Origin of the sequence: Amycolatopsis sulphurea, assembly GCF_002564045.1 — a bacterium.
Classification (GTDB): Bacteria; Actinomycetota; Actinomycetes; order Mycobacteriales; family Pseudonocardiaceae; genus Amycolatopsis; species Amycolatopsis sulphurea.
In genome coordinates this window covers 972835-1030505 of sequence record NZ_PDJK01000001.1, presented here as the reverse complement: position 1 = coordinate 1030505, position 57671 = coordinate 972835, and the positions used below count along the sequence as shown (strand labels likewise).

The 57671-nt window shown below is 67.7% G+C and carries 50 protein-coding genes, 1 tRNA gene and 1 pseudogene (2 of these 52 only partly in view); 30 read left to right on the top strand and 22 right to left on the bottom strand.

The features are described from left to right. The 3 genes in view from ATK36_RS04650 to ATK36_RS04640 are tightly spaced (at most 26 nt apart) and all read right to left on the bottom strand, a layout consistent with a single transcriptional unit that may run on beyond the window. Nucleotides 1-283: the 5' end (the start) of a GcvT family protein gene (locus ATK36_RS04650; RefSeq protein WP_098509964.1), read on the bottom strand. Its footprint begins 2162 nt before the window's first position; the window shows 283 of its 2445 coding nt (coding positions 1-283); it begins with the start codon at nucleotides 281-283; the stop codon falls past the left edge of the window. A gap of 26 nt (nucleotides 284-309) precedes the next feature. Next, the gene (gene purU, locus ATK36_RS04645) at nucleotides 310-1158 is read right to left on the bottom strand and encodes a formyltetrahydrofolate deformylase (protein WP_245914335.1); all 849 of its coding nucleotides are present in this window, start codon (nucleotides 1156-1158) and stop codon (nucleotides 310-312) included. Beyond that, nucleotides 1155-2282, bottom strand: coding sequence for an aromatic ring-hydroxylating oxygenase subunit alpha (locus ATK36_RS04640; RefSeq protein ID WP_098509962.1), 1128 nt, complete (start codon nucleotides 2280-2282; stop codon nucleotides 1155-1157). Before ATK36_RS04640 ends, purU begins: the two co-directional genes overlap by 4 nt. A gap of 324 nt (nucleotides 2283-2606) precedes the next feature. Here ATK36_RS04640 and ATK36_RS04635 point away from each other — a divergent pair, with 324 nt between their 5' ends. Continuing rightward, complete coding sequence (locus ATK36_RS04635) at nucleotides 2607-2924, top strand: bifunctional 3-phenylpropionate/cinnamic acid dioxygenase ferredoxin subunit (protein ID WP_098509961.1); 318 nt, start codon at nucleotides 2607-2609, stop codon at nucleotides 2922-2924. Then, nucleotides 2921-4102 (top strand): NAD(P)/FAD-dependent oxidoreductase, encoded by a 1182-nt coding sequence (locus tag ATK36_RS04630; protein ID WP_098509960.1) that lies wholly within the window; start codon nucleotides 2921-2923, stop codon nucleotides 4100-4102. The genes ATK36_RS04635 and ATK36_RS04630 overlap by 4 nt, the downstream gene beginning before the upstream one ends. 27 nt (nucleotides 4103-4129) lie before the next feature. Here the strand turns inward: ATK36_RS04630 and ATK36_RS04625 are convergent, their stop codons facing one another. Beyond that, nucleotides 4130-4576, bottom strand: a complete 447-nt coding sequence (locus ATK36_RS04625) for a L,D-transpeptidase (protein ID WP_098509959.1) — start codon at nucleotides 4574-4576, stop codon at nucleotides 4130-4132. A 173-nt stretch (nucleotides 4577-4749) separates the two neighbouring features. Between ATK36_RS04625 and lepB the strand changes: the two genes are divergently transcribed. From lepB to ATK36_RS32740, 3 genes are all read left to right on the top strand, one after another. Continuing rightward, complete coding sequence (gene lepB / locus ATK36_RS04620) at nucleotides 4750-5664, top strand: signal peptidase I (protein WP_141544369.1); 915 nt, start codon at nucleotides 4750-4752, stop codon at nucleotides 5662-5664. A gap of 358 nt (nucleotides 5665-6022) precedes the next feature. After that, a complete protein-coding gene (locus ATK36_RS04615; RefSeq protein ID WP_098509958.1) occupies nucleotides 6023-6514 on the top strand; it encodes a histidine kinase in 492 nt (163 codons plus the stop codon). Nucleotides 6515-6622: 108 nt separating this feature from the next. Then, nucleotides 6623-6769, top strand: coding sequence for a hypothetical protein (locus ATK36_RS32740; protein WP_211291782.1), 147 nt, complete (start codon nucleotides 6623-6625; stop codon nucleotides 6767-6769). A gap of 413 nt (nucleotides 6770-7182) precedes the next feature. Here ATK36_RS32740 and ATK36_RS04610 read toward each other — a convergent pair whose 3' ends face one another. Next, nucleotides 7183-8043, bottom strand: a complete 861-nt coding sequence (locus tag ATK36_RS04610; protein WP_245914333.1) for an EamA family transporter — start codon at nucleotides 8041-8043, stop codon at nucleotides 7183-7185. A gap of 74 nt (nucleotides 8044-8117) precedes the next feature. On the opposite strand from ATK36_RS04610, the gene ATK36_RS04605 reads away from it, so the two are divergent. From ATK36_RS04605 to ATK36_RS04585, 5 genes are all read left to right on the top strand, one after another. After that, nucleotides 8118-9035: a LysR family transcriptional regulator gene (locus ATK36_RS04605; protein ID WP_245914331.1), complete on the top strand. Its 918-nt coding sequence runs from the start codon at nucleotides 8118-8120 to the stop codon at nucleotides 9033-9035. Between the two features lie 343 nt (nucleotides 9036-9378). Continuing rightward, nucleotides 9379-10965, top strand: coding sequence for an ABC transporter substrate-binding protein (locus tag ATK36_RS04600; RefSeq protein WP_386999482.1), 1587 nt, complete (start codon nucleotides 9379-9381; stop codon nucleotides 10963-10965). Next, nucleotides 10962-11906 (top strand): ABC transporter permease, encoded by a 945-nt coding sequence (locus ATK36_RS04595; protein ID WP_098510338.1) that lies wholly within the window; start codon nucleotides 10962-10964, stop codon nucleotides 11904-11906. The genes ATK36_RS04600 and ATK36_RS04595 overlap by 4 nt, the downstream gene beginning before the upstream one ends. After that, nucleotides 11899-12738: an ABC transporter permease gene (locus tag ATK36_RS04590; protein WP_098509956.1), complete on the top strand. Its 840-nt coding sequence runs from the start codon at nucleotides 11899-11901 to the stop codon at nucleotides 12736-12738. Before ATK36_RS04595 ends, ATK36_RS04590 begins: the two co-directional genes overlap by 8 nt. Continuing rightward, nucleotides 12735-14330 (top strand): dipeptide ABC transporter ATP-binding protein, encoded by a 1596-nt coding sequence (locus ATK36_RS04585; protein ID WP_098509955.1) that lies wholly within the window; start codon nucleotides 12735-12737, stop codon nucleotides 14328-14330. The genes ATK36_RS04590 and ATK36_RS04585 overlap by 4 nt, the downstream gene beginning before the upstream one ends. Nucleotides 14331-14336: 6 nt before the next feature. Here ATK36_RS04585 and ATK36_RS04580 read toward each other — a convergent pair whose 3' ends face one another. Further along, complete coding sequence (locus ATK36_RS04580) at nucleotides 14337-15254, bottom strand: glycoside hydrolase family 64 protein (protein ID WP_098509954.1); 918 nt, start codon at nucleotides 15252-15254, stop codon at nucleotides 14337-14339. Between the two features lie 234 nt (nucleotides 15255-15488). On the opposite strand from ATK36_RS04580, the gene ATK36_RS04575 reads away from it, so the two are divergent. Further along, nucleotides 15489-16508, top strand: a complete 1020-nt coding sequence (locus tag ATK36_RS04575; protein ID WP_098509953.1) for an LLM class flavin-dependent oxidoreductase — start codon at nucleotides 15489-15491, stop codon at nucleotides 16506-16508. Nucleotides 16509-16511: 3 nt separating this feature from the next. Here the strand turns inward: ATK36_RS04575 and ATK36_RS04570 are convergent, their stop codons facing one another. Beyond that, nucleotides 16512-17687 carry an amidohydrolase family protein gene (locus ATK36_RS04570; RefSeq protein ID WP_098509952.1) on the bottom strand — a complete coding sequence of 392 codons (1176 nt, stop codon included), beginning with the start codon at nucleotides 17685-17687 and terminating at the stop codon, nucleotides 16512-16514. A 117-nt stretch (nucleotides 17688-17804) separates the two neighbouring features. Here ATK36_RS04570 and ATK36_RS04565 point away from each other — a divergent pair, with 117 nt between their 5' ends. Beyond that, entirely contained in the window at nucleotides 17805-18419 is a 615-nt protein-coding gene (locus tag ATK36_RS04565; RefSeq protein WP_098509951.1) for a TetR/AcrR family transcriptional regulator, read from the top strand. Nucleotides 18420-18424: 5 nt separating this feature from the next. Here the strand turns inward: ATK36_RS04565 and ATK36_RS04560 are convergent, their stop codons facing one another. Further along, nucleotides 18425-19003: a TetR/AcrR family transcriptional regulator gene (locus ATK36_RS04560; RefSeq protein ID WP_098509950.1), complete on the bottom strand. Its 579-nt coding sequence runs from the start codon at nucleotides 19001-19003 to the stop codon at nucleotides 18425-18427. A 78-nt stretch (nucleotides 19004-19081) separates the two neighbouring features. Here ATK36_RS04560 and ATK36_RS33265 point away from each other — a divergent pair, with 78 nt between their 5' ends. The 4 genes from ATK36_RS33265 (at nucleotide 19082) to ATK36_RS04540 (ending at nucleotide 22688) form a co-directional block, all read left to right on the top strand. After that, the gene (locus ATK36_RS33265) at nucleotides 19082-19861 is read left to right on the top strand and encodes a nitroreductase/quinone reductase family protein (protein WP_245914329.1); all 780 of its coding nucleotides are present in this window, start codon (nucleotides 19082-19084) and stop codon (nucleotides 19859-19861) included. A gap of 119 nt (nucleotides 19862-19980) precedes the next feature. Next, entirely contained in the window at nucleotides 19981-21111 is a 1131-nt protein-coding gene (locus tag ATK36_RS04550; protein ID WP_098509949.1) for an LLM class flavin-dependent oxidoreductase, read from the top strand. A gap of 18 nt (nucleotides 21112-21129) precedes the next feature. Continuing rightward, a complete protein-coding gene (locus ATK36_RS04545) occupies nucleotides 21130-22461 on the top strand; it encodes an NtaA/DmoA family FMN-dependent monooxygenase (protein ID WP_098509948.1) in 1332 nt (443 codons plus the stop codon). Between the two features lie 143 nt (nucleotides 22462-22604). Continuing rightward, nucleotides 22605-22688, top strand: a tRNA-Leu gene (locus ATK36_RS04540). Here ATK36_RS04540 and ATK36_RS04535 read toward each other — a convergent pair. From ATK36_RS04535 to ATK36_RS04510, 7 genes are all read right to left on the bottom strand, one after another. Beyond that, nucleotides 22670-24424 (bottom strand): recombinase family protein, encoded by a 1755-nt coding sequence (locus tag ATK36_RS04535; RefSeq protein WP_098509947.1) that lies wholly within the window; start codon nucleotides 24422-24424, stop codon nucleotides 22670-22672. The two genes, ATK36_RS04540 and ATK36_RS04535, sit on opposite strands and share 19 nt — an antisense overlap. A gap of 150 nt (nucleotides 24425-24574) precedes the next feature. Next, a complete protein-coding gene (locus tag ATK36_RS04530; RefSeq protein WP_423682850.1) occupies nucleotides 24575-25465 on the bottom strand; it encodes a hypothetical protein in 891 nt (296 codons plus the stop codon). Next, complete coding sequence (locus tag ATK36_RS34585) at nucleotides 25413-25868, bottom strand: hypothetical protein (RefSeq protein WP_423682849.1); 456 nt, start codon at nucleotides 25866-25868, stop codon at nucleotides 25413-25415. The genes ATK36_RS04530 and ATK36_RS34585 overlap by 53 nt, the downstream gene beginning before the upstream one ends. Continuing rightward, nucleotides 25861-26553, bottom strand: a complete 693-nt coding sequence (locus tag ATK36_RS04525) for a hypothetical protein (protein ID WP_098509946.1) — start codon at nucleotides 26551-26553, stop codon at nucleotides 25861-25863. Before ATK36_RS04525 ends, ATK36_RS34585 begins: the two co-directional genes overlap by 8 nt. Then, entirely contained in the window at nucleotides 26550-26879 is a 330-nt protein-coding gene (locus tag ATK36_RS04520) for a hypothetical protein (protein WP_098509945.1), read from the bottom strand. The genes ATK36_RS04525 and ATK36_RS04520 overlap by 4 nt, the downstream gene beginning before the upstream one ends. Beyond that, the gene (locus ATK36_RS04515) at nucleotides 26876-27211 is read right to left on the bottom strand and encodes a WhiB family transcriptional regulator (RefSeq protein ID WP_098509944.1); all 336 of its coding nucleotides are present in this window, start codon (nucleotides 27209-27211) and stop codon (nucleotides 26876-26878) included. Before ATK36_RS04515 ends, ATK36_RS04520 begins: the two co-directional genes overlap by 4 nt. Next, on the bottom strand, nucleotides 27187-27387 hold the full coding sequence (locus tag ATK36_RS04510; protein WP_098509943.1) for a MerR family transcriptional regulator: 201 nt from the start codon (nucleotides 27385-27387) through the stop codon (nucleotides 27187-27189). The genes ATK36_RS04515 and ATK36_RS04510 overlap by 25 nt, the downstream gene beginning before the upstream one ends. A gap of 155 nt (nucleotides 27388-27542) precedes the next feature. On the opposite strand from ATK36_RS04510, the gene ATK36_RS04505 reads away from it, so the two are divergent. The 3 genes from ATK36_RS04505 to ATK36_RS04495 all read left to right on the top strand — a co-directional run bounded on the left by ATK36_RS04505 (nucleotide 27543) and on the right by ATK36_RS04495 (nucleotide 30071). Beyond that, nucleotides 27543-27923, top strand: a complete 381-nt coding sequence (locus ATK36_RS04505; protein WP_020640049.1) for a helix-turn-helix domain-containing protein — start codon at nucleotides 27543-27545, stop codon at nucleotides 27921-27923. 144 nt (nucleotides 27924-28067) lie between these two features. Beyond that, nucleotides 28068-29270: a helix-turn-helix domain-containing protein gene (locus tag ATK36_RS04500; protein WP_245914327.1), complete on the top strand. Its 1203-nt coding sequence runs from the start codon at nucleotides 28068-28070 to the stop codon at nucleotides 29268-29270. A 48-nt stretch (nucleotides 29271-29318) separates the two neighbouring features. Further along, nucleotides 29319-30071: a transposase family protein gene (locus tag ATK36_RS04495; protein WP_245914325.1), complete on the top strand. Its 753-nt coding sequence runs from the start codon at nucleotides 29319-29321 to the stop codon at nucleotides 30069-30071. On the opposite strand, the gene ATK36_RS04490 is transcribed toward ATK36_RS04495, so the two are convergent. From ATK36_RS04490 to ATK36_RS04470, 5 genes are all read right to left on the bottom strand, one after another. After that, nucleotides 30033-31238 (bottom strand): MFS transporter, encoded by a 1206-nt coding sequence (locus ATK36_RS04490; RefSeq protein ID WP_098509942.1) that lies wholly within the window; start codon nucleotides 31236-31238, stop codon nucleotides 30033-30035. The genes ATK36_RS04495 and ATK36_RS04490 overlap by 39 nt on opposite strands. A 122-nt stretch (nucleotides 31239-31360) precedes the next feature. After that, on the bottom strand, nucleotides 31361-33130 hold the full coding sequence (locus ATK36_RS04485) for a hydantoinase B/oxoprolinase family protein (RefSeq protein WP_098509941.1): 1770 nt from the start codon (nucleotides 33128-33130) through the stop codon (nucleotides 31361-31363). 136 nt (nucleotides 33131-33266) lie between these two features. Further along, entirely contained in the window at nucleotides 33267-35222 is a 1956-nt protein-coding gene (locus ATK36_RS04480) for a hydantoinase/oxoprolinase family protein (RefSeq protein ID WP_098509940.1), read from the bottom strand. After that, entirely contained in the window at nucleotides 35219-35536 is a 318-nt protein-coding gene (locus ATK36_RS04475) for a DUF4387 domain-containing protein (RefSeq protein WP_098509939.1), read from the bottom strand. The genes ATK36_RS04480 and ATK36_RS04475 overlap by 4 nt, the downstream gene beginning before the upstream one ends. Continuing rightward, complete coding sequence (locus ATK36_RS04470) at nucleotides 35533-36618, bottom strand: acyclic terpene utilization AtuA family protein (protein ID WP_098509938.1); 1086 nt, start codon at nucleotides 36616-36618, stop codon at nucleotides 35533-35535. Before ATK36_RS04470 ends, ATK36_RS04475 begins: the two co-directional genes overlap by 4 nt. Nucleotides 36619-37094: 476 nt before the next feature. On the opposite strand from ATK36_RS04470, the gene ATK36_RS04465 reads away from it, so the two are divergent. The 9 genes from ATK36_RS04465 (at nucleotide 37095) to ATK36_RS32735 (ending at nucleotide 53383) form a co-directional block, all read left to right on the top strand. After that, nucleotides 37095-38414 carry an eCIS core domain-containing protein gene (locus tag ATK36_RS04465; RefSeq protein ID WP_098509937.1) on the top strand — a complete coding sequence of 440 codons (1320 nt, stop codon included), beginning with the start codon at nucleotides 37095-37097 and terminating at the stop codon, nucleotides 38412-38414. A 1-nt stretch (nucleotide 38415) separates the two neighbouring features. After that, nucleotides 38416-39948 (top strand): hypothetical protein, encoded by a 1533-nt coding sequence (locus ATK36_RS04460; RefSeq protein ID WP_098509936.1) that lies wholly within the window; start codon nucleotides 38416-38418, stop codon nucleotides 39946-39948. 54 nt (nucleotides 39949-40002) lie between these two features. Then, the gene (locus ATK36_RS04455; protein ID WP_098509935.1) at nucleotides 40003-42579 is read left to right on the top strand and encodes a DUF6603 domain-containing protein; all 2577 of its coding nucleotides are present in this window, start codon (nucleotides 40003-40005) and stop codon (nucleotides 42577-42579) included. Between the two features lie 6 nt (nucleotides 42580-42585). Then, on the top strand, nucleotides 42586-44925 hold the full coding sequence (locus tag ATK36_RS04450; protein ID WP_098509934.1) for a hypothetical protein: 2340 nt from the start codon (nucleotides 42586-42588) through the stop codon (nucleotides 44923-44925). Next, nucleotides 44922-48551, top strand: a complete 3630-nt coding sequence (locus ATK36_RS04445) for a hypothetical protein (RefSeq protein WP_098509933.1) — start codon at nucleotides 44922-44924, stop codon at nucleotides 48549-48551. Before ATK36_RS04450 ends, ATK36_RS04445 begins: the two co-directional genes overlap by 4 nt. Further along, a complete protein-coding gene (locus ATK36_RS04440; protein WP_098509932.1) occupies nucleotides 48548-49642 on the top strand; it encodes a hypothetical protein in 1095 nt (364 codons plus the stop codon). The genes ATK36_RS04445 and ATK36_RS04440 overlap by 4 nt, the downstream gene beginning before the upstream one ends. Before the next feature lie 15 nt (nucleotides 49643-49657). Further along, a complete protein-coding gene (locus tag ATK36_RS04435) occupies nucleotides 49658-50821 on the top strand; it encodes a hypothetical protein (protein WP_098509931.1) in 1164 nt (387 codons plus the stop codon). Further along, nucleotides 50822-52411 (top strand): hypothetical protein, encoded by a 1590-nt coding sequence (locus ATK36_RS04430; RefSeq protein ID WP_098509930.1) that lies wholly within the window; start codon nucleotides 50822-50824, stop codon nucleotides 52409-52411. A 252-nt stretch (nucleotides 52412-52663) separates the two neighbouring features. After that, nucleotides 52664-53383: a winged helix-turn-helix domain-containing protein gene (locus ATK36_RS32735; RefSeq protein ID WP_245914314.1), complete on the top strand. Its 720-nt coding sequence runs from the start codon at nucleotides 52664-52666 to the stop codon at nucleotides 53381-53383. 268 nt (nucleotides 53384-53651) lie between these two features. On the opposite strand, the pseudogene ATK36_RS04420 reads toward ATK36_RS32735, so the two are convergent. Continuing rightward, nucleotides 53652-54043 (bottom strand): annotated as a pseudogene (locus tag ATK36_RS04420) (site-specific integrase); the annotation flags it as partial. Between the two features lie 290 nt (nucleotides 54044-54333). Here ATK36_RS04420 and ATK36_RS31240 point away from each other — a divergent pair. After that, the gene (locus ATK36_RS31240; protein WP_141544368.1) at nucleotides 54334-54534 is read left to right on the top strand and encodes a hypothetical protein; all 201 of its coding nucleotides are present in this window, start codon (nucleotides 54334-54336) and stop codon (nucleotides 54532-54534) included. Nucleotides 54535-54687: 153 nt separating this feature from the next. On the opposite strand, the gene ATK36_RS04415 is transcribed toward ATK36_RS31240, so the two are convergent. Next, nucleotides 54688-56160, bottom strand: coding sequence for an ISL3 family transposase (locus ATK36_RS04415; RefSeq protein WP_211291781.1), 1473 nt, complete (start codon nucleotides 56158-56160; stop codon nucleotides 54688-54690). 204 nt (nucleotides 56161-56364) lie between these two features. Between ATK36_RS04415 and ATK36_RS04410 the strand changes: the two genes are divergently transcribed. Then, nucleotides 56365-57671: the 5' portion of a Pls/PosA family non-ribosomal peptide synthetase gene (locus tag ATK36_RS04410; protein ID WP_245914312.1), read on the top strand. The gene runs 1300 nt beyond the window's last position; the window shows 1307 of its 2607 coding nt (coding positions 1-1307); it begins with the start codon at nucleotides 56365-56367; its stop codon lies beyond the right edge, outside the window.

Genomic DNA, 57671 nt, shown 5'->3' with positions numbered 1-57671 from the left:
GCGCCGCAGTGGTCGCCACCTCCATTCCGCCGACCTGGTTGAAGCACGGCAGCCCGTCCACCTCCAGCTCCCGCAGCTTCCGCACGGTGTAGGAGGCGAACTCGGTCATCGCCTTCGACGCGTTGGTCTGGAACACCAGCCCCGGCGCGTGCGAGGTGGAGCCGCCGGTCAGCGGCAGCGGGCCCTGGTCGAGGACCGTCACGTCGGTCCAGCCGCGCGCGGTCAGTTCGTCGGCGAGATTCGCGCCCACGATGCCGGCGCCGATGATCACCACACGGGTCATGGGAACTCCCTGGGATAGCGGAAAAGTCAGCGGAAGACGACGGTGCGGGTGCCGGCCAGCAGAACCCGCCGCTGGCAGTGCCAGCGCACCGCGCGGGACAAGGCGAGCGCTTCGGCGTCGCGGCCGACGGTGGCCAGCGATCGCGGCGAGTGGCTGTGGTCCACGCGCTGCACCTCCTGCTCGATGATCGGGCCTTCGTCCAGTTCGGCGGTCACGTAGTGCGCGGTCGCGCCCACGTACTTCACTCCGCGGTCGTAGGCCTGGTGGTAGGGCTTCGCGCCCTTGAATCCGGGCAGGAACGAATGGTGGATGTTGATCGCCCGGCCCTGCAGCTTCTGGCACAGCCCTTCCGAGAGCACCTGCATGTACCTGGCCAGCACGACCAGATCCACGCGGTACTCGCCCGCCAGATCCAGCAGCCGCTGCTCGGCCTCGGCCTTGCCGTCCGGGGTGACCGGCACGTACGCGAAGGGCACCCCGGCCGCTTCGGCCATCGGGCGCAGATCCTCGTGGTTGGACACCACGAGTGCGATGTCCCCGCCGAGCGACCCGGCGCGCCAGCGGAACAGCAGGTCGTTGAGGCAGTGCCCGGCCTTCGACACCATCACCAGGATCCGGTCCGGGGTCGGCGCGCAGAACCGGAACCGCATCCCGAAGTCCGCCGCGACCGGGGTGAAAGCGCGGTTCAGCTGGTCCGCGGTGAGCCCTGCGCCCGCGGTGAATTCGGTGCGCAGGAACAGTTCCCCGTGCACGTCGTCGTCGAACTGCTGGTGCTCCACGATGTCGCAGCCGTACCCGGCCAGGAACCGGGTGACCGCGTGCACCAGCCCGGCGCGCTCCGGGCACTGCAGGACGAGCGTGAAGTGCCGCTTCACGGCTGCTCCCCGAGCCGTCCGCGCACCCAGTCGTGGAACAGGCCGATGTGGTGCTCGCTCGGCACCAGAACCCCGCCACGCGCGTAGCCGCGGGAGCCCATCGCCAGCTGACATCGTTCGCAAGCCTCGAAATCCTGCTGGTTCACGCGGTGGAACAGCTCGACCGAACGGGACAGGTCCGCCCCGGAGCCGACCACCTCCGGCAGGTACAGCCAGTCGCAGCGGACCAGCGTGCGGTCCGGGGCCAGCGGGAACATCCGGTGCAGGATCACGTGATCGGGCACCAGGTTCACGAACACCTGCGGCCGCACGGTGATCGCGTAGTACCGGCGGTCCTGGTGCGCGCCGACCCCGGGCAGCCGGTCGACGCCGGCGCTGCCGTCCACGGTGAACCCGGCGATCTGTTCCCCGAACTCCGCGCCGTGGCCCACGTAGTACTGCGCGGCGTAGCCGTCCGCGAACTCCGGCAGCACCTCGGTCAGCTCCGGGTGGATCGTGGCGCAGTGGTAGCACTCCATGAAGTTCTCGATGATCTGCTTCCAGTTGGCCCGCACGTCGTACTCGATCCGGCGGCCCAGCTCCAGCCCCTCGATCCCGTACGCCTCGATCTCCCCCGGTCCGCCGAGCCGCGCACTCACGTCCGCCATCACGGTGTCCTCGAACGACGGCGGCTCCTCGGCCAGGCACACCCAGGCGTACCCGAGCCATTCGCGAAGCGCGAGCCCGGTGAGCCCGTACTCGGCGCGGTCCACGTCGGGCATTCCGGCGAGGTTGGGCGCGGCGATCAGCTTCCCGTCCAGCCCGTAGGTCCAGGCGTGGTACATGCATTGGAAGGCACGCTTGACCGAGCCCGTCTCCTCGGTGCACAGCCGGGCCCCGCGATGCCGGCACACATTGAGGAACGCCCGCAGCCGCTGGTCCCGGCCCCGGGCGAGCAGCACGCTCTCCCGTCCTATTTGGACGGTCTCGAAGTCGCCCGGCGCGGCCAGCTCGGCGCTGCGCACGGCGCAGAACCACTCGGTTTCGAAGATCCGCTCCTGCTCCCGCGCGAAGATCCCGGGGTCGGTGTAGTGCCGCCCGGGCAACGTGGGCAGCAGGCTCTGCGGGAGGTCGGTGGTGGTCACCGGCGGTGCTCCTCTCGGAAAGGGCCGGATCGGCGGATGCGGGCAGGCCCGAAGGCGAACTGCAGTTGTTGCGCATGATGCGCCATGTTGCTGTGTCCGGAACACGATGCGGCGGCTGACGGGCGCTGTCAAGCCGTGGCCCCCGGCCGTCACCCGATCACCGGAACCGGCCTCCGACCACGGGTTTCCCCTCCGTCTTCCGGCCACAAAACTCGTCCCCCGAAGCCCTTGACGGCACTCCGCGCACGCTCCACACTCTGTTGCGTATCACGTTCGTTGTTCCTCAATACGCAACAAATCCCACTCCTTTGGTCGGAGGACAAGATGCTGCGCGCGTGCACAGTGGACGAGCTGCCCCCGGGTGAGTCCGTCCGGATCGCGGGGCCCGAGCCCATCGCCGTGTTCAACGCCGACGGCGAGCTCTACGCGATCAGCGACACCTGCACCCACCAGGACGCCTCGCTCGCCGACGGCTGGCTGGAGGGCTGCTTCGTGGAATGCCCCTTGCACGCCGCGCTGTTCGACCTGCGTACCGGCATGCCGAGCTGCCTGCCCGCCAAACAGCCGGTGCGGACCTACCCGGTGCTGGTGGACGACGGCGTCATCTACGTCCGGGCCGAAGCGGCCGAGGACGCCGCGTGAAGACGGTCGCGATCGTCGGCGCTTCGCTGGCCGGCGCCCGTACCGCCCAGGAACTGCGGGCACAGGGTTTCGACGGCCGGGTGGTCCTCATCGGCGAAGAGCCGCATCTCCCCTACGACCGGCCACCGCTGTCCAAGGCTTTTCTTGCCGGCACTGCTTCGCGGGAGTCTCTGGAGCTACTCGACAGCGACGATCTCGGCGCACTGGAGCTACGGCTCGGCACGCGCGCCGAACGTCTCGACGCGGCCGCGGGCCGGCTGGTCCTGTCCGATGGCGAAATCGCTGCGGACGGGATCGTGGTCGCGACCGGTGGGCGCGCCCGGAGGTTGCCCGGCACCGAGTCCGTCCGCGGAGTGCACGTGCTGCGCACCCTCGACGACGCATCGGCGCTGCGGGAGGAGCTGGTGCCGGGCGTGCAGGTGGTGGTCGTCGGGGGCGGGTTCATCGGCGCGGAAGTCGCGTCGACGTGCCGCACGCTCGGGCTCGACGTGACCGTTCTCGAAGCGCTCGAAACCCCGCTGGTCCGGGTGCTCGGACCGCAGCTGGCGCAAGCCTGCGCGCGGCTGCACGAGCGGCACGGCACGACCTTGCGCTGCCACGCCGCCGTCGACGGGCTCGACACGCGCGCGGACGGAGCCGGACGCCGGGTGACCGGCGTCCGGCTCGCCTCCGGCGGGACCCTCCCGGCCGACGTCGTCGTCACCGGGATCGGCATGGTGCCCGCCACGGAGTGGCTTTCCGGCTCCGGCCTCGCGGCCGCCGGCGGCGTGCCCACCTCCGCCGGGCTGGTCACCGAGCTGCCGAACGTGGTCGCGGTCGGCGACGTCGCCGCCTGCGCCTCGGCCGAGACCGGGCGCCCGCAACGGCACGAACACTGGACCAACGCCAGTGAGCAGGCCCCGGTGGCGGTGGCGAACCTGCTGGCCGGACACCTCGTGCGCGAGTACCGGCCGAGCGGTTACGTATGGTCCGACCAGTACTCGGGCACCCTCCAGCTGGCCGGTCACCCCGAGCCGGGCGACGAGCTGGTGGTCACCGAGGGCACCGCGAGCGACGAAGCCTTCGCCGCGACCTTCCGGCGCGACGGCCGCACCACCGCGGTGTTCGCGCTGAACCTGCCCCGCGCCTTCACCCGGTTGCGGCGCCAGGCCTTCCGCCGCCCGGCGCCGGTCGCCTGATCCGCCCTGATAGTCCGATATGGACGGTCAGCGCACGACCTCCACGACGTCGCTCGGGCGCAGGTAGTCGAAGAAGGCCACCGCGTCCTCGTGCGAGAGGTGCACGCAGCCGTGCGACTGGACGTTCAGGCTGCCCTCGTGGAACGCGACACCGGTGGTGGTGAAGAACACCGAGTACGGCATCGGCGCGTTGTACTCCTTGCTGTGGTGGTGAAGATCCTTCCACTGCACGGTGAAGGACCCTTCCGGGGTCAGGTGCCCCGGCCGCCCGACGGTCACCGGGACCGCGCCGCGGACCACCTTCCCGCCCTTCATCAGCCACGCCTTGTTCGCCGACAGCTTCACGCACGCCTTGGCCCGCGCGCTGCACGGCGCACCGGCCGCCTCGGCCGTGCCCGCGAACCCGATCGTCGCGGCCGCGGCCACCGTCGCGACCGCCGCCGCCAGTACCGCGGTGATCTTCCGGTCTCTCACCCTGTCTCCATCCCGCCCGGACGGCCGTCCCCGGCCGCCGTGATCATGATCTGCCCCGTACGGCCCGCCGCCACACCGGCGCGATCCACTGCCCGGTGCCGTCCGGTCCACTGTGGAGACACGTACCGCACCGCCGTGGCGACGCACCGTAGGGAAGTCGGTAGCCTAGCGTGGTGGCAGACCTCCTCCCCCGTGACCCCGAGCCCGCCGGAATCGGACCGGGACCGCACGAGCGGCCCGATCCCGGCGGCGCGAACGCACCCGGCGAAAGCGGCGGGGACGGCCGGAACCGGAAGCGGGCCAAGCGGAAACGCCCGTTCTGGCAGGAGCTGCTCATCCTGGTCGGCGCGGCGCTCGTGCTCACCGTCCTGGTCCAGCAGTTCGTGGCGAAGGTGTTCCTGATCCCGTCCTCCTCGATGGAGGCGACCCTGCACGGGTGCAACGGCTGTTTCGGGGACCGGGTCCTGGTCGACCGGATCACCTACGACTTCACCGATCCCGAGCCGGGCGACGTGGTGGTGTTCCGCGGGCCGCGGTCGTGGACCTCGGCCGAGTCCGCCCCGCGGCCCTCGCCCGGGTTCCTCGCCGGGCTCGGGCAGGGGCTCGGTTCGCTGATCGGCTTCGCCTCCCCGGACGAACGCGACTTCGTCAAGCGGGTGATCGCGGTCGGCGGGCAGACCGTGCAGTGCTGCGACGCGCGGGGCCGGGTGCTGGTCGACGGGAAGCCGCTCGACGAGCCCTATCTGCACTGGATCGACCCGGCGCATCCGGTGCAGAGGCCGTTCGCGCCGGTCACCGTGCCGCACGGGAGCCTGTGGGTGATGGGCGACAATCGCAACAACTCGTGCGATTCGCGCTGCCAGGGCGGCGGGGGCACCAACGGCACGGTCCCGGTCGACGAGGTGATCGGCAAGGCCCGGCTGATCGTGCTGCCGCCTTCGCGCTGGGGTGTGGTCAGCGCGCGGGATCCGCAGCAGGCCATGGCGCTCGGCGCGCCCGGATGGCAGCAGGGGCTTCCGCTCGCCGCCGGTACCGCGCTCGCCTTTCCGGCGGTCGCGGTGAGCCGCCGGATCGGGCGGCGGCGCTGAGCGGGGTGCCCGGTCCTGCCCCAGGGTGTCGGCAAAGTCGGTGTGGAGGGCCCTGCGTAGGTGCGGAGGGCTGTGAAGGGCCCCTTCACAGACCCGGGACAGGTCCGGCGCACAGCGCGAGGTGGTCGCGCGTCTCGAACACCTCAGCTTCGCCTGCTGCCGGGCGCAATCGACGACGATGGCAGGTGCCGTCGATGATGACGCGGCAGCCACGGCTCACTCTGCTGATCACGGGGCCTCGACCGACTTTGCCGGGACCCTGGGTCCTGCCCCGCCGTGAGCGGGCGTATCCACGGTGGCATGATGCCCGCACGGTTCCCGGTCATCCGGGCCGCGGGCCGACGAGGAAGGGTGACGCTTGAGCACGCGCACGACCCAGGTGGACGACCTCCGGCTGGTGGCGCAGCCGAGCGCGGTCTCCTGCACCGAACTGTTCGTCCGGCTGCTCCTCACGGACTGGTCCCTGCAGTCCGTGCTCGACGAGGCCGCCGCGACCGCGGCGCATCTCGTCGGCGAGGTGGTCGACCAGAGCCATCCGGCCAGGCCCGCGTTCCTCACCGTGCGGCTGCAGCTGCGGGGCGATGTGCTGCTGGTCGAGGTCGAGGACGATCTGCTCGCGCCGCGAGCGCCGCGCGACGAGCGGATCGGGGTCCGGCCCGGTCCCGGCGGCGGCCGGGTGAGCTGGTGCGAGGTGTCGCTGCCGGGTGGGCTGACCGCGGGCGAAGTACGGCTGCCGCACCGCCGCGACCGGCGCACGCTGGTGGACGAGCCGGTCTCCGGTGACCCGGTGGGCGCCGATCCGGAGGTCCTCGAACGGCTGCTCAACCGGCTCAACGGCTGGTCCGGCTGAAACGAGTGTCGGGTACGCCGGGTGACCACACCGCGAGGAATGGATGTCCGTGAAGGGCCCCTTGACGGACCCTGCGGCCAGGGTTCCGGCAAAGGTGGTCGAGGACCCGTGATCAGCAGAGTGAGCTGGGGCTGCCGCGTCATCATCGACGGTGCCTGCCATCGTCGTCGATTTCGCCCGGCAGCGGGCGAAGCGGAGGTGTTCGAGATGCGCGACCACCTCGTGGTGTGTGCCGGACCTGTCCCGGGTCTGTGAAGGGACCCTTCACAGACTCAGAGTCCGTGAAGGGCCCCTTCACAGACCTTCACAGACTTCCGCGGTCTGCGCAGGGCACCTCACACCGACTTTGCCGACACCCTGGTCCCTGCGGCTGTGAAGGGGCCCTTCACAGCCTTGGATTTGAGCGTGAGTGGGTCCCTGACCAGTGATCGCGTCGGGTGACCTTTCGATGAAGCCGGTCGGCAACCTGAACGACATCGCCTGCTCGCGCATGCCGGAACCGTTCGACGCCGCAGATTTCCGGGTGCCCGGGCGTTTCCGCGCCACGGGAACGGTTCGGTCGGCGTAGCGAAGCCCTGTGCGTGATCGCGGAACGGTTTCCTCGCCCGGACTCGACGACCCACGGTGAGGGCGAAGATCGTGGCCGGCCAAGATCGCCGGAGCAGCCGCTACCCCACCGGCGCCGGTTCCCGTGCGCCGCTGCGCTGCGCGCCGATGCCCGCGATGACGACGAGCGCGATCCCCGCCACCGCGGGAAGCCCCGGCAGCTGGTGCAGCACCAGCGCCCCGATCACCAGCGCGATCGCGGGTTCGAGGCTCATCAGGGTGCCGAACGCCGAGGCGGTCAGGCGGCGCAGCGCCAGCATCTCCAGGCTGAACGGCACCACCGGCACCAGCACGGCCAGGCCCAGCCCGGCCAGCACCAGCGGCCAGCTCAGCTGCCCGAGCACGGCCGGGCCTTCGACCACGGTGGCGGCCAGCGCGGCCACCGGCATGGACACCGCGAGGCCGCGGATCCCGGACACCTCGTCGCCGACGCGCTGGGTCAGCAGGATGTAGCAGCCCCAGCACACCGCCGAGGCCAGCGCGCAGCCGACGCCGATCAGGTCGGCCCCGCCGTGCCACGGTTCGGTCAGCAGTACCACGCCTGCCGCGGCCAGCACCGGCCACAGCCGGGTGCCCCGGCCGCGGACGATCGCCACGGTGAGCGGGCCGAGGAACTCCAGCGCGCTCGCGGTGCCGAGCGGGATGCGCGCCGCGGCGACCATGAACAGGATCGTCATGCCCGCGGTCACCCCGCCGAGCAGGACCGACGCGAGCAGCACCGGACGCCGGAACGAGGACGGCCGCGGGCGCAGAAGCACCAGCAACAGCACGCCCGCCCAGGCCAGCCTGAGCCACGCGACCCCCGCCGGGCCGACCGCGTGCGCCAGATCCACCGAGACCGCGAGCCCGAGCTGGACCGACAGCATGGAACCGATCGCGAGCGCCATCCCGGCGCGGGGCGAGGACGGGAAGGAGAAAGTCACCGGGCAAGGAAAACCCACCGGACCGTTCGCGTCCACCTGCCGATTGTGGACGTAACGTCCGGGATTCCTGGACAATGTCCCGGGTGGACACGCGCAGGCTGCAGTTTCTCGTCGAACTCTCCCGGCTCGGCTCGATGCGGGCGGTCGCCGATGTGCTCGGCACCACCACCTCCACCGTCTCGCAGCAGATCGCCGCGCTGGCCGCGGAAACCGGCGCGACGCTGCTCGAACCGGACGGCCGGCGGGTCCGGCTCACCCCGGCCGGGCGGCGGCTGGCCGAACACGCCGTCACGATCCTCGCCGCGGTCGAGGCGGCGCGGGTGGATCTGGACCCGGACGCCGAACCCGCCGGCGTGGTCCGGGTCGCCGGGTTCGGCCAGGCGATCCGCCGTTCGCTGCTCCCGGTCGCGGCCCAGCTGGCCCGGCAGCACCCCGCAGTGCAGCTGGTGGTCAGCGAACAGGAACCCGGCGAGGCCCTCACCAAACTGCTCGCCGACGACGTCGACCTCGCGCTGACCTACGACTACGACCTCGCCCCTGTCAGTACCGACCCGGCTGTCGCATCCGAACCGCTGTGGACGACGTTGTGGGGCCTCGGCGTCCGCGCAGACGACGTACGCCGTGTACGCGGTACGGGGACGCTGTCGGTGCTCCGCGCGTTCAAGAAGCACGACTGGATCGGCAATTCCCGCAACAGCGCGGACGAAGACGTTGTACGCACACTCGCATCGATGGCCGGCTTCGCACCCCGTTTCACCCACAGCGCCGACAGCCTCGATCTCGTCGAAGACCTCATCGCCGCCGACGGTGGGGTCGGTCTGCTGCCGCTCGACCGCCCCACGCGGCCGGACGTCACGGTGCTTCCGCTGCCCGATCCAGAGGTCCGACTGCGTGCGTACACCTGCACTCGCCGTGGCCGCGACGCCTGGCCGCCGCTCGCCCTCGTCCTGGATCTGCTGCGGCGGGGCCAGCCCGTTTCACCGGGGCCGTGAAGGGACCCTTCACAGCCGCTAAGTCCGTGAAGGGTCCCTTCACAGCCCTCCCGGCTGGCTCGGACCGCAGCCTTGAGGCGGACCGGAGGTTCCCGCCCGCCGGACGCACTGGCCGAACAAAGACCGGCCACCTATCACGCGGGCGCGTAACCCCGGTTTCCCTTGCCGGTCAACCGGTTCCGGCGACGACGGTCACCACGTGGGACGCCCGCTCACGCAGTGGGACGGGGTTCAGCCGCCCGGCCCGAGCGGGTGAGCTGGGTCCGTTCCGCACCATCCGCGCCGTTGGAGGAAAGCCGTGTCCCGCCCCGCCAGATCCGCCCCGCCCCGGCTCGTCCGCGCGATCCCCGCGTTCGTCCTCCCGCTCGCGCTCGCCGCCTGCGGGGTCGCCGACGGCTCCGGGCCGCAGGATTCCGGCCCGCCCCGCCCGGGCGGCACGCTCCGCCTCGGCCTCTCCTCCGCGCCGGACTGCATCGACCCCCAGCAGGCGGCCACGAACGCCGCCCTCAACGTCGGGCGCCAGGTGGTGGACTCGCTCACCGACCAGGACCCGAAGACCGGCGCGATCGTGCCGTGGCTCGCCGACCACTGGACCGTCGGCGGCGAATCCACCAGCTTCACCTTCCACCTGCGTGGCGGCGCGACGTTCTCCGACGGCACTCCGGTGGACGCCGCCGCGGTCAAGACCAGCTTCGACGGGATCGTGGCCCTCGGCGCCAAGTCCCTGCTCGGGAACAGCTACCTGGCCGGCTACCGCGCCGCGACCGTGGTCGACCCGGCCACGGTGCGGATCGACTTCGGCGCGCCGAACGCGCAATTCCTGCAGGCCAGCTCCACGATGTCGCTCGGCGTGCTGGCGCCGTCGGCCTACCGGCGCACCGCCGAGCAGCGCTGCCAGGGCGACGGGCTGATCGGCTCCGGTCCGTTCGTGGTCACCGGGTTCCGGCCGAACCAGGACATCGCGCTGAGCAAGCGCACCGGCTACGGCTGGGGCTCTCCGCTGTGGCGGCACCAGGGCGCGGCCTACCTCGACCGCATCGACTACCGGGTGGTCCCGGAACCGGGCGTCCGCACCGGCAGTCTCGCCTCCGGGCAGCTCGACGCGATCACCGACGTGCAGCCGGTGGACGAAGCGCAGTTCACCGGCAACGGGTTCAGCGAACCCGTCCGGCCCAATCCCGGCGTCGTGTTCAACCTGCACGCCAACGTGACCCGCGGGGTGCTGGCCGACGTCAAGGTCCGGCAGGCGGTGTCGAAGGGCATCAACCGGCCCGAGGTGACCAGCACCGTACTGTCGGCCAATTACAAGCCCGCCACGAGCATTCTCGGCTCCACCACGCCGTTCTACACGGATCTGTCGAAAGCCCTCGCCTACGATCCCGCCGCGGCCGGCGCGCTGCTGGAGTCGGACGGCTGGGTGCCGGGGCCGGACGGGATCCGTGTGAAGAACGGGCAGCGGCTCACCGCTTCGGTGGTGTTCTCCGCGGTGTTCAACCAGAACCAGAGCGTGCTCGAACTCGTCCAGCAGCAGCTCCGCAAGATCGGTTTCGATCTGCGGATCGAGCTGCACACCAATACGGAGACGAGCAGAATCCAGCAGAGCGGTGACTACGACTTCCTCTGGTACAACGTGACCCGCGCCGATCCCGACATCCTGCGCCAGCAGTTCTCCGTCAAGGGCGGCAATCGCAGCCGGCTGCCCGCGGACAACCCGCTCGAACCCTCGCTGGCCGAACAATCGGCCACTGTGGACACTGCGCGACGTAAACCGGCCGCCGAGCAAGCACAGCGGACCATTGTGGAACAGGCGTACGCGATCCCCGTCTTCGAGCTGACCCAGGTGCTCGCCGTCGGCCCGAAGGCGCACGACGTCGGGTTCGAGGCCTCGTCGCGGCTGCAGCTGTTCGACGCGTGGGTGTCCGGTTCATGAACCTGATACGGCGGCTCTTGCAGGCAGTGGTCGTGCTCTGGGCCGCCTTCACGCTGTCGTTCTTGATCCTCTACCTGCTACCCGGCGACGCGGTGCTCACGAAACTCGGCTCCGCCGAGGGTGGCCCCAGCGCGTCCCCGGAACAGGTCGCCCAGCTGCGTGCACAGTTCGGACTCGACCAGCCGATCCTCGTGCAGTACGGAAAACACCTGCTCGCCGCGCTGCACGGCGACTTCGGTGTCTCGGTGACAACCGGCGACGGCGCCACACACATGGTGCTCACCGCACTGCCGCCCACGCTGGCCGTGACCGGGCTCGCGTTGCTGCTCGCCGTCGTCTTCGGCGGGGCGGTCGCGGTGCTCGGCACCTACACGCGCGCCCGGTGGCTGAGCCATGCCCTGCTGTCCCTGCCGCCACTGGGCACATCGCTGCCGCCGTTCTGGGTGGGACTGCTGCTGATCCAGCTGTTCTCGTTCCGCCTCCGGCTGGTCCCCGCGCTCGGTTCCGCCGGGTTCGCCTCGCTCATCCTGCCCGCGATCACGCTGGCGCTGCCGACCGGCGCGATCATCGCGCAGGTGCTGGCGAAGAGCCTGCGCACCCAGCTCGCCGAGCCGTATGTGGAGATCGTGCGGGCCAAGGGCGCCGGCCGCGGCCGGGTCCACTTCGGACACGCGCTGCGCAACGCCGGGCTGCCCGCGCTGACCTTGGCCGGCGTGGTCGCCGGGAACCTGCTGGCCGGTTCGGTGGTCACCGAGACCGTGTTCTCCCGCGACGGGCTCGGCCGGATCACCGCGTCCGCGGTCACCGCGCAGGACGTGCCGGTGGTACAGGCGGTGATCGTGCTGGCCGCGTTCTTCTTCGTCGTGCTGAACCTGCTCGTCGATCTGGTCTACCCGCTGCTCGATCCGCGGGTGCGGAAGGAGGTGACCATCGATGGCTGAGGCCGTGCTGCCCCGGCGGTCCCGATTCGTGCTCCACCAGCCGGGGCTCGTGCTTTCCGTGCTGCTGCTGGCATTGGTGCTCGTCGCCGCCTTCGCGCCGGGCTTGCTGACCAGCCAGGATCCGATCGCCGGGGTTCCCGCGGAACGGCTGCAAGGACCGTCGTCCGCGCATCTGTTCGGCACCGACGAGACCGGCCGCGACGTGTTCTCCCGCGTGGTGCACGGCGCCGGGCTTTCACTGCGGGCGACCGTGCTGGCCGTGGTCGTGGCGTTCCTGGCGGGCTCGGCGCTCGGCCTGGTCGCCGGGTTCCGCGGCGGCTGGCTCGATTCCCTCGTGATGCGGGTGGTCGACGTCCTGCAGGCCGTGCCCGCGATCCTGCTGTCCCTGGCGCTGGTCACCGCGCTCGGTTTCGGCACCACGAACGTCGCGATCGCGGTCGGCGTCGCCAACCTCGCCGCGTTCGCCCGGCTGATGCGGGCCGAGGTCTTGCGGGTGCGTTCGGGCGTCTTCGTCGAAGCCGCCCGTGCCTCCGGGGTCCGCTGGGCGGAAGTGCTGACCCGGCACGTGCTGCCGAACGCGCTGGGGCCGGTGCTGGTGCTGGCCACGGTCACGGTCGGCACCGCGGTGCTGGAGGTGTCAGCGCTCAGCTTCCTCGGCTTCGGGGCGAGCCCGCCGACGCCGGAATGGGGCGCGCTGGTCGCGGGCGGCCGCACCTTCCTCGCCACCGCCTGGTGGATGACCACGTTCCCGGGACTCGCCGTGGCCGCCGTCGTGCTCGCCGCGAACCGCCTGTCCCGGGCCTTCGACGGAGAACGGAGCGCGCCGCGATGAGCCTGCTGGAAATCCACGACCTGACCGTCTCCTACCACACCCCCTCCGGGGTGGTGCCCGCCGTGCGCGGGGTGACGCTGCAGGTCGAGCCGGGCGAGATCGTCGCCGTGGTCGGCGAATCCGGGTCCGGCAAGAGCACCACCGCGCACGCGGCGATCGGCCTGCTGCCCCGCGGCGGCCGCATCCACGGCGGCCGGATCACCTTCGAGGCAACCGCGCTCACCGGACTGTCCGAAAAGGACTGGCAGCGGGTGCGGGGCACCGGGATCGCGCTGGTACCGCAGGATCCGACGGTCTCGCTCGACCCGGTCCGCCGGGTCGGCGAGCAGGTCGCCGAGGTGCTGCTGATCCATCGCCTGGCCCCCCGCCGCGAGGCGGCGGCCCGCGCCGTCGCCCTGCTGCGCCGCGCCGGCGTGGACCGGCCGGAGCTGCGAGCGAGGCAGTATCCGCATGAACTCTCCGGCGGCCTGCGGCAGCGCGTGCTGATCGCGATCGCGCTGGCCGGCGAGCCGCGGCTGATCATCGCCGACGAGCCGACCAGCGCACTCGACGTGACCGTGCAACGGGAGATCCTCGATCACCTGGCGGCACTGGCTGCCGAGTCGGGCACCGCGATCCTGCTCATCACGCACGATCTCGCCGTCGCCGCAGACCGCGCGGACCGCATCGTGGTGCTGTCCGAGGGCCGGCTCGTCGAAGAGGCGCCCACACCGGAACTCCTCGCCGCCCCGGCCGAGGACTACACCCGGCGCCTGCTCGCCGCCGCGCCGAGCCTGTCGAGCACCACCGCTCGCGCGCCACGTCCGGAGGCCACGGACGTGCTGCTGTCGGCCGATTCTCTGGTGAAGTCCTTTTCCTTGCGCGGACACGGATCCGTCCGCGCGGTCGACGACGTCTCGTTCCAGCTCGGCCGCGGACGCACGCTCGCCCTGGTCGGGGAATCCGGTTCCGGCAAGACCACCACCGCCCGGATCGCAGTCGGTCTCGAAACCCCCAGCTCCGGCACGGTCTTCTTCGACGGCAAGGAGCTCCCCCGCTCCGCCGCCGCACTCCGCCGGTTACGGCGGCGATTCCAGCTGGTCTATCAAAATCCGTACGCCTCGCTGAACCCCCGCTTCTCCATCGCCGAGGTGATCGGCGAGCCGCTACGCGCGTTCGGCGTCGGCAGCAGGGCCGAACGCCAACGCCGGGTCGCTGAACTAGCCGGCCAGGTGGCGCTCCCCTCGGCTCTGCTGGCCCGGCGCCCCGCCGAACTGTCCGGCGGGCAACGCCAGCGCGCCGCCATCGCACGGGCGCTGGCGCTACGGCCGGATCTCGTGGTGCTCGACGAGCCGGTGTCCGCACTCGACGTGTCGGTGCAGGCGCAGATCCTGAAGCTGCTGGTCACGCTGCAGGACGAACTCGGGCTGAGCTACCTGTTCATCACCCACGACCTCGCCGTGGTGCAGGAGATCGCGGATCAGGTCGCGGTGCTGCACCGGGGACGGCTCGTCGAACAGGGACCGGCGGGCGAAGTGCTGCACCGGCCCCGCGAGGAGTACACGCGGACCCTGCTCGCCGCCGTCCCCGGTGCGCGCCGGGTGGACGCCTGAACGCGGTTACCAGCCGACGGCGACCTCCAGCCATTGCGGGTCATTGTGCGAAACGAACGAGGACTGGCCGGCCGCGTCGTCGTACGGGAAGCCGTACGCACGGTTGTCGATGCCGTGGTCGTGCCAGAACTTCGCGTAGTAGTTCGCCGGCGCGGCCTGGTAGAAGTGCGCCGGGTTCTGCTGCTGGCCGACGGGCAGGTCCGCGGTGTGCCGGTTGAGCGCCGCGCACTTGTCCGCGGCCTGTGCCAGCGAGCCGGCGCACGCGGCGATGTTCCCGGTCGTCTCGTTCACGCCGGCCGACCGGGCGTAGTCGGTGAAGTAGTTCTCGTTCTTGCCGCCCGGCTGGAAGTCCGGGCTCTTGCCCGGCGCCAGGATCCGGTCCTGTCCCTGGGCCAGGCCCTTGAACTCGTCCGGCACCTCGCTCTGGAACCGGGCGAAGGTCGCCGCCCGGTCCTGCTGGAAGGTTTCGTAATCGTCGCCGACCTGAGTGTCGAACCCGTCGCGGGAGTGCAGCCGCATCGCGAGCTTCAGGCCGAACGCGTCCACCCTGGTGGTGTTGCCGTTGAACACGTGGTCTCCCACGGTGAACTCGATGAAGTCGGTGTACTTGCCCTCCGGCGAACCGAGGAAGAAGTTCATCCGGCCGGACGAGTTCGCGCCCATGTCCACGGTCGGCTGCTCGGCGATCGAGTGCGTCTGGCCGTTGAAGCTCCAGTACACCTGATCGTCCGGGTACTTGCCGTTGGTGCGGTTGAGCACCTTGACGGTGAGCACGTTCTGCGCGGGCGGGATCGCGCCGGTGTCACCCCAGAACGAATCGGGCGGGGTGCTGCCCGGGGCGGCCGTCGCGGCCGGGGCGGACAGCCCCATCGCGGCGAGCGCGAGCACAACGGCGAACGCGGTCCGGCGGGCGGGGACGGGCATGGTTGCTCCTGACGCGTCGAGCGGACCCACGGGGCTTCCCCGCGGGCGGGCAGGCTCGGCACGAGGGCGGAACGCCACGGCGGGCGCACGACCGGGCCGTCAGAAATATTCTGACCACTCAGGTTCACTGTCAAGTATTGACTTCTGCCGGACGTCCACCTGCTGGGAACCGGAACACCGGCCCTGGCCCGGCTGTTCGTCCGGGCAGCAGCCGCCCGTGAAGGAGGACCAGCCGTGCCGCCGTCCACCCGCCCCCTGCGGAAACTGGGGTTTCTCACCATCGGCCTGTTCGACGGCGACGATCCACGCCCCGGGCACGAATCCACGTTGCGGATCATCGAGCTGGGCGAGCAGCTCGGCTTCGACAGCGCGTGGGTACGGCACCGGCACCTGCAGTACGGCATCTCGTCCCCGGTCGCGGTGCTCGCCGCGGCCACCCAGCGCACCCGCCGGATCGAGCTGGGCACCGCGGTCATCCCGCTGGGCTGGGAGAACCCGCTCCGGCTCGCCGAAGATCTGGCCACTGTGGACATTCTCTCCGGCGGACGGCTCAATCCCGGCGTGAGCGTCGGCCCGCCGATGCACTACGACGCGGTCCGGGAGGCGCTCTATCCGGACACCGGCGACCAGGAGGACTTCAGCTACGGTCGCGTGTCCCGGCTGCTGTCGCTGATCCGCGGCGAACAGGCCTCCGGATTCCGCGGGCAGGAGGGGATCGAGGTGTTCTCCGACCGCGTCCAGCCGCAGTCCCCCGGCCTCGGCCGCCGCCTCTGGTACGGCGGCGGGAGCAGCCGTTCCGCACAATGGGCCGGCGAGCACGGGATGAACTACCTGACCAGCAGCGTCGTCCGGGCCGAGGGAGCCGGGCGGTTCGAGGAGATCCAGCTCTCCCACATCCAGACGTTCCGCGCACACCATCCGGACGGCGAACTCGCCCGCGTGTCCCAAGGCCTCGTCGTGATCCCGACCGACAGCGCCACCCCGGAACAACGCGCCAAGTACCAGGCGTACGCAGCGAAACGGCTGCCGCGCACAACCCAGCCGCAAGGCCCGGCGAAGTTGCTCTTCTCCCCCGATTTCGTGGGCTCCTCGGCGGAACTCGCCGAGCGGCTCCACGCACACCTCGCCTTCCGCGAGGTCGAGGAGGTCGCCTTCGCGCTCCCGTTCACGTTCGACCACGAGGACTACGTACAGATCCTCACCGACCTCGCGACCCGGCTCGGCCCGCGGCTGGGCTGGAAACCGGCGGCCTGAACGTCACCGGCGATGCCCCCGCCGCCAGACCGCGCGGGTGTTCAGCATGGCGGAGAGCTGCGTCGTCGGATCCCCGTCCACGAGCAGCAGATCCGCCACGGCACCCGGCTCGATCCGGCCACGATCGGAGAGACCGAACCGATCCGCGGTCCGCCGCGTCGCCGCGTTCAGCGCCTCCACCGGACTGAACCCGCCGGCTTCCAGCAGGCGAAGCTCGTCGTGCAGGCTGGCGCCGTGAGCGAGCCCCAGCCCGCCGAGGTGGGAGGCGTCGGTCCCGGCCAGGATCTCGACGCCGGCTTCGCGCAGCCGCGCGACCGAGCGCAGAGCGACCGACAGGTCCGCACCCCAGCCGAACTCCTGACTCAGGTTGTCCCGCACCGCCTCGTCCAGCCGCGAGGCCACCCGCCGATCGGCCGCCAGCCGCGGACCGGAACCGTCGGCGGCAGCGGAAGCCGTGACCGCGAGCGTACTGATCACGAACATGTCCTGCGCGCGCATCCTGGTCAGCAGGTCGTCGTCGATCACCTCGTCGTAGAGCAGGTGCGTGACCCCGTCCGCGCCCACGTCGACCGCCAGCCTGGTGGCCTCCGCGCTGAAGGTGTGCACCAGTGCGAGCATCCCGTGCTCGTGCGCCGCCGCCACCGCTGCGGCCACGACGCCGGGCGGCACCCTGGGCAGCGAAGTACCCATCGCCGCGCCGTCCTCGACCATGATCTTGAGGTAGTCCGCGCCCTCGGCGAGGCGGCCCTCCACGAACGCCGCCGCCTCTTCCGGGACGGCGGCGGTGGGCCAGACCGGATCGCCCATCCCGCGCCGTACCTGGTGCGGATGCCCGTCAGGATGCGCCAGGCCCCACGAGGAAGAGCGAACGTCGGCCAGCCCGAAATCCGTGCGCACCTTCTCCCGGAGCGGGGTCATCACGGCCGGCACCGACATCATGTCCAGCTCGGTCGTCACGCCGAAGTCCAGCGCGGTGCGAAGCCCTTCCTCGTCAGAGTGGGTGTGGGCGTCGATCAGGCCCGGCAACAGGGTCCCGCCCCGGCCGTCGACCTCCGGTAGCCCCGGCGGCACCTCGTGGCCGACCGAGGTGATCGTCCCGTCCGCCACGACGACCACCGAAGCGTCCGCCACCTGCGTCCCGGTGAACACCCGGGTGTTCGTGACCGCGAACCGGCTCACGGCTCCTCCTCACCGCCCGCGGCCCGGCCGCGGACTGTATTGTGCAGTACAGAAACTCGTACGGCAGAATGTATCATCGAGTACAGCGCCGCTGTACCGAGGGGTACAGGAGTCGCCGTGAGCCAGACACCCAGCACCGCGCGGGGCCGCGCGACCCGGCAGCGCATCCTCGACGCGACCGCGGAGCTGATCCAGCGCCGCGGCGTCGCGGCCGTGACGCTGGACGACGTCGAGCGCGCCGCGGGCGTCGGCCGCAGCCAGCTCTACCACTACTTCGACGACCGGGACGATCTCGTCCGCGCCGTCGTTCATTCCACTGTGGACACGGTGCTGGCCGCACAGGAACCGTTGCTGCAAGGGCTGGACTCACTCGCCGGAATCGACCACTGGTTCGCCGCGATCGTGGCGAATGGGACCCGGCAGGACGCCATCGGCGGCTGCGCGATCGGTTCCTTGGCCGCCCAGCTCGGCGGCCGCGACGAGCTGACCCGGCAGGCGTTCGTGGACGCCTTCGCCCGCTGGGAGGCCCCGCTCATCGCCGGGCTGCGGCAGATGCAGGAGTCCGGCGAGCTGCGCGCGGACAGCGACGTCACGGAGCTGGCCGATCTCACCATGGCCGCCATCCAGGGCGGCCTGCTGCTGGCCCAGGTCCGCCGCAAGCCGGACCAGCTGCGCTTGGCGCTGCGCGGCGCGCGGGCCGCCCTCGAGAACGAACTCGTCCGCCGGGCGTAAGCCGGTTACCTGCCGTTCCCCGGCTCCAGTGCCGCGGCCAGTGTCCGCAGACACAGCGCGTGCAGCTCGTCCCGGCCGATCCGCCGGTGCAGCAACCATTCCACGCTGCTCACCCGCACGAACGAAAGCCAGGCCAGCAACGCCACTCCCACGGCTTCCCGGCGGGACTCGGGGATTTCGAGCGCGTCCAGCAGCCTGCTCCGCAGCGTCGCCAGCTCGTCGGTGATGATGCTCTGGATCATCGGATCCCCGGCCAAATCCCGGTTCGCCGCCAGCACCGTCGTCGCGTTCGCCTCGAAGTAGTCGAAATGCGCGTCCAGCCCCGCGGCGACCCAGTCGCCCACCGCGCCGGGCGAACCGGCCCCGGTCGCCGCGACCAGCTCGTCCGCGGCCCGCCGGTAGACCGCCGCGAACAGGTCCCGCTTGCTCGGGAAGTACCGGTACACCAGCGCGCGGGACACCCCGGCGGCCGCGCCGACCTCGTCCATCCGCACCTCGTGGTACGGCCGCTCGGCGAACAGCCGGGCGCCGATCCCGATCAGCTGCGCCCGCCGCGCGCCGGGGTCCAGGCGTCGACCGCTCATCCCGGCACCTTACTTGACACGTGTACACCAAGTGCCTAGCCTCGCCTTATTGGACACGTGTGCAGCAAGGGGGCGGCCGTGCCGGATTACACGTCCACGTTGTACGCCGAGCGCGATGCCGGCGACCAGCGCACCGCCGAGCAGTGGGCCCGCGCCGTCTGGGAGGACGCGTCGCTGCCGACGCGGATGTTTCTGCGCGCCGGCTGGCGCTGCCTCGGCCTGCGGAGCCGCCGGGCGCCGGACCGCGTGCTGGGCTGGACGATCGCCGAGTCCACTCCGGACAGTGTCGTGCTCGAGATCCCGTCGCGGATCATGACCGCCCGCAACGCGATCCGGCTCGGCACCGGCTACGTGCAGTGGACCACCGAGGTCGACTTCCACCGCTCCCCCGCGCGGCTGCTGTGGTCACTCGCCGTACCGGTCCACCGCCGCGTGATCCCCGCGCGGATGCGCCGGGTCGCGCACCCCGCCCGTCCCGGCGACCGGCAACACCGCCTCGTCACCCGCTTCCAGCGGAAACTGATCAATCCGGCGCTGTCCCGGCTGCCCGGGCAGACCCTGCTCGAGACCACCGGCCGTACCTCGGGACTGCCCCGGCGCACCCCGATCTCCGGGCGCCGCACCGGCGACCGGTTCTGGCTGGTGTCGGAATTCGGCCTGCGCTCGCACTACGTCCGCAACATCCAGGCCGACCCGCGTGTCCGCCTCCGGCTGCACGGACGCTGGCACCAGGGCGTCGCGCGTCTCGTTCCCGAGGACGACCTCCGTGCCCGGCTGAAGTCCCTGCCACGGATGGACCGGGCTGTCATCCGGACGGTCGGCACCGATCTGCTCAGCATCCGCATCGACCTGGACTGAGCCCCTCCCGTTTATTCCCTCCACACCACGAATCCCAAACGCTGGGTACAGCTGACGCATCCCGCGATCCAGCGGACACTGCCAGTATCGAACGGTGTCGGACAGCGGAGGGACGCAGTATGACAGCGGTTACCGGACCACGGCTCGCGGTCGCACTGGACGGCGCCGGCTGGCATCCGGCAGCGTGGCGGGAACCCGACGCACGCCCGTCCGACCTGTTCACCGCCGGGTACTGGGCCGATCTCGTGCGACAGGCCGAAGCCGCGCACCTCGATTTCGTCACCTTCGAAGACTTCCTGTCCCTGCGCAGCCCTTCGGCGACCGGCGTGCGCACCGACCTCGTGCAGCCGCGGCTGGACGCAGTCCTGATCGCTTCGCGAGTCGCGCCACTCACCTCGCACATCGGGCTCATTCCGACCGCCGTCGTCACGCACACCGAACCGTTCCACCTGTCGAAGGCGATCGCCACGCTCGACTACGTCAGCACCGGCCGGGCCGGCGTACGCGCGCAGGTTTCCGGAAGCCTCGAAGAATTCCGGCACTTCGGCCGCCGGACGCCTGGGAGTACGGAGGACCTCTTCGACGAGGCCGCCGATTACCTCGAGGTGCTCCGCCGTTTGTGGGACAGCTGGGAAGACGGCGCCGAAATCCGCGACGTCGCCACCGGCCGGTTCGTCGACCGGGACAAGCTGCACTACATCGATTTCGAAGGCCGCTGGTTCTCCGTCAAAGGCCCGTCGATCACCCCGCGCCCGCCGCAAGGACAGCCGCCTGTCGCCGCGCTGGCACACAATCCCGTCGCCTACCGCCTCGCCGCCCGCCAAGCCGACCTCGTCTACGTGACCCCCAGCGACCGCACCCACAGCGAGTCGATCGTCGCCGAGGTCCGCGCCGCAGAATCCGGCCGGCACCTGCAGATCTTCGCCGACCTGGTCGTCTTCCTCGACGAAACCACGCAGGCCGCCGTCGACCGCAAGGCCCGGCTCGACTCCCTCGCCGAGTTCACCTCCGACGCGCACGTCTTCACCGGCACCCCCGCCGCCCTGGCCGACCTGCTGCTCGACTGGCAGACGAGCGGCCTGTCCGGTTTCCGTCTCCGTCCGGGCACTCTGCCCCACGACCTCACCGCGATCACCGACGGACTCGTACCCGAACTACGCCGCCGCGGCGCTTTCCGCACCGGCTACGAAGCCGGCACCCTGCGCGGGCTGCTCGGCCTGCCCCGCCCCGCCGCCCGTTACGCCGCCTGATCCCGGCTGGAGATCCCCATGACCAAGCAGATCCATCTCGCCGCGCACTTCCCCGGCGTCAACAACACGACCGTGTGGAGCGATCCCGAGGCGGGCAGCCACATCGAATTCGGCTCGTTCGTCAAACTGGCCCAGACCGCCGAACGCGCCAAGTTCGATTTCTTCTTCCTCGCCGAAGGCCTGCGCCTGCGGGAACAGGCCGGGCAGATCTACGATCTCGACGTCGTCGGCCGCCCCGACACCTTCACCGTGCTGGCCGCCCTCGCCGCCGTCACCGATCGCCTCGGCCTGGCCGGCACCATCAACTCCACCTTCAACGAACCGTTCGAGGTGGCCCGGCAGTTCGCCTCCCTGGACCACCTCTCCGCCGGCCGCGCCGCCTGGAACGTCGTCACCTCCTGGGACGCCTTCACCGGCGAAAACTTCCGCCGCGGCGGTTTCCTCCCCCAAGACCAGCGCTACTCACGCGCAAAGACTTTCCTCCAGACCACCACCGAACTCTTCGATTCCTGGCACGGCACGGAAGTAGTAGCGAACAAGCGCTCCGGCCAGTTCCTCGATAACGTCACCGCAGGCACTTTCGCCCACCACGACGACCATTTCACCATCGAAGGCCAGTTCCCCGTCCCCCGCAGCCCGCAAGGCCGCCCCGTGATCCTGCAGGCCGGCGACTCCGAGGAAGGCCGCGAATTCGCCGCCTCCACCGCCGACGCGATCTTCACCCGCCACGGCACCCTCGAAGCAGGCCAAGCTTTCTACTCCGATGTCAAGTCCCGCCTGGCCGCCCACGGCCGCACCCCCGACCAGCTGCTCATCCTCCCCGCCGCCACCTTCGCCCTCGCCGACACCGACGCCGAAGCCCACGAAAAGGCGCACGAAATCCGCCGCGCCCAGGTCAGCGAGCAAACCGCCCTGAAATTCCTCGAACAACTCTGGAACACCGACCTCAGCTCCCACGACCCGAACGGCCCCCTCCCCTCTTTCGACCCGGTGGTAGGCCAGGCCCAGATCTCCCAAGGCCGCGCCAGCGTCCGCATGTACCGCGACCCCATAGCAACCGCCCGCGAATGGCGCGCCCTGTCCGAAGCGAAGTCCCTCACCACCCGCGACCTGATCATCGAAGTCACCGGCCGCCAGACCTTCATCGGCTCCCCCCACACCGTCGCGACCGCCCTCAACACCTACGTCCAATCCAACGCCGCCGACGGCTTCATCCTGGTCCCCCACGTCACCCCCGGCGGCCTGGACGACTTCGCCACCCAGGTCGTCCCCCTCCTCCAGGACCAGGGCGTCTTCCGGGAGGACTACGAGGGCCCGACCCTGCGGCATCACCTGGGCTTGGCCCCGTGATCGACTTCTGCCTCGACCAGCCGGTTCACTCTCGACTGGTGAGATGACGGGAACACGTGATCGTTCCATGTCGGGGGGTTGGGGTGGTGGCCACCCCCCTGAAATGGGTCGCCTGGCCGTCGTAGTACTCTCTTCATCAGCAAGTCCGAGTGGCGGAATGGCAGACGCGCTAGCTTGAGGTGCTAGTGCCCTTAACGGGCGTGGGGGTTCAAGTCCCCCCTCGGACACACGCACTATCTACACCCGGGCTGGTCGTCGCGTAGACGGCCAGCTCTTCTGGTTCGTAGCGTAGCTCCAGGCTCAGCGCGCGGTACAGGCGGCTCATGCCTGCCGTGGTCGCGTCGGCCAGTGTGCCGCAGACGTCGCCGAGGGCATCGATCCTCGCGTAGACCTCGGCGCGGCTTACTGTCGAGTCAGCTGGAACGCTCTCGATCTGTGCTTTCGCGGCGGCTCGTTCGGCCTGTGCTTGGTTGATCGGGTCCACGAGTGCTTCCGGCTCTACGCCGGCCGCGATCGCAGCCTGATACCGCTGTAGCCGCGCTTCTGCATCCGCCAGCCGGTTTCGCGCAGCTTCGAGCGGACCACTGCCGGCCTGACCGCCCTCCGACCCGAGTAGCGCGGCCGCCGTCCGGTCGCGGTTGTCCGGGTGGAACAGCTCATGAAGCCATCCGTTGATCGCCTCGACGACCACGCCTTCGCGCAGGTTGACCGTCTTCGGGTGGTCTTCCAGCTTCTGCGAGCCGGGCGCCATCGTTCGCGAGGTGCAGCGGTAGTAGGCGCCCTTCCTGATCGTGGCTCCTTGCATCTTCCGGCCGCATACTCCACATCGGATCAGTCCGCGCAGCAGATATGACCGTGCGGTGTTTCGGGCGCCTCGCTCGGCCTTGCGTGCCGTCTTCAATCCGGCCGCCGACTTCGACCGGCGCAAAAGCTGCGCCTGCGTGAAGGTTTCCACGGAGACGATCGCCGGATGAGCCTGCTCGCGCGACCGCACAATCCGGTCCGGCGCCGCGCGCTTGAACCGCACCACGTGGCCCGCGGCAACGTCTTCCGGGTCAAGCAACGTCTCGTGTTTCGTCCAGCGTCCGAAGATGGCGTAGCCGGTGTATCGCGGGTTGTCGAGGATCGCGCGTACCGAGCTGCCTTGCCAGCCGTCCGCGAGCCGATGGCGGTTCTGGTCTGGCCGGTGTGCTGAGGGGCAAGGAATGCCGTCACGGTTGAGGAGATTGGCGATCGCTCGGTCACCGTTACCGGCCAGGTACTCGGCGAAGATTCGCCGCACCACGTCCGCCGTCGTCTCCTCGATCGCCAGCACCCGCAGCTTGAACCCTTCCGCAGCTTTCCGCGGGTTCGGATGCGGACCACTGTCGACGACGACGTACCCGTACGGCGCCCGACCGCCCTGGTGTCGTCCTTCGTTGATCACCTGCGCGTCCATTGCCGCCCGGACGCGCGCCTGAACGTGTTGCCGCTCGGACTCGCTCATTCCGCCGAGCACGCTCATCAGCATCTTGTGCGACGGGTTCCGCGCGTCGTACCTCCCGCCCAGTTCCGGCACCCACAGATCCACGCCGTACGCCGCGAACTTCGGTGCGATAAGCGAGAACTGGTTGCCGAACCAACACCGCGTGCCTTCGCCGACCACGATCGCGTCCCACCCGCGGCGCGGATTCTTCAACTCGGCGAGCAGCCGCGCACCCTCGGTCCGACGTTCCCACGGGACGGACCGTGACTGCCCGACGTCGAAGAACTCCGCGACGATCTGCCCGCCGAGCGGCTCGACGAACTTTCGCGCGTTCCCGAACTGCCAGCCGCGGGACGTCTCCGGGTCCTGGTTGTCCTCGGTCGAGCATCGGCCGTAGCCCGCCAGGTTCCCGATTCCGTCGTCCGTCACGTCGGCGACCTCAAGGCCCAGGATGTCATCCAGCGTCGCCCACGGGTCGCTGATGATTTCAGCTGCCACGGTTCACCTCCTCCGCCGGCACGTCCAGCACCGGCACCTCAGTAACCTCGATCAGAACGGCCAGCAATGCGCGCGCGACGGCAGGCGTCAGCTCAGGCAATCCCGCAGGTAGGATAACCCTAATCTGCGGCTCTTCGGAACGAGCGGCGCTCACTGTCGGCCGTCCTCGTCTGTCACGCCGCTGTCAGTGGTTACGCGACCAATGGCGCTCCTGATTTCAGCCGTCAAGTACCCGCGTACTTGCCGAACGTCGCCGTCTTCGCCGGTCACACGATCTCGCGTCGGCCGGCATCCCAGGTCGGTCATCTCTTGCGCGAACGTCTTCCGGTCGATCTCCAGGGCGCCCAGCAGCTCAGCCGTGGGCACGAACTCCCTGCCATCTGGGCCCAGGTCGTCGCCCAGGTACTCGAGGAGCGACGCGAGCAGTTCAGGCAGCTCGCCCGGTGACGGAACCGCGTCAACGGGATGACTTGCACCGATTGGCTTGACCGCCGCAGCGTGGTCGAGCACCGGCGTCGCGTCCTGCCCGGCCGCGTGCCCGGTCAACGTCCCGGCCGCCTCGCGCAGCGCTCGGCCCTGTTCGCAGATGGTCCGCCAATCCTCGTTCGGCATGTAGTAGGTGCGGACCGTCATTGCCAGCACGTCGGCGCCGGCCGCCGTGTCGCCGTCCGGCCGCAGAATGCCGACGCCCTTGTGCGAGGGCAGCAGCCTGGACGAGTCAAACCCGCGCGTGTTCATCTGCTCACCGAGCACGATGTTCGAGTCGCGCCAGTCCATCACTCGCAGAGCGAACCGCGACCCGAGCACCGCTCGCAGCCCGGACGGGATCGTCTTCGAGTCCGGCCGCTGCGTGGCGAGCACGAGCACAATGCCGGCCGCCGGTCCCTTCTTCGCCAGCCACGTCAGCAGCTCGCCGACGTATTCACCCGCAGGAAGTTTCTTTCCTTGAACGTCAACGGGTGTGCGGTCTTCCAAGGGAACTTGGACCTCATCGATGAAGATCGCCGTAATCGGCATGTCCAGCGCCTTGTCGCGGGACATCTCCGGCGTGACCTTCGACTCCGGGCACGTCAGGTCGTCCAGGTCGCGCATCCTGTGCCCGGATCTCAGTGAACTTGTCGGCGAGCTTCTCCGACTCCTCGGCGGCCGTCCGGTAGTCCCGGACGGTCACCCACCCGCGCCACCACCGCGCGCCAACCACGACACCTCGCACCACGGCACCGAGGAACCGCAACGGCGACAGCACGAGCCACGTCACGGCATCCTTGAGTGCCTGCCTGGCTTGAGGCTTGCTCTTGAGCCACAACGGCACGCGCGGCGAGTGCAGCCACCACAACACGAAGCGGTTCCTCTTCCGTACGCGCGGGCGCGGCTGCGGCAACGTGTCGTCGACCAGTTCGCCGTCGAGCACGGGATCGGCCTTGACCGGCAGTGAGTCAGTCATGGGTCACCTCCGCGCGCAGCGCCCGCGCCAGGCGGGGTGACAGACCGCGTGAGCACCCGGTTGCCCGCCGCACCCACGCCGGCGTGATCTCGACGTCCGGTGTCCAGATCTCCCGAGCGATGGCTAGGTAGTCGGCGAACAGCACTCGCCGCCCGCCGGTCTCCTGCTGAACAGGACGCCGTTCAGCAGCTACCAACACGGCGTCGGTCAGCTTGTCCCGCAGGTCGGTGATCGCCTCGACGGCGACGAACACGACGAGCGGCGGCACCGAATGCAGCACGATCGAGGCGGCTTCCCCGGCCGCGAACGACGTCCAGGTGTTCATGACGTACGTAGCCGCGAGCGTGAACCACTTCGCTCGCCGCACCCACGCGCCCGTCTTGACCTGGTACCGCGCGGTGACCTGCTCAGCTCGCAGGATCGCCAGCAGGACAAGCGAGACGGTCGGGTCCAGCACCCACGCGGCCAGCCACGGCAGCGACCCCGGCCGCGTGCCGGCCGACGCGAAGCCCTGGACGTTGGTCATCGTGAAGGCCAGCCCGAGCACGATCCCGGACCAGCACATCCAGTCGACCTGCCGCCGCACGCGCTCGATCCGCAGCGCGACGACGTCCGGATCGGTCTGGTAAGCGCGCACCTCCGCGGCCTCGGCCGCGTCCTGTGCGAGCCGTTGCGCCCGGTTCATCGCCGACCACCCCGCTTCGAGGTGTCGACCGTGGTCACGGTCATGGCGCGGGTCAACGCGTAGGACGCGAACAGCGCGGGCAGCCCGAGCACGGCGAACAGCAGCCACGGGCTACCCGGGTGAGCGATCACCACCCACTGGACGGCGACGATCAACCCGGCATTGAACAGCACGCGCCCGGCCAGCGAGACGAGTCGCCCTCCAGACCGGGCAGCTTCCGCTGCGGCCTTCGCCCGGCGAGCACCGGCCCGCCAGACCCAGAACAGGACGATCAGCACGCCGACACCGGCGAGGATCTGCGTGGGCGTCACGGTGAGTCCGTTCATCGGGCACCCCGCTCGAAACGCTCGCCGCGACGCAGCCAGTGCGGGTGCAGCGCGCGCCGGTCGTCGTCGGTCATCGCGCCCCAGACGCCGACCGTGTCGACGCCAGCCGTCCGAAGCTCCAGTTCAAGGCACTCGTCCTGGACCGGGCAGCCGCCGCACAACAGCTTGGCGAACTCGCGGTCATCGCGAGCGTCCGGCGGACCGGCCTCCGACGACGGCGTCATGCAGGCTCCATCGCTGGTCACGACGTCGCGCAGGACATCGGTGGGCACCCACCGCAGGCGATCGAGTCGCCATGCGATGCCGATCAGCCAGAGGTCGTCGGCTTCCATGCCGCACCTCCGTCCTGAAGGGCCCTGGCCAGCTCGGTGGACGACACGCGCAGCCCGGAGCGGCACAAGGTGGCGCGGAGCATGCCGGTCCGGATCGCCCGGCTGACGGTGTTGCGGGAGACGCCGAGAATCCAGGCGGACTCGGGAATGGTGTGAAAGTTCGTTTTGGCGTTCATGAGAGAACCAATCTGATGATTTCAAGACTATGTTGTTGATTTCAGCTCTTAGTCGGACATGTTTGTCCGACGCGCCGCAGGCAATGCGCTATGCGGCGCGGAGAAAGCTCGACGAGCCGCTAATCTCGGCGCTGAGGCGGAGCGCGGAGGAATACGTGACGGAGGACTGGGCGGCAGTCGCCAAGGCGATCAACATGCGCGTGAACGAACTCGGCTGGCGACAACGCGAGCTGGCCGAGCGGTCGCACGTGTCGCAAGCGATCGTGCGCGAGCTCCAGCACCACACCGTGGAGCGCCGTCGGAGCGCGCGGACGCTCGAAGCCCTGTCGACGACGCTGGGCTGGCATCCGCAGCATCTGTTGGCCGTGCTGCAGAATCGCACGCCGCCGCACCCGGACGAGCCCGCCGACGACGGCCATGAACTGTGGTCCCGGCTGGACGCACTCGAACAGCGCCTGGCCGAGATCACCGACCGGCTGGAGGACGTCCAAACGAGCCTTGCGACCGTGGTCGAGCACGTGAAGCCGAAGCGTTAGCGGCGGGTGATTCGGGCTGGTGAACCAGGTGATTTCCATACCTAGAATTCAAGGCCGAAACGGCGTCCGGTCCCATGCACATCCACTGCTGAAGCACCGCACATCCACTGCATATCCACTGCACAAGAGCGTTTCGGAGCCGTGATGAGCCGGGTAGGTGGGTGGACCGGGCGATCAGCGGCCGCGTTGCAGTCGGCATTGCGCTTAAGTCAAGAGCGGTTCGCCGAACACCTCGGAATCAGCGCGCGCACGGTCGCGTCGTGGCACAAGAAACCGGACCTCCGGCCGCAGTCGGAGATGCAACAGGTTCTCGACGCCGCTCATGAACGGGCGTCGGAGGCCGAGCGCATCCGCTTCGCGGAGCTGACCGGCGAGGCCCCTGCCGCCCACACGAGGCCAGACACGACGGAAGCCGACCGACGGCTTGCCGCGGACCCCCACATCGGCGCGGCTCTCGAATGGCTCGACCAGCACGCCTACCGCAGGCCCGGCGCTGCGCGCCGCGCTGTCGCCGAGCAAGCCGCACGCGTCGACGCACAGGAGTCGTACGACCGGGCCACACGCCGTGCGTGGGTCGGTCAACGCGCCGTGGCTGATGCGCTCGCCGGGTACTACGGCCGGACCCACGGCGATCATGGCCTGTATGCCGGTAGCTGTGGTGACCACGCCGTGAACACCAGCATCGTGACCTGCGCCGATTGGCTCGACCTCGCTTGTGAACTACGCCCGCCGCACGACGGGCTCACCGTCGCGAGCGCCCGGCCGGGACCGCCGCTGGTCCTCGACGAGCACGCGACGAATGCCGCGGTTCAGCGGCTGGCCGAGACGGTGGCCATGAACACGCGGCTCATGAACGCCCCGCTCTACCGACTGCTGAGCACGGACATCCATGAACGCCACCTCGGCGGCTCGTTCGGCGTAGACCACTTCGTCCACTACGCCTTGACGATGGACCTGCTCGAAGGGGAACTACTCGACGCGCTCGCCGTCGGCGATACGACGTCCCTGCCCCTACGCGATCGCTACCTGCCCGACCTCGGCTCGGTCCTGAACGTCGGCGGCCGACTCTGCGCAGGTGGAGCCCTGGCGCTAACGGCCATCGCCCGGCCAGCCGACCCCTATCGAGGCGAAGCGGACTACGTGCTGTTGGTCCAGGAACGTTCCGGGCACGTGCTGAACGCGACGCGCCGACTCGCCGTCATCCCGAAGGGTTTCCACCAGCCGCTGACCGACATTCGGCGAGAAGCCCAGATCGGCGCCACCTTGCGCCGTGAGATGGAGGCTTATTCACGGCACCTGAGATTGCCGTTTCCGGCGTGTCAACATCAACGGCGGACCGTTTATTGAGGGAATTGGGTTTCCACACTCAGTACTCACAAAAACGGACCGCCTAACATGTATCATACCACTGGACTTACCATCGAGCAGATCACCGACCTGTGCGGGTTGGTCGACATGGATACCACAGCTGAGCAGCGTAGGTGGCCACCGATTCTGGGCCTGTTCAACTCGGCGGTGATCGCGCTGACATACATGCGATGCAATCGGGTTCAGGCCGAACTGGCGGAAGCGTACGAGGTATCTCAACCGACAATCAGTCGTGCGATCACCGGAATGACGCCGCTGATAGAACGTGTTCTCAGGAAGTTCGTGCCGACGGCGGACGAATTGGACGACCAGACGCAGTACATCGTGGACGGAACCCTGCTGCCGTGCTGGTCATGGGCCGATCGCCCGGAGCTGTACTCCGGCAAGCACAAGACGACCGGCATGAACGTACAGATCGCTTGCACCCTTGACGGACGACTCGCGTGGATCTCCGATCCCATCGAAGGACGCCGGCACGACACGTACTGCCTGAAGGAATCCGGGGCGCTTCTGACTCTGAATCCGGACAACTGGATGGGCGACAAAGGATACGTGGGAAATTATATGCTCACCCCGATCAAGAAGCCGAAGCACCGCAAGCTCTTGGACTGGGAGAAGGAATTCAACACCCAGATCAACAAGATTCGCTACGTCATCGAACAGACCATCGCCAACGTCAAAACCTGGAGGATCCTGCACGCCGACTACCGACGGCCCATTGAGACCTTCGCGGAAACCATATCAACGGTAATCGCTCTGCACTTCTATGCGGCTGCCTGAATAACCCTCCAGGCTTACTTCGCGAGTGAAGACGACCGCGGTAAAGCGGTATCGCGCATCGAAGAGTTCGGGAATGAAAGAAGCGGATATCGCGTTGATGGTGATGCAGCCCAAGCCGAACCCGAGCGCCATCGCAACCCAGATCGAGACCGTGCCGCCGGTGCTCAGCAAAAGGAAAAACGGTCCCGCGAAAATGCCGTTGAACAAGCAGAATGCGGCGTACGATCCCCTGCGGCCGTACCGATCGGCGAGTTTGCCGGCGACAGGGCAGAGGATCACGCCAAGCACGCAACCCAGCAGCAACCCCACGAGAGGCACGTTCTTGGCAACGCCGCGACCGGTGACGTAGCTCAATCCGAACACCTGGATGACATAGATGTTGAAGGTGAGCGGCGCGTTCGCCGCCATCGCCGTGAGCGCCCTTCCAGGCTGACGGCGGAGCACTTCGCCCAGCGGCAGGCGCGCGACCTGGTTGGACGCCTTGACCTTTTCGAAGACCGTCGTCTCCGGCACCTTCATACGCACCACGGTGCCGACGATGACCATGACGATGCTCAGCAGGAACGGGACTCGCCATCCCCAGGAAACAAGTTGGTCCTTGGGCAGATACGCCATCCCCGCGGTTACCGCCGCGGCGAGGCCGATGCCGCCGACGATTCCCATCATCGGCAGCGAAGCGTAATAACCCCGGCGCGATGGCGGGGCGCCCTCCACCACCATCGAGGTGGCGCCCGCATACTCGGCGCCGGCACCGAATCCTTGCGCCAGGCGCAGCACGACCAGCAGGATCGGCGCGGCGATGCCGATCGTTTCGTAGGTGGGCAGGCAGCCGATCAGCGTGGTCGCGACACCCATCATGAGAAATGTCGCGACCAGGACCGGGCGGCGGCCGTATTTGTCCCCGAGGTGTCCCAGGATCAAACCGCCGACGGGGCGGGCGACAAGGCCGACCGCGAAGGTGGCCAGCGAGGCCAAGACTCCGACCGTCGGGGACAACTTCGGAAAAAACAGCTGATTCAGGATAAGTGCCGCGGCACTGGAAAAGACCGCCCAGTCGTACCATTCGATAACACTTCCCACCATGGTGGTGGAGAGCAGTGTTTTCGACATCTTCGGTGCCGGCGCGCCCGACACGGCACTCCGCTCCGACAAGAAAGAACCTTCCATGTCAATTCTCCTTTGAATTGCATCAAGGTGTGGGGTGCTTCTGGGAGGGTCGCCGCGTGGCAAAGCTGGCCACCCTGGTTCGTCCGACCGTGTCCGGGCCGCCGAAACCTCAGATGCCGCACCTAACCGCGGGCGGCCGTCTTCTCGGCACGCAAACTGGCTGTCCGGACTTCGTCGACATCGAGGTCGTCCCCGCGCAAGACCACAGCGTAGGTCTCCAAGGCGTGCTGGACGCTGACCTTGCCCTCGACCGCATCGGCCCGGACCATCTCGGGGTCACGTTCCCATGGCGAACCGTATCCGCCCGCGCCAGCCGTACGGTGAAGGATCCGGTCGCCAGGCCGCCCGGTCAGGTGCACATGCGAACGCTGGCCGAGGCTCACCTCGGTTCCGTCGGCCCTGATGAGTTTCGTGCTCGGAGGCGGCCCAGGGAGGCCTCCCTTCATGCCGGGCGATCCGTCTAGGTTCACCGAACGCACCATCACCTCTGCATCGGCGAGCAACCGCGTCGCCCTGGAGATCTGCATCGCGCCGCGATACTTGCCAGCTCCTTCGCTGTCCTCGACGATGCGGAATTCCTCGATGACGAGAGGGAACTGGTTCTCCAGCAGTTCGATGGAGGCGGTGCCGTACGAGCCCATGTAGACCGGAGCGACACCATCGATACCGTCGCTGTTGGAGCGGGCTCCCCAGCCGCCGAACATGAGGTCGAGGAGCGCGAACTCGGTGCCGTCCTGCGCCTTCCCGCTCAGGTGCACCGCATCCCCGCCGACCCCGGGTACCGCGATCGTTCCCTTCTTCGCCGACCCGACAGTGCGAATGACGAGATCGAGGATCTTGAAGAAGATCGGTGCACGCGCGCTGACCGGAGCGGGAAAGGTCGGGTTGACGACCGACGCCTCCGGGACAGTGACCTTGATCGGCCGGAAGAAGCCCGAGTTCGCCGGGACGCCTTGTGCCACCAGTGCCTTGAGACCGCCGCACATCGCCGCCCGGACCATCGCCGAGGGCGTATTGATGCCGGCGTCCACCTGAGGCGAGGAGCCGGTCAGGTCGAACTCCAGTGAATCGCCAGCGACTCTCAATGTCAGGGCGATCCGCACTGTTCCGCCGTCTTTGCCCTCGATGTCGCCGCCGTAAGGCATTTCGGCGTCGGCGAAGTACTCGCCGTCAGCGAGTTCGGCGACCGCATTGCGCATCGCTCGCTCAGCGTGCTCGATCAACCCGTCGCAGAGCGCTTCGAACTGCGGGACGCCATACTTCTCGGCGAGGCCCGCCAGCCCGCGCGCACCACGTTGCACTCCGGCGATCTTGGCGTCGAGGTCGCTCACCCATTCCGAGGAAGCGCGCACATTGGCCCGGATCGTCTCGATGAGCGCGACGTTCCGTCGCCCGGCGGTGTGCACCTTGACGACAGGAAGGCGAAGACCTTCTTCGTACAGCGACCGCGATTGCTCGCTCATGCCTCCTGGGACACGGCCGCCGGTATCGGAGTGATGGGAGTAGCACACGGCGTACCCGACATGGGCACCAACGGAAAATACTGGCATGACGACCCCGACGTCGGGAAGGTGCGTCATGCCCCCGTACGGGTCGTTCGAGACGAACACGTCCCCAGGGTCGAGATCTACGCTGTACCGTGCCGTGACTTCTGCGCAGAGCGTCTCGAAGCCGGAGAGCTGCAACGGGGCGGCGAAGCCTTCGGCCATGATGCGGCCGCTTTTGTCGCAGAGCGCGGTGGCGAATTCACCTGCCTTCAGCATGGGCGATCGTCCCGCCTTCGAGATCACGATCGCCATCTCTTCGCTCAAGGCTCCGAGTTCGTTGGCGACGATCTCGTTGAGAACCGGGTCGAATTTCGCAGGCGTTCGAGCCTGGCTCGTCGTGCTCATGAGTTTTCCCGTTCAAGGACGATGTTTCCGTGCTTGTCCGTGCGTGCGCTCCAGGAGGGCAGCACGACGACGGTCGTGTCCGGCTCGTTGAGGAGGAGCGGCCCGCTTCTGGCGGCAGTGGTGAGGTCGTTCCTGGTCAGAACGTCGACCTCGACGAAGCCTTGCTCCGGTCTGAAGTACGCGCGCGCACGAGTCCGGCGCCTCTTGCGGTCGGACGTGCTCTCGTACTGCTGCTCAGAATTTCCGACCCGCCGCGGCCGACAGCCGCAGTCGCACGCATTCGCAGGCCGACGACGTCCAGCGGGGCATCGGGGACGTAGTGGAACTTGGCGAGATACGCGTCTGAGAAGGTCTCCGTCAGCATCGTGCCGAGCCGGTCGTCGGGCGGAGGGCAGGCGACGGCGAGGCGCTCCTCGCTGTCGCGGTATTTCAGATCGACGTGCCGGTCGAATTCCGCGTCCGCCGGATCGACTCCCTCAGCCTCGAGGATTTCGCTGAGTCGCTTCTGCAGCTTGACGAACCTCTCCGCGAACGTCTCGGGCTCAAGGGTGTCGACCGGTGCCGCGAGACTCATCACGGCATCGTGCCGATACTCGGCGAGCAGCAGTCCGACAGCGCTGAAGATCCCCGGGAACGGCGGGATGTAGACCGTACGCACACCGAGTTCCTCGGCCAATTGGACCGCGTGGACCGGTCCGGCTCCCCCGTACGCGACCATCGTGAAGCCGCGCGGGTCCTGGCCTTTCTCCACCGACACCGCCCGGAGCGCGCGGATCATCGTCGTGTTGGCGATCTGCACGATGCCATGCGCCGCCTCCGTCACCGACAGGCCCAGGGGGGTCGCGACAGACTCGATCGCCCGCTCCGCGAGCTCGCGGTTCATGGGAACGCTGCCGTCGGCGATCGCGCTAGCGCTCAAATAGCCGAGTACGACGTTCGCGTCGGTCACCGTCGGCTGCGTGCCGCCGTTCCCGTAGCAGGCCGGTCCGGGCTCCGCCCCGGCGCCCTCGGGACCGACACGCAGCGCTCCGGCAGAGTCGATCCAGGCGATGCTTCCGCCGCCCGCGCCGACCTCGACCAGGTCTACGGAAGGCGTCCGCACGACATGACCAGCGCCGCCGAAGAACCGGCTGCCCAGGCTCGCGCCGGCTCCGACCTCGACCTGAGGGCGCTCCATCGGGCGGGCGTCGAGAATGGCCGATGCCTTCGCCGTCGTGCCGCCCATGTCGAACGCGAGCACTCGGCCCAGGTCGCTGTTCGCCGCGATCCGAGCAGCGGCGAGCACTCCCGCCGCGGGTCCGGACTCGATCATCTGGACCGGTTGCGTGCGAGCCACCTGAGAGTCCATCAGCCCGCCTTGCGACTGCATGATCCTCAGTCCCGACCCGCTGGCGCCGATCTGCCCCTCGAGGCGGGTGAGATACCGGTCGACCACCGGCATCAACGACGCGTTGACCGCCGTCGTGCTCATCCGCTCGTACTCGCCGACCTCAGGAAACTCGATCCCGGAGACGCTGAACCGCAGGTCAGGGCGTTCGCGTTCGATGAGCGCGGCGACGCGCCGCTCATGCTCCGGGTTCGCGGGCGAATTGATGAGGCAGACGGCGATCGCTTCGACCTCTGCGAGCGGGCCCTTCAGCAAGCCCCTGATCTCGTCGTCGTCGACCGGGCTCTCGACGGTGCCGTCCGCGAGAACGCGTTCGGCGAGTTCGTGTACCAGACGACGGGGAATCAGCGGGGCCGGTCGCTCCCATCCGACGTCGTGGATGCTCGGGCGCCGCTGGCTCCGCATCTCCAATACGTCGCGAAATCCCTTCGTTGTCAGCATTCCGGTACTGGCGACCTTGTTCTCGAGCAGCGCGTTCGAACACGTCGTCGTGGCGTGCCGGAAAGATCGGCGAGCTTCGCCGTCGATCTCGGCCGCGAGTTCTGAGATGCGCGACCCGATGGTCCCGAGGTGGGACAGCAGCTTGCGCGTGAAGACGCGGCCATCAGGCGCGACAAAGATGACGTCGGTGAAAGTTCCGCCGATGTCGAACGCGACGGTCAGCTCGGGTCGCTGACCCAGGGAAGCAGTTTCCATCGCGATCATGCCCCCTTGCCGATCTCGAGGCCGAGCAGAGGAGCGAACTGCTGCCCGGCAAGAACATCCGTGTCGCCGACCGCTCCGGAATGGACCCGGCGCGGAAGGCTGACCTTGATCGCCGAGGCGGCGGGCACGTAAAAGATCATCACGTCGTCCAGCTCCGTGCCGGGAAACAAGGGAGCGATCCGCTCCGCGACGAAGGCACCGGAATTCCAGGCACGGTCGAGCTCTTCCCGCTCGGAGAACACGATATCGAACGTGACCATGAAGGGACCGGCTGTCTTGCTTCGGACGAACGTGGCAAGGTCGCGCAAGATCATCGCCCGCTCACCTCCTCGACGATGAACCTGAACGGCTCCAGGGGATCGTCGACTTCGACGATGTGGTTGGTATTGAAGGCGTACACCGGGCCGTGGTCCATGATCGGCCGCTGATAGGGGACGCCCAGCGTCACGTAGCCCATCGCGTACTTGGTCGGATGGTGCAGCAGGTTGTACCAAAGGATATTCGCGACGGTGCCGGCCAGCTCGGCATCCGGTGCCGTCACCTCGGCCAGCAGGGCGACCTCGGTCCCCGCCGTCGGCGGAGCGAACTCCCAGCCTCCCATCGTTCCCGACACGCCGTACGGGTGGACCCGGACATGGCACTGGTCGAGTACTGACTCCCCCTGCTCCTGGCGGATGCGGTCGAACGCGACCGCCATCGCGTCTTCGAACCACTCGTCGAAATGCTCGACGATCGCAGGGTCTCGAATAGATTGCACGAAACCCTTGCGGTGACCGATAAATTCGACGCCCTCGATTTTGACCGTGTGCTGCTCGCTGGGAGTCCAGCTGGCACCCGACCCTCGGACCGCACGGTCGGAAACCGCTACGTACTGTGCGTCCGTCGTGTCAAGCATTCCGGACGGCTGCGCAAGATGGAACGGATCGGCGCTTTCGTAAAGCTGCTGCGATGCCACGCTCTCCGGTGTGCAACGAAGCCGCTCGGCCATCGGCTCGATCTCGAAACCCGACTCATCGACGCGCACGTGAACACAGTCAAGCTTGGGTGGCGTCGCGGCGACCGCGCCGCAGTCCGCGGTCTTGCCGGCATGCCAGGAGGAAGCTTCCGGAAAGCCGCGAGAAATCGGGATCGAGGCGAAGATGGCCGCGTCGCTGGCACGCCCGGCGAGGACCACGTCGGCACCAAGGTCGAGAGCGTGCTGAAAGGCCTCGACACCCATCATCGCGACGATGCGCAAGCTGCGCGCGGGCGTGTCGGCATCGTAGGGCAGCCGAGGATGGAGCGCGTGCACTCGTCCTTGGTCGAGCTTGGCTTGCACCCAAGCCGGATCGACCTCGGCATAGACCTTGACCACTTTCAACGACTGGCCGTGCCGGGCCGCGTATTCCTCGACCATCTCCCCGAGCCGGTCGACGCCGTGGTCTCGGCCCGCGCCGCCAGAGCTTCCACCGGATATCGAGGACGTCTTTCCGAACTCTCCATCATCATTCGCATCACAACGTCGCTCGAATTCTACCGACTTCGGTTCGTAACTAGCGTGAATAGCACTCACTGTCCTTGGACCCGCCCAGAACTGCTGTGTATGTGACGCTCATAGCGGCGCGGGGATCCCTGTGAAGTTGATCTGCAGGAGGACCACTTCGCAGCAGAGGTCCCGCGCTCTCATGCGGCCTGCCACGCCACGCTTCCCAAGATCACACAGCGTCACGAACCCGTACTCGGAACGCCTCAGTGGGGGGCAAGGAAGACAACCTGTCGGCGGATTGACGATTATGACCTGCCGCTCCAGACTATTTTCGGTAGTTCGTCCTTGACGAACATCCGATTCGACGCGTGTGGAGTTCTCGAAAACGACAGAAGGGTCACTGACGCATGCATCAGGACGCCTGGCAACTTCGGCTGGCCGACGAGGTTGTCCGCCGGTCGACTGGCGTACCGCTGGACTGGGACATCCGAGCGGAACTGGAGCGGCGTCTCGGCACGGACCTCGCCGAGGTGCGGATCCACACCGGCGCCGCGGCTCACGACTCGGCAGTCGCGCTCAACGCCGTGGCTTACACCGTCGGCCAGGACATCGTCTTTCGCGATGGCGGCTACATCCCCTCGTCTGTAGCCGGAAAACGGCTGCTGGTGCACGAGCTGACCCACGTCCTCCAGCAGCGAAACGGCAGCGCCGCAACCGGCAGGCCAGCCGACTTGGAGCGCCAGGCCGAGATCAATGCCACCGCGTTCGCCGACGGTAACTCGTTGCCACTGAGGGGCGAACGCTCGAGTTGGCACGCACACGGGTGCACCTCGGGTGCTCCGTCGATCGTGCAGTGCTACCGAGAGGTAAAGGGGACCGGAGGTAAAATATGGTGTATTTCCGACTCCGCGAAATATGTTTTTCTCAAGGATTCGGGCGAGGAGGTAACCGGCATTCTCTGGGTACGCAAAGGCTCGAGGAATCCTCGCTACTTCACCACAGTAAAAGTGCAACGCCCCGGAGATTTCCCCAAGGAATTGAAGGGGGACTACCGGAGCTGCCAAAGGCAACAGCTATTTCTTGCCGATTGCCTCAACTCGGCAGAGGAAGTCATGTACAAAAAGCCGCTACTTCCGCACATAGACGACAAAAGCTCCCCGATTAAGCACAAAGGCCATATAGCCAGCAAGATTACATGGGGCACCTACGAAACGCTTCGCTATATCGGCGCCTCCAACAAGGAAAACAAGAAGTTCGCCGAAGAGTACCGGGATGCTCGCAAGAAGAAACCCGGGAAAACCGACTACACGGAAGCACCGAGGCCCGGTCAGGCCTTCCTCATAGTTCGGCTTGCCCTGCCTAAAGGGGGAGAATCCCCATATCATGCCGCTGCCGTCATCGCGATGGACGGACGAGATCGTCTCACTCTGGAGACGTCCGCCGGCACCGTCGATGCAAAGCTGGGAGAAGGAACCGAGGGAATTCTGGACATCTACGAAGTCGACAAGTCAGGAGAAATGCCACCAGAGAACGAGAAGTGTACGTTTCGCGGCAGATACAAGAAAGACTATGGCAAAAAGTCGATCACTGTAACCATAGAACCCATTAAACCTGAGGAGCGGGAACGTCTGCCAGAGAACATAAGAAAACCTCCCGTGACGGAAGATACAATTAAACGGGAAACAAAGAAACTCAGGTCTGAGCTGATCGTGTCAAGTGAGGTGTGACGTGCCCCTGACCGTACGGCAGCTCGAAGAAAAGCTGGGGGCCAAACCTCCCAGTTTCACCATCGACAAGAGTATCTTCGGCACCGGTAAGCGGTACGACGAGTTCTTCGGCAAGGTCGTCGGCGCTGCCGAGGTGCTCATCTCTGACGGGCTCGAGTTCGACAAGAACAAACTGGTACTGACCGGAAAAACCAAGATCAGCAGTGTCATGAAGACTCTGCGACCGGTCACGGTGACCTTCCTCACCGACCGCACCGGCACCCTGGTCACCGGCGCGGTGATCAGGGTGCAGCTCGACGAGGGCACCACGACCATCAGCCACAGTTCGCTCACCCTGCCGCTGGGCGGCTTTCTGAAAGCCGGCTTCGACACGCCACAGGCAGTCCTTCGAGTCGGGCCCACCGGAAACGACTGGGCCTCACTGTACGGCGCCATCGAATTCACCGCCGGCTCCCGGAAACACGCACTCTTCGTGGTTCCGGCGATCGACAACACCTACACCATGTTCGGCTCGTTCGACCAGCTCACCCTGGCCACCCTGAGTGAGCTCCACGGCATCCCCTTGTTCTCCGGGGTGGACAAAAGCCAGCTGACCCTGCCACCGGAGATCCCCGGCGGGAGCGCGAAGATTGGTTTGCTCGAGATCTCGGGGACCTTCGACACCAGCACGAACGCACTGCGCGACCTACACGGCGTCGTCGAACTCGTCGAGAGCCCGGCACCGGGCACCGCGACGGCCGAACTGACCCTCCACCGGATCACGGTCGAGGTCGACGTCAGTTTCACCAAACCCCTGCAGGTGGCTTTCGCACTCACCGTCGAGGCGACCATTTTCGGCGTCAGCCTCGGGGCCGGTATCACCGTTCCGGAACTCGACCTCCAGGGTTATGTTTACCTCGATACCCCACCAAAGCTGGTACTGCCGGATTCGGTGACCAAGGCACTGCCGAAGGACGTCCAGCCGGGCAAGTTCGCGCCAACGGGGGTGGACTTCACGGCCAACCTCAAAGACCGGTCCTACTGGGTCAGTATCGGTCTCGGCAGCGCCCTCAGCTGGAAGATCACCGACGACGTGTCACTTGGCGACCTGGTGCTGACCGTATCCAGCACCGGAAAGCAGGGCGCACAACTCGCCATCAGCCTGAGCGGGGTGGTGGAGATCGCCGGACAGACCCTGTCGCTGGAGGGCTGGTATCGATCGGGCGGCGGCTGGGAGTTCACCGGCAGGCTCGACCTCCGGTTGCCGGTGGCCGGGACAGGCCAGTTCCGGTACCTGACGTTCACCGGCCGCGCCGCCACCAGCCCGCCGCCTGGTGTGCACCTCACCGCCACCTGGTCCGGCCGCCCCGCCGTCGGGCTGGCCGATCTGGCCGCCGCGCTGGACATCGATCTCACCGAACTGCCTGAGGGCGTGGCAGACATTATGCCCGCGGTGAGCCACGTCGGGCTCGGCTGTAACACCGCACAGAAGACCTGGGTGCTGTCACTGCAATCCGAGGTAGCCGACCTGGTACTCGCCACCACCACCGCATAGAAAGCCGGGGAGCCTGCGCATGATCGAGGACCGAGCCAGAGACGATCGAGACCGGTGAACGGGAAAAGCCCGCAGCCGATCAGCCCGCCGGCGACGGAAAAACCGCACAAGGCCGACTATCACCCCAATATGGCGTTCGATCCGAAACCCACGAACAGCGGAGCGAAGCCACTGCGAGTGCTGCTGCTGCGCGTGAAGGTCAAGGCGAACCTGTCCTCGCTGCCCGTGGTCGGCCCGAAGATCCCGCCGGACCTCGACGTTCGCTTGGACAGCCTGCAGGTAGTGCTCGGCCCCCGGCTCGACGCCGGGCAGGCACAGCGGATCGACGCACTGATTGGCGAAGTCGGCAAGGACCTGCCGACCCTGCCGGAACAGGGGCTGCCCGGTGGCGTACTGGTCGGCGCACGGATCGGTATCGGCAAGAACGCGGCGAAACCGCTGCTGGTGCCGCTGAGCAAGCCAGCCACCACCGAGATCGCCACCACCGGCCCAGAGGCACCGAATCAGGCGGCACCCATTGTCTGGCTGGATGTCAAACGCACCCTGGGACCGGTTCGCGTCGATCGGGTCGGTGTGTCCTATTCGGATGGACGGCTCTGGCTGCTGGTCGGGGCAGCGCTGAGCGCGTCCGGAGTGGAGCTCGCGGTCGACGGCCTCGGCCTGGGCTTCCGGTTGCGCCGTGACGTGGACATCGAGGGCAGGCTGGATGGGCTCAGCGTGGGCTACGACCGCCCGCCGCTGACCATCGCCGGTGCGCTGCTGAACGAGCGGCAGGCGCCGACCTCGCGCTATTCGGTGGTGGTGCGGGGCGCGGCCGTCGTGCGCACCCCGGCACTGAGCGTCGCCGCGATGGGCGGTTACGCCCAGCCCAAGAGCGGTCAGCCGTCGCTGTTCCTGTTCGGTGAGCTGGCCATGAAACCGGGCCAGGGCATCGGCCCGCCGCCGTTCCGGGTCACCGGTCTCGCGCTGGGCTTCGGCTACAACAGCGGCGTCGACCTGCCCGAACTCAAGCAGCTCGACGAGTTCCCGCTCATGCCCGGTCGCGCCCGCGCCGGTGAGAAACCGGACTTGACCGTGTTGAAGGAACTGGGGAAATGGGTACACGAGGTACCCGGCCAGGTGTGGGTCGCCGCGGGGCTCACCGTGGACTCGTTCCGGTTCATCTCCGCCCAGGCGGTCGCGCTGGTCCAGGTCGGCGAATACTTCAGCATCATGCTGCTGGGCAGGGCGACCGCGCAGTTCCCGCGAACCGGCCGGGCCTATGCCAGGGTGGGACTGGATCTGCGCGCGCTGTACCGGTCGTCGGAGGACCTACTCCAGCTCGACGCCAGCCTGTCGCCCGGCTCGTTCCTGATCAGCGACGATTGCCGACTCACCGGCGGTGCCGCCTTCTACCTGTGGTTCGGTCGCAGCAAGCATCCCGGCGACTTCGTGTTCACCATCGGCGGCTATCACCCCGGCTTCGCCCGGCCGATGCACTACCCAGACGTCGAACGGCTCGGCTTCAGCTGGTCGGTGTCCGATCAGGTCAGCGTGCGCGGTGAAGCGTATTGCGCGCTCACCCCGAAGGCGTTCATGGTCGGCGGACGGCTCGCGGTCAATTTCCACGGTGGACCGGTGAAAGCGTGGTTCACCGCCTGGCTGGACGCGTTGATCGAATGGTCGCCGCTGTATTTCCGCGTGTCCATCGGGATCACCGCCGGGGTTTCGCTGGACGTCTGGCTCGGCACCCTGCGCGCCGAGGTCAGCGTCTCCCTCGATCTGTGGGGACCGCCGACCGGAGGGATCGCCAGGATCAAGGCGCTCGGCATCACGGTCAAGGTGAAGTTCGGGTCCGGTTCGGACAGCAAACCTGCGCTGACCTGGTCCCAGTTCCGCGAGCAGCTGCTGCCTGCCGAGGTCGTCGCGGCACAGCCGATCGCCGGGCTGCTCGCTCAGCCGCACCCGGCCGCCGAGCCGGTCAAGGGCGCGCCGTGGGTGGTTTCCTCGGATGGCTTCACCTTCACCACCAGGTCCGCCATGCCGGCGTCCGAACTGCTTCTCGGCACGCATCCGTTCCAGGGTGGGACGACCGTCGACGTGCGACCGACCGGGCAACGCAGTCTGACCAGCAAATACAGCCTGCAAGTGTGGCGAGTGGACGGTGGAACGCCGGTCGAGATCCCCCTGCACGACCCCACACTCGGCTGGCAGATCGGCAAGCTCGTCGAGAGCATCCCTCAAGCGCTCTGGGGCACCGGGGACGCGAGCACCTCGGCGCTGGACAAGAAACAGGCGGCGGTGCTGCCGGACCGGCTAGTCGGGTTCCAGGTGACCGTGCCGAAGCCGGAACTGGCCAAGAACCCCATCGCCTCCAGCCGGGCCGCGCTTGATCTCGACTCCTCGGAGGCGGCCGCACTGCCCCTGCCGCCGTCGGTGCGGCCGGTACTGCCCCAGCCCACGGTATGGCGGACGGGCGCACCCAGCCGAATCACCCTGATCAAGGAGAACATCGCCGGCAAGGCAACCGCCCGCACCGCGTTGCACACGGTGCTGGCCAAGCTCACCCCACTGGCCGACGGGCCGCTGACCAAGTACGCCGCCATGGTGGGCAACACCATGGCGGCCGAACCCCTGCTGACCGGGAAGTGAACGGCGATGACCAGTGAACCGGTGTTGTTCCACGACAACTATCTGCCGGTCGCCAGCGCGGGGAAGTACCGGATCGGAGCCACCCAGACGGTGACCGGCAGCGGCGTTGCGGAGACGTTCACCCTGCCAACGCAGCAGGAGTTCGTGGTACGCGCGCCGCGCTTCGCGCTGGACCCCAGCTTCGTGCACGCGGTGCGGCCCGCGCCGGACAGCTCCGGCGACTTCCGCCGGCTGCTCCCGCACATCACGCTGGACCGAGCCATCCTGCCTTGGGACCGGAAGCTGGGCGCCACGGAGGACAAGAGGGTCCCGTGGCTCGCCCTGCTGGTCTTCGCCGAGGGTGAGCTGCACGGTGGCAGCAGCCCGATCAGCACTCGCACCGTGAAGGAACTGCTGTCGGGAACCGAACCCGACGTCCTCCTGCCGCCGATCTCGCTGTCCGATGTGCCCGACGAACTGAAGGAAAGCGGCTGCCACACCATCGACGTGGACGGCACGCTGTTCGCCGAGCTGGTGCCCCGCAAGGCGGAGCTTCCCTATCTCGGTCACGTGCGCGTGCGCGGTGCCGAGGGCACCGGAAGATTCGGCCTGGTGATCAGCAACCGGTTCCCGCTGGACCGAACCGGGCAGGGTGTGCGTTATCAGACGCATCTGGTTTCCCTGGAGGGGTTGGCCTCCTATGCGGACGGAGCACCGCTGCCTCAGGGCAAGAAGTACCTGCGGCTGATCTCGCTGTGGTCCTGGTCGTTCACCTCGCGGGCCAAGGCCGGTGGTGATTTCTCCAGCCTGGCCCGTGCCCTGACCATCGCGGACCCGCCGTCGGAACCGACAAAAACCAATGAACATCTGGCATTACGGATGCCGCTACTGACCAGCTCGAGCACCGCGGCCGAGCAGGCCGCCCGCGATCGGATCGCGGCGGGCTATCTGCCGGTCAATCTGCGCACCGTCTCCGGGGAGAGCAGCTTCGCCTGGTACCGGGGGCCGTTCGTGCCCTATCCGCCGTCCGGGTTGCCTGCCAAAACGGGAAAGTACCGCGCCTCAGCCGAGGAAGCGCTGGTGTACCTGGAGGACTACGGCGTGTTCGACGTCAGCTATGCGGCGGCGTGGACACTGGGCCGCACGCTGGCGCTGGCGAAAGCGGACCTGACCGCGGGCGTACGGCAGCTGAGCCAGACCAGGTCGAGGGCAGCCCGGCTGCTGATGGACCTGCCCGAGGTGCCACCGGCAACCCCGGAGCTGGCCGCGATGCTGAGCCCGGACGCCATCCGGGACCAGTTCGACGAGCTGGGCCACCCGGGCCTCGTGCGGACACTCACCGAGGTGTTCACCCCCGGCAGCCTGCCGCGGGGAGAGGAGCCGGTGCCGATGCCCACTACCGCCGCGCCGCCGCAGTTGCCGGACCTGGTGACACACCTGGACGCTCCCGAGGTGCGCACCGCGCTGCGGGCCGCCCTGCTCGGGCTGGACGCCGCCGAGCCAGCACCCGCCGCCAGCGCACAGTACAGCGCTGGATCCGAGGCCAGCGAGGCCGCCGAAACCGAAGCCGAGACCGCCGAAGATAGGGCTGCCGCCTCGGTCCTGCCGTCGATCGACCCGTGGCAGGTGCTCGCCGCAGTGCCGTTCGAGCACCTGGTGCCGCACGAGAGCATGCTACCCGCCGGCCGGATCCGGTTCTGGTACATCGATCCCGACTGGGTGGACGTCGCGGTGGACGGGGTACTCAGCACCGGGATCAGCACCAGCCTCGACACCAGGCTGACCGAGCACCTGCGCGGCGATCTCGTCGACCGCGTCGGGGATCATCCGCGAGCCGGGATATTCGTCCGGTCACCGCTGATCAGCGGCTGGCCGGCCCTGATCGTTGAAGCCTGGCAAGGGGACAATCCCGTTGCGGTGCGGCGCAGGACAACTCCAGCACCCGACATCCTGCTCTGCCTGTTCGACGGCGTACCGGACAAGGTGGTGCTGCGCGAACCGGCGCAGGAGCTGAGCGTCGGCATCGACAGTGAACTCGATCCGTCCGGTAAGGGTGGGCGGATCGACCTGCGAGCGCTCAAGGCGGCCCGGGGTGTCCTGATCGGACAGTCGCTGGGCCAGTCCTTCCCACCCGAGAGTGACCCGGCCGGGATCACCCGGTTCCTGCGTACCACCACGAGCCCGGCCAAACCGGCGGTGCTCAACCTCGCCGCGGGCACCAAGGAAACGGCGTTGGTACCCGCGATGGCCGAGGCGCTGCGCGGGCTCGGGCAGCTCACCGGAGAGCTGAGCCCGGCCTCGTTCGGCCTCCAGCTGGTCAACGGCTCACAACAGTGGACCTTCCGCCGCGGACAGGAGAACCGATGACGAGCAGCGGACCGGTGATCGTGCCGGTGCGGGTGGAAGCCATGCAGGTCAATCTCGGCTCGGCCACGAACGATTCCTTTCTGCGCTGGGACATGAGCTTCGACAGCATGCTTACGGAGAGGCAAAGCCCGGAGCCCCGGCCCGGCGAGGGGCTTCATTCCATCACCAAGGAGAACTTCCCCAAGACCGGCGGCGTGTATCTGCACTGGCAGCTGCCCGAAGCTCTCTGCCACGGCGTACAGCGGTCTGCCGACGCGGGCAAAGGGCTGCCGGAGCGCGTCGAGTTCCCGACGGTGCCCAACCGCTGGCTGGTGGTGCGCTACCACCGGCCGGTCGGGGACAGCGCGACCCCGTCGATGTCGAGCTGGCTGGTGGAAAGCGACTACCTCGACGAGTACGAAGGTACTTCGCCCTACCTCGACCCGGACAGTGGTGAGGCGACGCTGGTCGGGCAGCTCCACGAACTGACAGCGACCAAGGGCGTACCCCCGCTGCAGGGCCGTAAACCGCACCTGACCGCGATCGGCCCGCAGGTACCGGGATTCGCCGCGTACCAGCCGTACAACCAGAACGTCTTCTCCCTGCACGATCAGCTCAAACAGCGTGAAGGCACGGGCAAGCCCGTGGACATCGCCGAGGCGATGGTCAGCTATGTGGTGATCGGCTGGCATTCCGCACAGGACATCCTGGCGGTCACCGGCACGGATCTGCCTGCCGCGCTGGCCGAACTCGAGTGGCAGCTCGACGATCCGGTGGGGCTGGAGCGCAGGGCACTCTACGTCGGCTCGGTACTCGGACTGCACTGGAAACGCACCGGAGACCGGCCGCAGTCCAGGATTCCAGGGATCCACGACCCGATCGACGTCTCCGTCGGGGCGAATTCCGCGGACGCGGTGACAGCGATGGTATTGGGCAAGACCGGAAAGCCCGAGCTGACCAGCCTGCTCGAGGCGTTCATGTACGGCCTGCTCGACAGTGTCGCCGAGCTGCGCGGGCACCTCGTGAAGAGTGCCGGTGGCAGTGCGGCCCTGCGGATGGCCACGCACCGGAATTGGTTCAGCCAGGCGGGCGGCGGCTATACCTGGGAGGTCAGCGACAAGACCGCGCCGCCGGACAAGCCGTGGCCCCCGCTGACCCCGAAGGAACAAGCGGCCGAGGACGCCTGGCTCAACACGCTCAACGCCGCTCAGCAGCGAGTGGACGTGGCGACCCGGGAGCTGTTACGGGACCAGCAAAGGCTGCACGATCTGTGGTGGCTGCGCGGGGTCGGCGGGTCGAGCCGTCCGGCGGACTTCGACACCTGGTGCGACGTCCAGCTCGACCCGGCGCGTGAAGGGCTGGCCAAGTCGGTCAACCAGCAGCTGGACCGGCTGCGGGGCTCGGGCGGCCTGCGGCCTAAGGTGCCGTGGGGCGACACCGAGGCCGAGCTGCGCACCAGCATCGACAATTTCCAGGCCAAGGCGTACGAACGCGGCGATCTGGTGCGGCATCGGGTAATCACCCGGGCCGCGCGGCAACCGTTCCAGCGGCCCGTCGACCCGGTGGTCATGCTCTGCGGGGTCAGAGGAGAGGAACCGGTGTCCTTCCCGGATAGACTGCCCTGCCGCCGGGTCCCCCAGCTTATCTCGAAGGTCGTCACGGGATCCGAGGTCATCGTTCCGGCAAGCCCCGTGGTGGCACCGAAGCTGGAGGGGTTGCCCGATCCCGCGACCCTGACCGCGGTGCTGCGGGAGTTCTCCGTGCTGGAGCAAGTCACCGTCCGCCCCGGCGGGTTGCTGGAGGACGTGATCGCCAAGGCCGCTGGCGTCACGGTCACCGGGCAAGTGCCGGCTTTCCTCACCCGCTGGCAGCAGCCATGGTCCCCCACCTACCTGGTGTGGCACATCAAAGCCCAGCCAGCGCCGTACTACTCGCCGGGGCAGTACCACTGGAAGTACGATCCGGACCGGGATCGCTACAGCTGGCAGGGTGTCAAGCCGACCGAGCCCGACCTTGACATCAAGGGCCGTTCGTATCTGGCCAATGTGCCCACTTTCAACCTGCGGGCCAGGATCGACCAGTACGTCAAGGCACACCCTCACGCACCGATCGACGAGCTGGCGAAGTTGCGCGACATGGTGGCGGGTTGGGATCTGCTTTCGTTGTCCATGGACGGCGTGAACGAGTGGTTCACCCGGCACCTGCCCGCGGGCAACCTCGTCCCCGGCGATCAGCTCGGCCAGGTACTGGCCGGGCAGGCCTACGCCTCGGTACCGGATCTCGAAACCCCGGACTCACGACGGTTCCAGCCGGCCCGCGCCGGTCAGTTCTACTTCTACGGCCTGGCCGTCGCCGATCGGTTCGGCCGCGCGGCCGAGGTGGTCAACAGCACCAACTACCTGCGTAAAGCGGTGTGGCGGGCGGAGCGGATGACCCCGGACAAGTCGATGGGTGACGCCAGGTACCTGGAGTTGCCGCCCCGGCTGGACCGGGGTGCCCGGCTGCGGTTCGAATTCGTGGGCACCGCCGACGCCAGCCCGCTGTCCGGTGATGCCCCCGCGGCGGCCGGGACTCCAGTCGCCGGCTGGCTGATGGTCAACCACTTCAGCCAGTCGCTGCTGGTCTACGCACCTGACGGCAGCGGCCTCGGTGAACTGCGCGTGGTACTGCACGGCACGGACCGGGTCATCGAATGGAGCCGTCTTCCCGATTCACCATACGATTCGCTGGAAAACCCGGCCTTCCAGCGGGCTTTGCCCCACCTGCAACGGTTTCTCAGCAGCCTGCGAAACCGGGGAGCACGCTGCTTCGAGGCGTTCCGGAAGTCCGTGGACGGCGCGCTGCAGCGGATCAACCCACCGCCCGGCGCCGAAGAACGGAACCTGGCCCTGCTGGTCGGGCGTCCGGTGGCGTTGCTGCGAGCCCGGGTGCGGCTGGAGCAGGACGGAATCCCGGCGGCCGAGCCCACGTGGGCCGAGGTCAGGAAGCCGGCGCCGCCGTTACCCTCACAGCGCTGGAATGTCCGGCTTGGGGCGCACGCACTGTCCACCGACGGCCTGATCGGCTACTTCGGCCGCACCGATGGCCTGCTCGACAAACCGGCCCCGGAGGACATCGACTACCAGGCTATGTTCGCGGTCAACCCGCTGCGCCCGGTTGAGGACCCGGACCGGTATCTCAAGCCGATCACGGCCGCCGATCTGGCCTTGCCCTCGACGGTCGGCGAAGAGGACCTGGCAGGCACCGCCTACCTGAGTCTCCTGGTCGATCCGAGGGCGGAGGTGTACGCGGTCAGCGACATCCTGCCTGCGGTCACCCTGCGGCTGCCGCCGCGATTGCTCACCGACGCACTGCACCGGCTGCGCCCGGCCTTCCGGATGGACCCGCTGCTCGCGGCGGCCCGCACCATCCCGTCGACCGTCCCCGGCACTCCGCCGACCACCGCGATCGCCGTGCCACAACCCACCGCGTGGCGCGGCACCTGGCGTTGGTCCGAACCCACTGAAGCGACCAAATGGCAAACCTGGGACATCACCCCGGCCGACCCCTCCGCGACGCTGCCGGGGCCGGTGCCGCACGCCCGCAGCGGTTATCTGCTATTCGATGCGGCCAGTGACAACAACGGTAAGGAAGCGACGAGTTCATGACCACCTCTGCCGAGCCGGAGACCACGTTCACCTGTTCCGTGCGGACCTCCCCCGCTCTGGTCCAGGTCAGCGCGGCGGACAATGTGTCCACCGCGGAACTGGTCATCGAGCTGGCTAGCCGACGGGCCGATCCGGTCAGCTGCGACCAGATCGTCTTCGAACTCCCGGTCGGTGCCGGCAGCGACGCGCTCACCGCACACCCCGACCGGATCGAGGTCGCCGAGATCACGCCGGGCTGGGAGGTCGTCCGCGAGCGCGGCGTGTTCGAACTGCGGCCGAGTGCCGCCAGCCCGGCCCGGCTGGAGCCCCCGGACACGGTGCTGCTGCGGCTGGCCAACGTCGAGGTCAACCACAACACCGGCGCGGCGATGCTCAGCGTGCGCGAGAAGCCAGAGCCCGGCGCTGCGGCACTGGCCACCGGCGCTTTCCAGGTCGCCAAGATGCCCGCCGGCGTCATGATCACGAGCTTCCAAGCGGATAAGAACCTGATCGGCAAGAATGAGACGGTCGAACTGACCTGGAGCTGCACCGCCGGCCCCGATTACTGGCTCTACTACGGAAAGGACAGCCAGGTCGCGGAGCGCGTGAACGATTTCATCAAGGATGGGAAGGGCAAGTGGACCTCCCCGAAGCTGACGCAGACCACCGCATTCATGCTGCTGGGTATTACGAAAAAGGGTACCGGGGAAGAGGTCAGGTACGGCCTGACCACCACCGTCATCGTCGACAAACCGGACCTCGAGGTCGGTGATCTCAGGGCCAACGGAGTCGTTTCCCTGCTGGGAAACCAGCGTGTCGACGGGTATGTCGGCGGGCAGAGCTACCGGGCCGAGACCGACGGGATGCTGATGGCCTGGGTGCGGTCCAAGGGCTCGCAGACCGCCGAACTCAGAGTGTCGGTGAAACTGGCAGGCGGGGAAAAGAAAACCGTCTCGGTGGCCAGGTCCCTGAACTCGTCCGACCAGGCCAACCTGCTGGTTCCGGTGCCAGGAAAGGCAACGGTCTTCGTCAACGCCAGCGGGTTCGACGGGGTGGACACCGAGGCGACCTGGTGTCCGCTCGGTGCCGGCAAGCTCGGCCCAATCGACTAGGCGGCCGGGATGTCCATGCCGGGCAAGACTCCGATTCCCTTCCGCGGCGACGGCCTGTTGACTTGTGTGGGATACACCGATCCGGACCCGGTGCAGATCAGTGACGCTCAGGAGACGCTGGCCGATATCACCGTCACCATCCGCAATGACGATGACCGTAATGCCATCTGCAAAGAGATCACCATCACCCTGCCGGTGGGGCCGAAGCCGACCGATCTGACCGAGGAAGACACGTTCAGCCGACTGGTTTCCAGCGACATCAACTGGAGACTGACCAAGGTACAAGGTGAGCGTGGTGTCTATCTGGCCAAGCCGAAGAAACCCACGGTTCCCCCGGGCGACGAGGGTGCGTTCACGCTGACCATCGGCGGGATCAAAGTGAACAAGATGATCGGCACCGCCAAAATCGTCGTCACCGAACAGTCCGGCAAGCCCATCACCTCAAGGGAGGCTACCGCCGTGCTGGCCAAGCTGCCCAAGAGCTTCGCCTTCGGTGACTTCCGGCCGGACCGGATTCTGGTCAAGCGTGGCTACGCGCTGACCTTGAGCTGGGAGGCCACCGACCGGCCGGGAGCCTCCTATGTGCTGTCCTACGGCGGAATTGAGGAGCCGATCGCCGACAAGGTCCGGCAGTGGACGCTGTATCCCCGGCAGGACACGGCCTTCCAGCTCAGGCTGGACTACCGGGAATCCGGTGCTCCCGCGGTCACCCGGACGCTGAGCACCTTCGTCACGGTCGCCGAACCCGATCTCATCACCGGAAAGCTGACCGTGCTCGGCACGGCCCGGCTGCTGTCCAGCCGGCAGTCGATCGCGGCGGGCTCGGGCAAGCTCACTCTCGACCCGGAGCACAGCACGGTCATCGCGGAGAACAACAAGTTCATCGCGGGCACCGACGGCCTGCTGACGGTGTCCGTCCGCAGCCATGTCGACATGACCCCGGCGACCGCGCGAGTCCGCCTCAGCAAGGGCTCCTGGACCTACACGGCCGCTGTGAACACCCGGGACAAGCAGGATGGGGAATGTGCCGCACCACTCGTCCTCGCTGTCCCGGCCGGCGCGCTGCTGGACATCACCCACTCCGGGAAGAGCGGATTTAGCCCCCGAACGAACTGGCTCGGCTTCGGCACGGGTCTGCTCTCTGCCCGACCAGCCCAGACGAGGCGAGGAGAACGCTGAATGAGTACTACCCGTTCCGTGCCGGCCCGTGGCCTCACGGCCGCGTTTAGCCTGCCCGCCCGCGGCGATAAACCGGCCCGCGCGTTCCTGATCAGGACCACCCAGGTGGTGACCTGTACCTGGTCGGATCGCAAGGCCGTCACCGCCGCCACCGATATCCGGATCCCCTGGGGAAATCTCCCGAGCCACTTCCTGAGCAAGGGAATCGACGCCGCCTGCTCCGCCGGGATCGGCGCTTCGAGCGAACCGGACAAACGGCTGGTCTATCTGTTCTGCGGTAACCAGGTGGCGAAGTTCGACCCGGATGCCAACGAACTCAAAGGATCCGGGCTGATCGGTAATGTCTTTTCCAGCCTGGCGAAAAAGGCTCCCGATTTCGCCAACGGGGTAGACGCTTGTTTCGTCGCACTGAACCACACGGCGTACTTCTTCCGGGGCGGCCAGTGCGCCACGGTCGACCTCGACGATATGTCGGCGACCAAACCCGTCTCAATCGCCAGCGCCATCCACGACGCACCGGCGGAGATAGCCGGTGGAATCGACGCGGCCATCGACAATCCTGACACCGGCCTGGGTTATCTGTTTCTCAGGGACAAGCTGGTCGGCTGGGATTCGAATAAAAACAAGGCCGACTCCGCCATGCGGTTCATCGCCAGGGACTGGCAGGGCCTCCCTTATCTGTTCGGCGGGCAGACCACCCGGCCGATCCTATACCTCGCGCAGGCCAGGGCTCTCGAAGGAACCTGGCCACCCTCATGCTCGGTCCAGGTGATGGACACCGAAACCAAGAAGAAGATCGCCGAGGTCAAAGAAACCGTCGAGCAGTGTACCCATGTCTCTGCCGCGCCGAACGGGAAACGTGTGTACGCGACCGGACGTAAAACCGGGACCATCAATGTGATCGAAACCGCCACTAATACGGCCAAGAAAACCCTGGAGACCGGCTACCAGGGTCTGGGAAAGACAACGGTCAGCGCCGATAGCGCCCGGCTCTACGTCCCGGTGCGCGATCAGCTGATGGTCTTCGACACCGAGAAGCTGACCGAACTCCCGGCGCTGCCCATCGTCGGTGCGGTGACCGCGCTACCGGACGGTAACCTGCTGGTGACCAGCAAAGATACCAAGATCGTGACCCCGGCCGGGTCGACCGTCGGTACCATCCCGAATGTGCCCGCCACCGGCGCGGTCAGCGTGGACGCGAAGGGAGAGTGGGCCTACGTCGGCGGCAAATCCTCGGTGACCCGGATCGACCTGAAGGCCAGGACCACCAGCACCTCACCGGACCTGGGTGCCGACGTCTACGACATTGCGCTGAGCCCGGATGGAAAACGGCTGTATGTCAGCCACCACGGCCACAATCACGTCAGTATCGTGGACCGGGCGCAGAACAAGAAGGTCGGCGAGTTCAACGAAATCGGGAACCCGCTGCGGTGGGCCGTATGGGTGTGTGTCGGCGCGGACTCCACCTCGGTCTGGGTCGGAGTCTCCAGCGGGACGCTTTCGGAGTACCACGCCGAGAGCAGGAAGCTACAGCACCGGCTCGAGAACATGGGCGAGACCCAGCAGATGGTGATCGCCAAGGTACCGTGAGCCTGGCAGACCTTGTGAGTGCTGGTGCCGGTAAGAACCGGCACCGTAACTGTTCAGGTGGTGGTGAAGGTGTTGGTGTCCAGGGGTTTCCTGTGATGGCGGCGAGGATCGCTTCGAAGGCGGTGGGCCCGTGTTTGCGTGCGGTCGAGACCGTAGCCGCGGATCCGGGCCCCGGCCTGCCCGCTAAAGATCTTTCGGTAATAGGGTGAGTCGTTGTGGGTGTTTCTCTTTGCCGGGTAGGACAATCTTGCGGTGGTGAAGCGTTCGCGGTCGTCGGGCGTCCGGGGAAAGTCCCGTGGTGGCAAGAAAGTTCCTGCTCGTCGGGATTTCGAGGCATTGCGGGAACGCCGTATGCGCGCGGTGGAGTTGTTCAAGCGGGGCAAGCGGCAGGTGGATGTGGCCGCCGAGTTGGAGGTGTCGGCGCAGACTGCGTCGCGCTGGTATCGGGCGTGGCAGGACGGTGGCCGCGACGCCCTGGTCGGCGCCGGGCGGGCGGGGCGGTTGCCACGGTTGTCCGGTAAGCAGATCGACGAGGTGGAGGCGGTGTTGACCGAGGGTCCGAAGGCGAACGGGTATCCCACCGACATGTGGACGCTGGCCCGAGTGTCCGAGGTGATCGAGAAAGTCACCGGGGTGCGGTATTCGACCACGCAGACGTGGACGATCCTGCGAGAACGGCTGGGCTGGAGCAGGCAACGCCCCGCACGCCGTGCTGTCGAACGCAACGACGAGGCCATCGAAGCCTGGGTGAAAACCGAGTGGCCCAGGATAAAAAGGGGCCCGACGCCGAGGAGCCTGGATCTGTTTCCAAGACGAAAGCGGATTCTCCCTGCTGCCCGTAGTGCGGGCCACCTGGGCACCCCGCGGCCAAACTCCGGTGCTGCGACACCGGTTCTCCTGGCTGCGCCGGCGTCGGCGGCCGCCCGGTGGAACGTCTCCTCGTACTCAGCCGGCGGAACGTCCCCGCAGTAACAGTGTTACCGTTCATAGAGGTGATCTCAACGACGTTCAGTTGAGTCGGCCGTGTTCAAATTGGGTGAGTACGAGTGCGGCCTTGAAGCTGCCGGAATCTCACCGGGCGCACCCCATCTCACCAGCCCGAACCGGCCCCATAACCAGGCCAGACAAGCGAGTGGCCGGTGCTGTCGGGTCCCGCGGTGACCAGCGGGGACCGATCATGAACGGTTGTTCACCCCCCATACGCCCCCAAATTTTGTTCCACTCAGGGGACACCCCCGGCCTACTCCTCGGCGTCGTCATCGTGCCAGTCGAGCGCCGGCTCGATCCGATGGTGCGCTGCGTCCTCCAGCCCTGCGATGACCTTCGGGTAGATCTGGTGCATGACGGCCACGGAGTGCCCCGCCCATTCGGCGCACTGCGTGGAAGGCACGCCGGCCAAGTCGATACGCACGCGTGGCGAAGGTCGCAGGGCCGCTTCACGAGCGGCGAGGCGTACTCCTCCCCGGTCAACGCCGCGCGGCGCGCGTTGTCCCACACCCGCGCGACGGTCGACTCCGCGACGTCCCCGCCAGCGAGACTCCGGAACAGCCGACCGTCCGCCGCGGTGCCGATCGTGTTCAGGTGCTCGTGCAGAATCGCGATCAGCGGCGGCGAAGATGGCACCGGCCGCACCCCGAAGAACCCGGACAGGGACCCCCTGATCGTCGGCCTCACGAGCGGGCCTGTGAGTACGCGACACGCCGTCGACCACGCGGCAAGTGACATGGGTCGTCGCCGGGCCTCGGTGGTACTCGACAAGCGGATAGCCGCTCGGCGCGGAGCGACCGCGACGAACGCGCGGACATGCCGATGACAGCGCGTCCACAGATCGCTGCTGAGATGTCCTGCCCCGCATGATGGTGACCGGGGAAGCACCGGGGTCGTCGATTCCTCGCACGCCACGCTGAGGGTGGCACGTGATCATGCGTGTGCTGGTCGGTGCGGGCGCAGTGCACTCAGGGCAACGCACCGGTCAACCGCAGGCCGGTTCTCATCAAACCCGCCACTTCGGCCTCGGCGATGCGATCGGCGACCTGGACAAGGAAGCCACCGACCCCGTCAAGAAACCCACCGGCCTCCGCTCCACCACACCCGTTATGATCCCTCCCTCTCGTGCAATATGATCAAATTGTGCTACGCGGCATTGCGCCTTGACCCACACCCGGCTCGGCGCTACTCAAAACCAAGCGGAAACGTGAATAAGGCAGGCATGACACCCCCGGTTGGCTCCACCCCTACAGGGATGACCAGTGATGGTTAATCTTGACAGAATCACCTTAACGGGGGAGGGTGTTACCACCAAGGTGTGACGCCTCACCTTGGCGGACACCACAAGGGGTCACACTCCGCCTTCTTTGACAACAAATCTTCGACCGTTGGCAATTAGCCAATTGGCGCGCATGGTCCAGTTTGACAACTGAACCATACTGGGTCTTCAAAGTTGATCGGGGAGTCTGTCTCGTCGGGCCTTGTCGGGTGGTTGCGCAGCGTGAGCGCAGGCGTTGGTTGGCTGGGTTGCGGAAACCGAACGCGTTACGGGCTTCCAGCTTGATCAACCGGTTGTTGCCTTCGCTGGCGGCGTTGGTGATGCCGGTGAGGATGTAGGCCTCGATGCCGTCCCACCAGTCGTCGATGGTCTGGGCGAGGCTGATCAGTTCGGGCTGGCGGGAGTCCAGGCAGTGGGTCATGAACTGGTATCGGGCGTTGGAGATCGCGTGGCGGTCCGGGCCGGTGTGGGCGTGTTTAGCGGTCAGTCGTAGCAGGGTTCGGAGTTTTTCCTTGGCGTGCCAGCCTGTCAGGATCCAGCGTCCGTAGGTGCCTATCTCGGTAAGCGTGCGGGTCAGGGTGTCTCGTTGTTCTGCGGTGAGGTCTTCGGCGTTGCGGCGTAATAGGCCGCGTACCGCCCACTCCGGGTCGCCGCGCCGGCCACGCCGCCGTCGTTGCGCCCAGGTGCAGCGACGCCGCAGCTCGGCCAGCCTGCGGTTGGCCAACTGGACGACGTGGAAACAGTCCACCACCACCTGGGCGTGCGGCAGTGCGCGGCGTACGGCGGCCCGAAAGACCGCACACATATCGATGGCCACGTACCGGATAGATGCCTGCCAGTCGCTGTCGTGAGCGGTGATCCAGTCCACGACGACGGTCGTGGCCCGCCCCTCAACCTGTCCGAACAACCCTTGCCTGCCAGTGACATCCACGAAGCCGACATGCCAGCGATCCGTTGCCAGACGCCACTTTCCGGTCTGTTCATCCTGCTCCCACACGGGCTTGCCACGACGGACCTCGTCCACCCCGAGCACGTCGGTGGGCGCTGGTGTGCCGGGCAGCACCTGGCGGGCGTAGGCGGTGAACTCCCGGTGCACGGTCGGCCAGGACAGCCCAAGATCGCGGCCGGCCTGGGTGAGGGTGCGCCCGCCATCGACCACCGCGACGCCCGCCGCCCGCCGCAACCGGCCTGTGGTGCGCATTCCGGCAGCGAGCTGCGGGATCTGCTCGGTGAATGAGCCTCGGTGACAGCTGGTCGCGCCGCAGACCCACCGGCGTTTGCGCCACTGGAGGCGAACCGGTCCACCACCGTGCTCCAGATCGCGCGGGCGGGTCGTGACCAGCCCCTTGACCCGAGTGGCCCTTGTCCCACAGCCAGGACAGACACGGGCAGCCTGATCAGCGGTGACCACCTGCACCACCCGGATGCCGTCGCTGTCCCGGTAGACACGTGCTACCGCCACCCCGTCGAGATCGAACAACACTGTCGCGTCTGTATCGTTGAGCATGCCCGCGTGTTCTTGAGGATCAGATTGCCTTGACAACAGTCATGATCCACAAGGACCGCGGGTCTTCTCCACCCAGGGCAGACCACCACCACAACGATCACACACGGCGACAGTCCATCAAGCAGGCCGACACCTCTCCCCGATCAAGCTCAAAGACCCGCCATACTTTGCGCGGTCTCAATGTCAACCTTCGCCTATGTGGTATTTGTCAAACACATTGTGTGTCGAACAGGTTGCAAAATTGTCAATTCTGACGCCGAGAGGGTTACACGCGGGTTACGTCGGGCGATCATCGAGAATATGGATCTCACCGAGTCACCGGTCGCCCGCTCCGACTCGGCGACCGACGCTGAACGCGCATTTGCCGAGGTGATGGCCGATATCACTGGTCGAGAGCGCGTGGCGGTCGACAGCAACTTCTTTGACGATCTCGGGGCCGACTCACTGCTGATGGCCCAGTTCTGCGCACGGGTACGCAAGCAGGCGGACCTTCCCTCGGTGTCGATAAAGGACATCTACAGGAATCCGACCATCGTCAGTCTCGTCTCGGCATTGGCCGAGAACCAGGACGTCCCTGCCGAAGCGCCTCCACCGGCTCCGACGGGGCCACCGCGGAGCGCCGGTACGCTGGAATACGTCGGCTGCGGGGTCCTGCAAGTCCTGGCCTTCCTGGCCTATTCTTTACTCGTAGCCGAGGTGCTCAGTGCGGGCACCGGCTGGGTCTCGGCAGGTAGCGGTCTGCTTGACTACTACTTGCGCTCGGCCGGCTTCGGCGCCGTGGTGCTGGTCATGCTGTGCACGCTTCCGATCGCGCTCAAATGGATACTCATCGGACGCTGGCGACCGCAGCAGATCCGCCTGTGGAGCCTGGCCTACGTCCGCTTCTGGGTGGTCAAGACATTGGTCCAGCGGAACCTGCTGGCCTTGTTGTTCGTCGGCTCCCCGCTCTACTCGCTGTACCTGCGGGCACTCGGCGCGAAGATCGGGCGAGGAGTGACGATCTTCTCGCACTTCGTCCCGGTGTGCACCGACCTGCTCACCATCGGCGACGGCACAGTGATCTGCAAGGACACCTACTTCACCACCTACCGCGCGCAGGCCGGGGTGATCCAGACCGGCGCGGTCACCGTCGGCGCCGACGCCTACATCGGCGAGATGTCCGTACTGGACATCGACACCCGGCTCGGCGACGGCGCCCAGCTCGGACACACCTCGTCCCTGCACGCCGGACAGGCCGTCCCGGACCGTCAGAGCTGGCACGGCTCACCGGCGGTGCCCGCCGAAGTGAACTACCGGCGGGTCGGACCGAGGGCCTGCGGCAGGTTCCGGCGGGCCATGTTCGCCGTGCGCCAGACACTGACCATGGTCCTGCTGCTGGGCCCACTGGTGTTCGGTCTGCTCGGCCTGTTGTTGACCGCGGCGCCGCAGCTCAGCCCGGTGCTGGGGCTGGGAACGGCCGCGCTGGACTTCAGCGACCCGGCGTTCTA

Bases quoted from the DNA above. Each gene is read 5' to 3' on its own strand.
- ATK36_RS04635 (WP_098509961.1), top strand. From the start codon at position 2,607: ATGCTGCGCGCGTGCACAGTGGACGAGCTGCCCCCGGGTGAGTCCGTC.
- ATK36_RS04605 (WP_245914331.1), top strand. From the start codon at position 8,118: ATGTCCCGGGTGGACACGCGCAGGCTGCAGTTTCTCGTCGAACTCTCC.
- ATK36_RS04595 (WP_098510338.1), top strand. From the start codon at position 10,962: ATGAACCTGATACGGCGGCTCTTGCAGGCAGTGGTCGTGCTCTGGGCC.
- ATK36_RS04590 (WP_098509956.1), top strand. From the start codon at position 11,899: ATGGCTGAGGCCGTGCTGCCCCGGCGGTCCCGATTCGTGCTCCACCAG.
- ATK36_RS04585 (WP_098509955.1), top strand. From the start codon at position 12,735: ATGAGCCTGCTGGAAATCCACGACCTGACCGTCTCCTACCACACCCCC.
- ATK36_RS04580 (WP_098509954.1), bottom strand. From the start codon at position 15,254: ATGCCCGTCCCCGCCCGCCGGACCGCGTTCGCCGTTGTGCTCGCGCTC.
- ATK36_RS04560 (WP_098509950.1), bottom strand. From the start codon at position 19,003: ATGAGCGGTCGACGCCTGGACCCCGGCGCGCGGCGGGCGCAGCTGATC.
- ATK36_RS04550 (WP_098509949.1), top strand. From the start codon at position 19,981: ATGACAGCGGTTACCGGACCACGGCTCGCGGTCGCACTGGACGGCGCC.
- ATK36_RS04545 (WP_098509948.1), top strand. From the start codon at position 21,130: ATGACCAAGCAGATCCATCTCGCCGCGCACTTCCCCGGCGTCAACAAC.
- ATK36_RS04530 (WP_423682850.1), bottom strand. From the start codon at position 25,465: ATGTCCCGCGACAAGGCGCTGGACATGCCGATTACGGCGATCTTCATC.
- ATK36_RS34585 (WP_423682849.1), bottom strand. From the start codon at position 25,868: ATGACTGACTCACTGCCGGTCAAGGCCGATCCCGTGCTCGACGGCGAA.
- ATK36_RS04525 (WP_098509946.1), bottom strand. From the start codon at position 26,553: ATGAACCGGGCGCAACGGCTCGCACAGGACGCGGCCGAGGCCGCGGAG.
- ATK36_RS04520 (WP_098509945.1), bottom strand. From the start codon at position 26,879: ATGAACGGACTCACCGTGACGCCCACGCAGATCCTCGCCGGTGTCGGC.
- ATK36_RS04515 (WP_098509944.1), bottom strand. From the start codon at position 27,211: ATGGAAGCCGACGACCTCTGGCTGATCGGCATCGCATGGCGACTCGAT.
- ATK36_RS04510 (WP_098509943.1), bottom strand. From the start codon at position 27,387: ATGAACGCCAAAACGAACTTTCACACCATTCCCGAGTCCGCCTGGATT.
- ATK36_RS04500 (WP_245914327.1), top strand. From the start codon at position 28,068: ATGAGCCGGGTAGGTGGGTGGACCGGGCGATCAGCGGCCGCGTTGCAG.
- ATK36_RS04495 (WP_245914325.1), top strand. From the start codon at position 29,319: ATGTATCATACCACTGGACTTACCATCGAGCAGATCACCGACCTGTGC.
- ATK36_RS04490 (WP_098509942.1), bottom strand. From the start codon at position 31,238: ATGGAAGGTTCTTTCTTGTCGGAGCGGAGTGCCGTGTCGGGCGCGCCG.
- ATK36_RS04485 (WP_098509941.1), bottom strand. From the start codon at position 33,130: ATGAGCACGACGAGCCAGGCTCGAACGCCTGCGAAATTCGACCCGGTT.
- ATK36_RS04480 (WP_098509940.1), bottom strand. From the start codon at position 35,222: ATGATCGCGATGGAAACTGCTTCCCTGGGTCAGCGACCCGAGCTGACC.
- ATK36_RS04475 (WP_098509939.1), bottom strand. From the start codon at position 35,536: ATGATCTTGCGCGACCTTGCCACGTTCGTCCGAAGCAAGACAGCCGGT.
- ATK36_RS04470 (WP_098509938.1), bottom strand. From the start codon at position 36,618: ATGGTCGAGGAATACGCGGCCCGGCACGGCCAGTCGTTGAAAGTGGTC.
- ATK36_RS04465 (WP_098509937.1), top strand. From the start codon at position 37,095: ATGCATCAGGACGCCTGGCAACTTCGGCTGGCCGACGAGGTTGTCCGC.
- ATK36_RS04450 (WP_098509934.1), top strand. From the start codon at position 42,586: ATGACCAGTGAACCGGTGTTGTTCCACGACAACTATCTGCCGGTCGCC.
- ATK36_RS04445 (WP_098509933.1), top strand. From the start codon at position 44,922: ATGACGAGCAGCGGACCGGTGATCGTGCCGGTGCGGGTGGAAGCCATG.
- ATK36_RS04440 (WP_098509932.1), top strand. From the start codon at position 48,548: ATGACCACCTCTGCCGAGCCGGAGACCACGTTCACCTGTTCCGTGCGG.
- ATK36_RS04435 (WP_098509931.1), top strand. From the start codon at position 49,658: ATGCCGGGCAAGACTCCGATTCCCTTCCGCGGCGACGGCCTGTTGACT.
- ATK36_RS04430 (WP_098509930.1), top strand. From the start codon at position 50,822: ATGAGTACTACCCGTTCCGTGCCGGCCCGTGGCCTCACGGCCGCGTTT.
- ATK36_RS31240 (WP_141544368.1), top strand. From the start codon at position 54,334: ATGCGTGTGCTGGTCGGTGCGGGCGCAGTGCACTCAGGGCAACGCACC.